A 57671-nucleotide genomic window follows, 5' to 3' on the forward strand; every position below is an offset into this window, starting at 1 on the left:
GGAAATTGCTCTATATTATCAGCGAGTTAATTCACAAAATGAACTCAGTTTTGATGGTATCAGTGCCTTGGCTAGCGGTGATAAACAGAAAGAATATCAATTACTCCAAGCAATTTTGGAAGGAATAGAACAAGATCTGGCCACACTACATAATTTAAGATCAACGTCGATTGATGAGGAAGCGCTGTCACTACATGTGCATCGGATGAAAGGGGTATTCGCTTTATTATGCTATCAGCCGGCTTTACGCGTTTGTTGGCGGATTGAAAAGGGAGGATTTTGTGGTGATAGCCAAACCTTAGAAACACTATTTTACTATACCGACACTTTTCGGGCAGCGGTTAATCGGCGTTTAAATGATCATAATGATCTGGTCAAAGCTGATACCATAGCGTTATCTGATAATAGTATGATATAGCAGAACAATAGCTGTAATTGGTTACTCAGGAGGATAGTATTAATCTATTGCATAAGATCACAGTGAATTTAACTAGTGAAAGGGGGAAATATTAACTTTCCCCCTGGTTATTATGCCTGTTAATCTTGGTTAATTTGCCTTTTTTGTGTAGGCTGCGCCATCATGGCTGGAGAATAGCCTAATATACGATAATGTTCTATTTTGCATGTTTTATTATTTTCCAGCAGCTATGTCATCTGGTATTCAGTTGGGATATCAGCCAATTTAAAAATCACCAATAAGTTTTAGATTAACACGGCAGGTTTGTATCCTGACTTATTAGACGTTCACGAGTAATAGCAATAATTAAGAGATAATTCCCCATATTTTTAATTTTTGACACCATAATCGATGCTCAGGTGAAAGTAATTTTAAAGGATCAAATGGATAAGGCTTTGGGGTTGCTTGCAGAAATAGTTGACGCACCATTGCGTGTAGCCAAGCGGCTGTGGCAACATCTTCGAAGCCTTTTATTTTTTGCAAACGTAAAATTAAATTATGCAATTTCCCAATTTTCACTTCATAGCTCAATATCTCTTTTTGCTGTTGCTCATACCACTTGGGAAAAATAAATTTAGTTAATCGAGTGAATATATTTTTAGGTGGGCGGCTGGCTTCGATAATAGCATCTTTAATAATGGCGGTTGCATTTTTATTAGTTAATAATGGTAATGTTCTCTCTAAAGGTGTCGGCAATAGCTCCAGATTGTGAATAATTATTCCTTGTAATTTTCTATTATAAATGTGTAATTTTTGTAAATGGCTTTTTAGTTCATTAATATTTTGCTTTTCTATTATCGCTTCTAATTTAATGTCTTCTACTTTTTTTATCTCTATTGCCTTTTGTAAATATATCTGATGATACATATTAGCAAGTTCTTCTGATAATGAAGCTAAGTTGGTCAAGCTTTGAAAATTGGCATACTGTAACGTAATTTCAGCATCGAGTTTTGCTATTGCTTCGACCGGGTTATTTTTTGGAATGTTTATTTGATTAGTTGGTGGGTTATTGATAATAAATGTTTCAGTTACTTCAGATACTTTTAATTTATTTTTCTTAAAAACAGATTGTTCTAATTTTGATAATCCTTTAAATGTGTTATTTGTATCAATCATGATTACGTTAATATTATTGATATATTTATTGCATTTTTTATAAACATTAATTTTCCCTTTATGTTTTAATGACTTTTCTTTAATTGCTTTAACTGCATTAAGCCTGGAGTCATTGATTGTTAAGGGATTATTGGGTGTTGAAAGAATAAATGACATTATAATTTCCCTAGGTATAATTTATTTTTATTAATAAACAACTTTGCTCCATGATATAGCAAAGTGAATTTAGCAGCTGAATTTATACAGTTATATCCAGTAAACTACTGAGATTTTATAAAATTTCATTTCAAAGATAAAAACAGGAGGAAAATTTTGCTGAAGTAGATTAATTAAATGTTTGCATCAAATATTAATATTATTTACCTCATTTTTATAGTGATAAGGCCATTTTATAGAAAATAATTCTATTGTTATATAACAAGTTCACGATATAGAATAGCGTTCTGATCAAAAAATTAAATGGCTGTATTTAAAGAATATAGGAACAATAAAAAATTGACGACAAGCTTATAAGAGAATTATTTTAAAATAAGTTGCAGTTTCATTTTTTTATGGAAAATAAATTTTATATTTATGTTAAAAATATATTTAAAATATGTTTTTTTGTTATTCAATAAAATATATTTGGACTTTGTTTGACATAACCAGTATGTTGTTTAACAAATTAATGAAAAATATATATCATTCTAAATAACTTGTGGTAAATAATTATCATTTATTGAGGCAAATAGTTTTCCAGAATTTTATAAAACAGTTATTTTTTCTTTAACTGTTCTCAGGTATTTACCGGATATTTTCGCTTCATCGTACCATAGATACTCTATTTCTATAGAGTGAGTGGAGGTATTATGTCGTTATTTAATAATCCGATGCAATTAATTGTAGTGCTTTTTTGTTTATCCATAATGCCTTTGTTTGCAGTAATGGGAACTTCATTTTTAAAAATTTCGATTGTTTTATCAATGTTACGCAATGCGTTAGGTATACAGCAAATTCCGCCTAATATGGCTATTTATGGTTTGGCATTAATATTAACTTTATTTACTATGGCACCAGTTGGTTTTGCCATTCGTGATAATATTAAAGTCCAGCCGATTGATTGGAATTCGGTTAATTCAATGGAACAAATAGATTCCTCGGTTATCGCGCCATATAAAGATTTTTTGAAAAAAAATACCAGCGAAGAACAAATTAAATTTTTTACCCAAATAGGCTATAAAATTTGGCCTAAACAATATCAAACTTCATTATCTCCTAACTCTTTATTAGTCATGGTTCCTGCATTTACCATGAGTCAACTGATTGCTGCATTTAAAATTGGTTTTCTAATTTATCTGCCGTTTGTTGCGATCGATCTTATTGTTTCTAATGTTTTATTAGCAATGGGGATGATGATGGTTTCCCCGATGACAATCGCGCTTCCCTTTAAATTATTAATTTTTATTTTAATGGGTGGCTGGGACAAACTTATCGGTCAATTGATGGTGTCTTTTTCATGAATGAGTCCACCATAATTCATTTTACTTCCGAATTGTTATGGATCGTGCTGCTGCTTTCATTACCGATTGTGATAGTGGCATCAATCACTGGGTTGTTGGTGAGTATATTGCAAGCGCTCACACAAATCCAAGACCAGACATTGCAATTTTTAATTAAATTAGTCGCTGTATGTATTACCTTGGCGGTAAGTTACCACTGGATGGGAAGTGCACTACTTAACTACGCTATTTTATCTTTTGATCAAATAGGTAAATAAGAGGATTAGATGAATAGCCTAATGCAAATGATGCCTTGGTTGGCATTGAGCATGATGCGACCCCTAGGCATGTTACTATTATTGCCGCTATTTAAAGGGGGAGCTATGGGTAGTAGTTTGATTCGTAACAGCTTGGTATTAGTGTTTGCTTTACCTATAGCTCCAATAATCAAGACTATGCCAATCGATTTCACTCATCAAACTGTAACAGAGTTAGTGTTTCTATACAGTGAAGAGTTGCTTATTGGCCTAGTGCTCGGTTTTTGCGCAGCCATCCCTTTTTGGGCTATTGATATGGCAGGATTTATTATCGATACTCTGCGCGGCGCCTCTATGTCAACCATCTTAAATCCTTTAATGGGATTACAATCTTCAATTTTTGGCATGTTATTTACCCAAATATTGAGTGTCCTATTTTTAGTTTCTGGTGGTTTCAATGCGTTACTCACTGCGCTTTATCATTCCTATAATGTGTTACCGCCAAATGCACCGTTATCATTTAATGCTTCAATGTTGTTATTTATTCAGCAACAGTGGCATATGATGTTAGAACTCTGTATGAGTTTTGCTATGCCTGCCATGGTGGTGATGATTTTAGTTGATGTTGCATTAGGATTGATAAATCGTTCGGTAGAGCAGCTTAATGTGTTTTTTCTATCTATGCCAATCAAAAGCGTATTAGTTGTTTTTCTTCTTCTGGTTAGTATGTATTTTGCGTTTAATCACTATTTTATGAAGATCCAGCTATTTGAAAAACAAGTTTCAACTTTATTCCAACTTTGGCGGGGATGATATTAATGGCTGAAAAAACGGAAAAGCCTACACAAAAGCGGATAAATGAGGCACGTAAAAAAGGACAAGTCATTAAAAGTAATGAAATAGTGACGGTATTAAAAATGGCAGTTATTCTCGGTTATTTAATTGTGGAAGGGCATGCTTTATTTAATGCGATAGGCGAATTGGTTATTTTAACTGTCCGCTCACTCTCTTTACCGATCGATGTCGCGGCTAAAACAATTATTGGTTCCTTTATAATGCTGTTGTTGCGTTTTATGGTTGGCTTGCTGGTGGTATTAATTGTAACAATCAGCTTAAGCTGTATTGTTCAAACTGGGCCAATTTGGGCGCACAAAAGTTTGGCATTTAGTTTTAATAAAATGAATATTATTAATAATGCTAAACAGATTTTTTCCATGAAAAATCTATTTGAGTTTGGAAAGAATATTTTAAAGGTTATTGTACTCACTTTGGTTTTTTATTATTTACTAGATTATTATGTTAACCTATTCCAATATCTGCCAACTTGTGGTATTGACTGTGGTGTAATGGTAACTTTTACACTAATTCAATGGTTATGGGGAGGATTCTTAGTTTGTTATATTGTGTTTGCCATAGCAGACTACGGATTTCAATATTATCATGTGATGAAAGAGTTAAAAATGTCGAAGGAGGATACAAAACGAGAGTTTAAAGATACAGAAGGTAATCCTCAAATTAAGCAAAAGCGTCGTGAAATACAACGAGAAATAGCGAGTAATTCAGTGGTTGCGAATGTAAGAAAATCAACAGTGATTGTTCGTAATCCAACCCATATTGTCGTTTGTCTTTATTACCAACCTGGCATTACTCCATTACCTCAAGTTGTTGAAAAATTTCAAGATAATATGGCTTTGCATATTGTGAAACTTGCTGAAAAAGCAGGTATCCCAATGGTTGAGAATATCCCATTAGCGCGCGCGCTGTTTCAACAAGTCGAGACGGGACAAATGATCCCAGAGAGCTTGTTTGAACCGGTCGCTGAGTTATTGCGCTTAGTAATGGATCTCCGTTACGATAGTGATGATTGATTAATTGTTTATAAAAATTTGAAACTTATCACTCTTTTAGTTGTAGGAATGATAAGCATTATAATGAATAATAAGTTGCATTGTTTTACTTGTTAAAGTAGTTTCCTCCATCGCTTGAGGTTATGAATTTAGAGTATCAAGTGTGACAGAAACCAAGATGGGGAAGTTAAATGATTACTGGGGATTTGAAACGAATCAAGATCGTTGTGGTGGATGATCATGACTTGATCTTTGATGGCTTAAAAAGCTGTCTTGCCCCCTACTCCGATCTGGAATTAGTTGGATTTGTTACTGATGGTCTTGGTGTATATGATGCATGTCTAAAATTGCAGCCAGACTTAGTGATAATGGATCTTAGCTTACCTGGCATGAGTGGTGTTGAAGCTATTCGTCAATTAAGAAAACGTTGGCCAAAATTAATGGTGATTGTATTGACAGCTTCTGAAGAAGAGCGAAAAGCTCGGGATGCCCTTGATGCAGGCGCTAATGGTTATGTATTAAAACATGGCTCTAAAAGTACACTGATAGCGGCAATTAAAAGTGTCGGTAGAGGTAAGTTTTTCATCGATCCTAATTTGGATGCAGCAAAAATTGTTGCGTTAAAAGGAGTCGAAAATGGGGATATTCCGGTATTAACCCATCGAGAAAAACAGGTACTTAAACTTATTTTCGAGGGCAAGCGTAATCGTGATATTGCAGAAGCATTAGTGATCGGCTTGAAAACAGTCGAAACTCATCGAATGAATATTATGAGGAAACTCGATGCGCATAATGTAGCAGATTTGATGAAATGGGCGCACAGGATGGGCTTCTAACAGCTTGGCCCTGTTACGGGCCATGATGAATCAGTGATTGATTATATTCTAGTGCGATTAATAACACCTCAAGTTCATCACTAGAAAAATGTCCTTGTGATTCGAGACGTTTTTCTAACTCTGCTGCAGTTTTTGCTATGCTCTCAAAACCGGTAAGGGCTGCGCTACCTTTTATGTTATGTAAAATGTTTCGTAGATCTTCCCAATTACGTGTTTGTAAGCAATGTTGGGTACGTTTGATCATATCAGAAAAGTGCTGAGCTAGCCGTTGATTAAATTCATCTTCAGAAAATTTCATGATCGGTTCTGCATTATCGCAGTTAACTTCAGGTTGCATATCGCGATCGATCTGGATTTCGGCTGCCATCTCAATGCATTGGGCTAATTGCTCGAGAGACACGGGTTTAGTCAAATAGCCGTTCATTAACGATATTGTTTTTTCATGTTCGCTTGGATTAGCGTTTGCGGTAAGTGCCACGATTGGGCATTCAGTATCCAGAATAACATTACTTTTACGCCACAATCGAGTGGTTTGATAACCATCAATGTCTGGTATTCGTATATCCATTAATACCAAGTCAAAAATATGTTTTTTACCCAGTTTAAGCGCAGCTCTACCACTGTCCGCGGTATAAACCATTTGACCAAGTTCAATGAGCATTTGGCTAATAATATCACGGTTAGTAGCAACATCATCGACTAACAGGATTTTCAACTTCCAAGGTATGATCGTTTTGAATAGCATTGATGAAGAGGGCAATGAAATACCGTGTTGGATCTCATACAACTGCTTCCATAATCGCCATGGCAAGTAGGTTAACCCTTCATTTTCTAGTAATGGATTCTTTCCTTCCTTAGCTTGGCCACCCCACAAAGCAATTTGTGCATGTAGTTTATGCGGGGCAACGATAGGTTCTGGCTGTAAACACATGGGTGAACTTGGTTCGAGTAAAGGCATACGAAATATGAAGGTAGCGCCAAAGCCATAATCACTCTTTAGAGTAATATTTCCACCCATTATAACGGCGATTTTCTCAGAAATAGAAAGACCTAGCCCTGTTCCAACTTTATAGTGTGATGACTGCACAAAAGGTTGGAATATACATGCCTGATCCTCTTCTTTTATGCCCGGGCCGGTATCTTTTATATAAAAACAGAGCTGATTTTTTTCTACTTTAATCGTGAGTATGATATGGCCTTGTTCAGTAAATTTGGCAGCATTACCTAAAAGATTGACTAGAATCTGTTGCACTCTTAATGAATCTAAATTTGAAGATTCTGGCACGTCATTATTGACTATGCAGTGTAATTTAACCGGTTTATCTATTAAATGGGGCTGAATAGTTACCATTGCATCATCGACAATTTTTAGGATCGGGTAACGGCGAAGGTTTAATTCAACTTGATCGGCTTCAATGCGAGAAAAATCTAAGATATTGTTAATAATGCTGAGCAACGATTTAGCACAGGTATAGGCGGTATTACGTAAATTAGCTTGTTTTTCGGAAAGCGGCGTAGTTTGCAATAATTCTAATGATCCGGTGATGCCGTTAAGTGGTGTACGGAGTTCATGGCTGATAGTAGTAAGATGCTCACTTTTACGCGCTGTAGCCCGTTCAGCCAATTGTTTGGCTTCAGTCAGTTCAATAGTACGCACTGCAACTTTGTTTTCTAATTCATCATAACTATGTTTGATCGTATCAAGTAGTGCGTTATAAGCGCGAGCAATATCACCAAGTTCATCTTTACGTGATTCAGGTAAACGGCGATTAAAGGTCGGTTGCACATCTTGTTTAATAATATTAACAAAGTGACGAATCGGCTTTGCCAGGTATTGCCATAAAATCCACAACATCACAATGGTCATAATAGCAAATGACAATAATGACCATTTCAATTCATGGACAAAAGGAGTATAGGCAATTTGCTTAATACGCGCTTTAGGGATTAATGTAATTTGCTGCCAATTTGGGCCATCGATTTGTTCTGATATAGCATAATAATGGCCAATATCAATGCCATACAGCGATCCTAACAGATGAGTATAAGTTAGCATTAGCATTTTGATATCGGCCATCTCCTTTTGCGAGATATTTAACTCGTTGTTAAAGGATAGAACGCCTTTGGGAGTAAGGAAAAAGTTGATATCACTGGCATGATAAATATTAGAGACATCTAACATATCATTGATATCAATTACAAAACCCACTTGTTGATGATTAGGTTTTTGTGATGGTGGCGTGTAACTCATCAATACATAACTACGTTTGCTAGCGGCATCGTAAAATGGTTCACTCCAACGAAAACCATCGGTTGTTGGTTGCTTTGCTAATGCTGAAATTTCAGCTATTCGTTTGGTTAAATTATTCCGTTCAATCGTGGATAGTGCATAAATTGCGATACTCTTACCTGGTTCAATAATAAATGTATCAATATATCTTTGTTGACCTGAGGTGCCAAAAGTTTGTAGCGCCCATAGATTGGTCATATTTGTTTCCATGTGATGATGGCCAATATTAATTTGCCGAGCAACTAATTCATGTTGATCTGGAAAATGTAGGCATTCGAACTGAGATTCACTAATACGATGTTCTAATTGTTGAATGTCAGTAATTGCCTGTTTAAATAGATTCCGATTCAAATGAGCCCTTATTTCACTGGTTTGGTGATAGGTCATAAGAATATGTTGTATGGCACCACTATAGATATTGTTATAAGAATTTACTTCGATCAGTATCCATAAACTAATCAGTACCGAAATAAAGGCAAAGGTGAGTTTAGTCACTAAGGACGAACACCAATGTGTATTCATAATTGCTCTCTTATCCTAAAACGTATGCACAAAGACATACATACAATTTGTTAACAATAACGCAAATTGCGGTTAAGAATCTACTCTAATTTCTCTATTTATTGTTAATCTGTTTAGCTAACAATGAGATTAAGGTATTTACCTGATACGACAAAGATATTGTATTACTCATACTTGTTAACAGATAAAAAAGGTGACAAGACGATGATAGAGAGATTTACAGCAACTGGATTGTTTGAAGTTGTTGAAAAAACAGAAAGCAATTGGAACGCAATTTGTGCGGGCAGAAATGCACAATGGTTATCATCTTCTTTTGGTGCCACTGTTGGTGTTCAGATAATGCCTCCTGACAGCAAGATATGGCATCAACAAGCAAGTTTAGTGCTTGTTAGCTGTTCAGAAGGACGGAATATGGGGCTAAATTATCGAGGTTCTTATTGGGTGCTCTGGCAAGCCTACGGTAAAGATATTGATGATAACCTACTTATTGAATCTATTTGTGGTCACCTGGCATTTGCTAAATTTTTGGAAGAGGGTTTGTGTCAACCTGTGACATCACCAGCATTGCGCTATCGGAGTATAAAAAGATGAAAAAGAAACTCTGTTGCTTATTTTTATTAACCACCACGGTTGCGCAGGCGGCATCAATTTCTTCCATTCATTGGCAGGATAGTGAACCCTTCGTTTATGTCAGCCGTGGGACACCGCTAGCATCGGTAATAAGAGATATTGGTAATTCCTATGGCATTCCGGTGGTTATTAGTCCACAGATACATGATACCTTCAGTGGCCGCATTGAGAACAAAACACCGAAGGAGATCCTGGCATTTTTAGCACATCAGTATGGCTTAGTGTGGTATTACGATGGTGATGTATTACATGCTTATAAAGCACAGGAAATGAACAATCAAGTTGTTTCTCTTAGTGCTTTATCCACTGAACGTGCGTTGAACTATATGGGGAAAGCGGGTTTTTTAGATAAAAATAGTTGTGAAGTTAAAGCAATTAATGGATTGAATGCGCTACAAGTATATGGCGTGCCAGACTGTATCAATAAAGTCACTCGCTTTATTAATCAGATTGATCAAGAAGCGAAACAAAACATTCAGACGCAGCGTTTAATACGCATTTTCCCGCTTAAATATGCTTCAGCGACGGACACCGTTTATCAATATCGTAAACAAAACGTAACCGTGCCGGGTATTGTCAGTGTCCTGAAACAGATGAATCAAACGAATGCCAATGGCGTAAATGCGCAACAAGATATAACGTCATTTGCCGCCGATCCAAGGCAGAATGCGGTGGTAGTTAGCAGTAATAAGCACGATATGGGGCTTTATAGCACCTTGATTAAACAGCTTGATATCGCACCAACCATGATTGAAGTTTCTGTATCGATTATTGATGTCGATGCGTCAGATTTTAATCAGTTAGGTATTGACTGGTCGGCTAATGCCAAAATTGGTGGTGGAACGATTTCTTTTAACCAAGGTACATCAGGCAGTGATAATTTTTCCACCGTAATTGGCAATACCGGCAATTTTATGGTGCGTTTGAATGCATTAGAGAAGACCTCTAAGGCGAAAATACTTTCTCGTCCATCGGTGGTAACACTTAATAATGTTCAAGCCGTGTTAGATAAAAATATTACTTTTTATACTAAATTACAGGGCGATAAGGTAGCAAAACTGGAATCGGTTACCGCTGGCTCATTACTGCGTGTGACCCCCAGACTGATTGATAGCAATGGTCGTAAAAAAGTGATGTTATCACTCAATATCGAAGATGGTCAGCAAGCGAAGGCGATTAATGATAGTGAGCCATTACCACAAGTCCAGAATTCAGAGATAGCAACACAGGCAACTCTAAATACGGGTGAAAGTTTATTACTCGGTGGCTTTGTCCAAGATAAAGACCAAACGGTGCAAAATAAGATCCCATTATTAGGGGATTTGCCACTGGTTGGCGGTTTGTTCCGCAGTGAAGATCGTAGTAAACAGAGTGTGATACGTCTGTTTTTAATTAAAGCAGAGCCTATCAATCAAGGAGGCTAATCATGGCAAGCGATTATAAATTGCTATGGTTAAATGGTCCGATGCAAGGGCGAGAATTATTTTTGCCTGAAGGTGATCTGACCATGGGTATCGAGGGTGACATTATTGCACCATTGACGGGTCATTCCTCTTTGTCACTGACGGTACAGCCACAAGGTATTACGCTTAATCAGCCCATGACGGTATTAGTTGAAGGCGGGGAGCAGACTGGCCCCATGACATTTCCGCTAAATCAAGTCATTGTGCTAGCCGGTATCGGTTTCATGGTTGGGCGAGCGGATGAATCATTACAATGGCGCCCATTACCTGAAACCAAACTTGCCCGCAAAGCCAAGTGGAGTTTATTACTGTGGAGCGGATTTTCAATCTTTGTCTTGCTGGCAAGTTTATTTGTACTGTTATTACCTCCGTCGTCCAGTACTCTGTTTGATCCACATATTTGGTTAAAACAGCAACTGTTGGCACCGGAATTAGGTCAAATCCAGTCACAATGGGATAGTAATGGTGGGTTAACATTGAGTGGCTATTGTAAAAATTTTATTGCTTTGTCACGACTAGAAAATGAATTGAAATTACGTGGTATTCGTTTTCGTGACAAAACTATCTGTATTGATCAACTTGTGGCAAATGTGCAGTCAATTCTGGTCGCTAATGGTTATTTGCAAGCGAAAGTGACAACCGGTAAAGCAGCAGGCGATATTCTTATTTCAGGCGCGATCCAGTCTGGTAAGCAATGGGATAATGTTACCCAACAGCTTGGACAATTAAATGGCTTACGTCATTGGCAGGTGAACAATGCAGTTGGTGGTTTTAGTCAGCAATTAATCAATACATTACGTAATAAAGGATTATTAGGTGGCTTGATGGTTGAATCTCGGCAAAACAGCATCATCATCACCGGTTTGAACGACCAGAATAAAGAACAGAAAATACATCAACTTGTTGCTTCACTTTCCGCTTCAACAGGGCAGCAGATGGATGTACGAATTGAAAATATCCCTGTGCGCGAAAATTTAAGTGATTATCTGCCTGGTCAGGTTGTCAGTTATGGGGGTAATAGCAAAGCACCGTTTGTTGAGTTAAGTAACGGTATACGACTTAAATATAATAGCCAGTTGGACAATGGTTATGTTGTAAGTTACATCGATTTTACTGGATTAGATTTAAATCGCGATGGTAATTCTGTTCATATTCCATTTTCTTTTTAGGAGGTCATATGACATGTATCACAAAATTGGAAGAGAATTTAAAGCAGCAACCAGAATATCAGGCAATTTATTTACAGCAATTAAATAATTGTCAAAAAAGTCTAGCACAAAATGATGCCAAATCTTCGCTGTTATTATTGGAGTCTGTAGAAGCAGCAAAACAGGTTATTAATATTTTGGCGCAAAGATATAAAAAGCAAAATTAAATAAATATATATTTTTTACGTTTTTCTATTTTATTTTTATTTTTCTATTTTTTTATAAATTTATTTTTATTATTAAATTTTTTTAACCAGAGGAAATAATTATGTTTAATGATATTCAAGCATTAATATCGGATTTAGATTCTCGTCGTTCATTATTATTTGAGCAAATGAAAGAGTTTGAATCTTTGCAACAAGAAATTAAGCAATTAACTGAAGAATCCAGCCATAATGCAACCGCACAAAATAAGTTAAAGAAATTAGAACAGGCATTTCCGCAAGGTATTGATAAATGCCAAAAGGATATTCTTGCTAAGATTAATTCCCTTGAAGAAAATTTTAAAGTTATAGAGAAAACATTTAAATCAATTAATCATGAGCCTGATGATGGCAATAGTTCATTGTCAGGATCAGATACTGCAGTAAATACAAAAAAGAAAACTTTTAAATCTTATATTTAGTTATGAGGGCTAAATTATGACTAATCCAATCTTAAACGCACCAGGTAATTATTCTGTTAATGCTGGATCTGTTAATGGGGTTAAAGATACCTCAGCAATATATGGTGATTCAGTCTTATCCGGCGGTATTGCGGTACTCTATATATTTATGAGTTTGTTATCTGATATTGCTAGTCAAAAATATGCACAAATGCAGCAAAAATCAGATATATCACGTAGTGCCCAGGATATGGCCAATCGGGTTGATGAAATCATAGCTGAGGTCTCCAAAAAAGGTGACAAAGCGACCGGCCAACTGCCCGATGATGTTGTCAACTATATGCGCAATAATGGTATTACTGTTGATGGTATGAACATCGATCAGTATTTGGCAAAAAACGGCAAAGATCTCGATCAAGGTAAATTACAAGCGGTTAAAGCGGCATTGGAAACGGTATCAAACCGCTCTTCCGATTTTGTTTCTCAATCTCAGCTGCAATTGCAAAAAGTGATGCAAAGCTACAATGTGACGGTTAGTTTAATTAATAGTATGCAAACGATGTTGGCGGAAATGAATAAATCGATTGCCCAAAATATCCGTTAATAGGCAGATCTAACCGTTAATAAGTAATGTTAAACAAATTAAATAGTTGGAGGTCGCTATGATCCATTTAACCAGCGGCATTGAAACGGCTTTGTCTATTAATAAAGGGCAAGTGAATAACAATAATCTCAATAATGGCGATTATGTTATATCTGGCGGAATCGCAGTTCTCTATTCATTTATGAATTTACTTTCTGACATGGCGCAATTGAAATATAACCAGATGCAAATCAAGTCAGAAATGGCGCGTGATGCACAAGATATGGCTAATCGGGTAGATGAAATCATCGCCAAAATTGCTAAAGAGGGCGATAAAACGCTGGAAAAATTGCCGCCTGATGTTATCGACTATATGAGAAATCATGGTGTCACCGTTGATGGCATGACGATTGATGATTTCCTACAACAAAATGATCCTACTGCGGCTTTATTAGCCAAATTGCGTGAAAAAATCGCTGAATCAGGTGCCGATGGCATGCAATCAGCCAGTTGGCAAGATGTGGTTCGTTATATGGATGAACATGGTATTAAGGTTGATGGACAACGTTGTAGTGATTATATCTGGGGATTACCTGAAGTGGGATCCCGTTCCTATTAAAAGATCAGCCGTGAACATATGCAACATATTGCTGATGTATTAGCGGCGGCTGGTGGTTTAGATCAAGGGAAACTCGGATCGGTTAAAGCGGCACTGGAAACCGTATCAAACCGCGCTTCCGATTTTGTTTCTCAATCTCAACTGCAATTGCAAAAAGTGATGCAAGGCTACAATGTGACAGTCAGTTTAATCAATAGTATGCAAACCATGTTGGCAGAAATGAATAAATCGATTGCCCAAAACATTCGGTAGGGAGGAAGCAATGGATAATAAAGATTTTGCCACTTTACTTGACTTTGTACAGCAAGGTGGGGCGGTGAGTGGCTTGGCAGATGTTAATCAAAAGGATCTTGATTTACTTTACCGCTACGCTATGCAACTGATGACTTATGGCGACTATCAGGGCGCCAAGCGAATTTTTTTCCTACTCATGCGACTCAATCAAAGCAATTTTGAATATGTTTATGCTTTAGCGACTTGCTGCCAACAACTAAATGAGCATGAAGAGGCTATTTTTTGTTTTGGACGTGCGGGCATGAATCGTTTACAAGATCCTCGTAGTCCATACTTTGCTGGCATTAGTTATCTGGCGGTTGGCAATCGGCAATATGCAGAAAAGTCTTTTCGTGCTGCGCTAAGGATATGCTGTTGCTTACCGGCTGAACAATGGTCAGAAGTCAGAGAAAATGCCAAGCAAAAGTTAGCTTATTTAATGGGGGAAATGTGTCATGAATAATATGAGTGTTACTTCACCCATGAATACAGCGGATATACAAAATCCTAATGTTTATGATAGCAATCCGGTTGAAAAAGCCAGTCTTCCTGAGTGGTCTATGCCAACCTATGTTGCGTTGAATGTAGAGCGTAATGAAAACAATAGCGTGGTTAGCCAGCAACAAGCACAACAGGCTTTTGCTCGCATATTGAGAGCCTTTCAAGCAGATGACGGTACTAGCTTAAATCAGTTAGAAAAGGCCTCCATTAACGATATGATTTTACTGGCTGCCAACCTCAGTTTAAAGACATTTGGTGATACGGCGAATGTGGCAGCGAAAGCGAGCCAATTGATGACGGATACCCAAGCATATTTACGTGATCAACGGGTGAAAGAGTTTCAAGAGCAATTAGCCAAACAGATTGAGCAATCGGAAAAAGCACAAAGAGGCGGTATTTTTGCTGCTATTTTTGATTGGATTGTTGGCGCGGTAGAGGCTGTGTATGGTGCTCTCAAGCTGATTGAAGGCGCGGCTAGGATCGCAGTTGGTGATGTGATTGGTGGTTCATTAGAAATTGCCAGTGGTGCATCTTATTTAACTGCTGGCATTGCAGGAATGGTCAAAGCTGCAGCTGAAACGGCGATATTGTTAGGTGCTGATAAAGACAAATGTCAGGAAGTCGCGGATATTGCCGGTAAAGTTCAATTGGGTGCGGAAGTTGTTGCCATGGCGTTAGATATTTTTCAAGCTGGACGTGCGATATCGGCCACCAGAGCGATAGCCAAAACAGCAGGTGAAACCATGAAAGAAGCGGCGCCAAAATTAGCTGAAGCTGTGGTTAAGAATTCTTCACAAGAAATATCCACTATTGCTCAGCAAGTGGGTCAGCAAGTCTCTGAACAGATCGCGGAACAAATTGGTAAACAATTAGTTAGTGGTGTGGAGAAGGGCTTAGAAAAAGTGGCTGAACGCGGCGGACAGATTGCTAAATCATTAAGTAAAGCTTTCAGTCAAGAAGCCATCCAGGCACTGGTAACCCAATCTGTTGAGAAGGTAGCCACCCAGGCAGTAGAAAAAGGGGTGCAAATTACAGCAGAAGAACTCACTAAGCAAGTCACTAAATTAATCCGTAATGAAGTGATCAAACAAGCTATCAAAGCCTGTACGTTTGTTTCTCTCGATTTGGTATATGTGACGGCTAATGCTGGTAAAACGGTGACTAGCGGTATTATTGGCCTAGAAAAAGCCAAGTTACAAAAAGAGATTGAAGCATTAATCCTGCAACAAAATTTTATGGAATTCTGTTTTGATTGGTACGACAAAGCGAAAGAGCAGCAAGGTAAAACGATCAAAGATCTATTAGATAAGCAGAGTGATACCTTAGCGGGTGTAAGTAAGACGAGGAGTGAAACGGGTATGTTACAAGCGCGCATTGCTAGTGCAACGGTTTAGATGTAGCAAACTTTTATGCTGTGGTTATTTCAATTAACGATTACTAACCATAAGTTAGTAATTAAGCAGCTGGATTTTGATAATTGGCATGGCTTGATAATGCTATTCTAATTCAGATTTAGCCATTATTAGCCTGAAATTGATGATGAAAAAGCAAAATCTAGCGGCTAATTGAAGTTGATCATAAATTAATAATCACTGTTGTTGCGCTACTATCGCTGATAGTGAAATTTAATGATCAATAAAACAATACCATAAAAGCATCCTGGCAAGCAGCGTGAGTAAGCAGGCAGTACAAAACGCGCGAAGAAATGGGGATTTACCCACTATGCAGATAATTTTAGTAGGAGGCAGTTATGAGTGATATTCAATTAATGTCCGCCAATTCAGCTTCAGTCAATAAGTATGATGATTTGGGTAGTAGTGGGCTTTATGACGTTAGTAATATGGATGCTATTGCTCAGATCAATGAATTGATTATTAAGTTAGCTGAAGTATTAAAGAAACTGCGCAATATTTTGCAGGAGTTTAACCAAAAGCAACAAGAATTAGGTTGGAATATACAAACTTCATCCCTCGATAAAAAACGCGAAGGAATCGAAAATGCTTATGATGCGGCAAAATTAACCGGTGCATTTCAAATTGTATCTGGTGCGGTTGGCGTACTAAGCGGTGTTTTTGCCAAACAATTTGGCGAAATAGCCACTCATTTGGGACAAGCTACTAGTAAAGGTTTGGAAGGGAGTGGCCAGTTAGGCTCTGCTGAAATGACAAAAAAAGCAGAATTGGAAAAAGTCGAAGGTGATTTCCAAGCGATGAATGCGCAGAACTATGCAAAAAACACTAAGGACACATGGGATAAAGCTTGTCAATTATCCGAACAGATGCGTTCTATCGTCAAAGATTTAGTTGACTTATACACGCGTATTAGCTCAGCGGTAGTAAATAAGTAAATTTTAACTAATAAATAGCATAGTTAACCGGTTAAGGAAAAAACCACCGCTCAAAATAGGCTATTGAGCGGTTTTAATTAAGTGAGGCTTTGGCCCAAGATGATTATGACAAATACCAACCAGGGGGGGACGCTAGCGCAATTAATCGCCATCATTGAACAGGCATTGACTCAACCGCAAACAGAACAACAAAAACAACCAGACATCTCAAACGAGATATTAAATGCGACTTACCAACAAGCGGTCGATGCCTATCAAGAACTGCAATTGTCGCCGGCATTAACTGCTTTTACTTATTTGGTAATGTATCAGCCTTGCGAAAGAAAATATCTAATCGGCTTGGCTTCTACATTACACGCACTAGAACAATATCCGTATGCATTAGTGTTTTATGGCTATGCCAGTTTACTTGATGCGAGAGATGCGGGAGTGACTTTTCGTATTGCTCAATGCTATCTGGCAATTGAGCAAACTAGAGAGGCTATTGATGCACTACAGACATCAATAGAGCAGAGTTTTATTGCACCAATACAACCTGATATACGTAGACTTGCACAGACATTGTTAGATGAAGTTCTATAGTGACTTTCATGACTAATAGGAGGGTATTTTATGCCATATGATAATACTATTGATCCTAGCACAGCAGCACTAGCTTACCTAGATCTGGCTCAATCGCCAAACAAACCATCAGCTCCGGCAAGGCAGTTCAATATTAACCAGGTACCACTTACACAAGCAAATAATGTGTCTGAGTGGTTAGATCTGGCGGTGCCAAAAGGTGAGGTTCAGGCAAGTAAACCGTTGGATCTAAAACCAGAAATTGAACAGCAAATTAATCAATCTAAGCAATACTATGATGAAGCTAAGCAGCAAGGTGTTGAAATTGCTAAGCGTTCATTTTTTAAAGAACTATTAAATGTGGGGATCGCAGGCGTTGGTTTAGGGCTTTCAATTGCAGCTACCCTATTTACTGCCGGCGCAACAATGCCATTACTGGTTGGTTCAAGTATTACATTTGGTTTGGCGGTTGCTGATGCTGGATGTGCTTACGCCAATTGGCATAGTGAAGCCAAGGGCGGTGAAGGATTGAAGTTAGGAGCTGATGCCATAGCTAATGGTGTCTATCGACTGCTCAATAGGGCAGGTATGACAAATGACAGCGCTGAGAACTGGGCTAAATATACCTCTGCTTTTTTACGTTCAGGCTTAGTTGTCGGTACACTATGTTCGGGCGGTGCGGTCACAACAGCAACATTGGGTGCGTTGAGTAGTACTTTCTCAGCCACTAAATTGGTGAGTAACAGTGTCGATGCATTTACTTCAAGGACGGCGTCTGTGGCTTTGGATAATGCGGTTGAGAAAAAAAATCTGCTACAGGAACAGCATGCACAACAGCAGCAAAAAATAAGCAAATTGAAAAGCATGCACGATGGGCTTGAGCTGCAACACAGAGAACATAGAGAGCAACAATATCAAGCAGATTTGGCCAATTTAGAGCAAAGAAATCGTCAATTGGAGCATGAACTTAAATGGCTAAAGAAAAAAGTTGGTTATGTAAAATAAAATACCTGCAAATGTTATCATTGTTTAGAAAATAATAATTAAGAGTCACTATATTATTTTGTAATATTTAGATTTCATGTTGCTAATTTAGCAGATAATCTGTTAACCATAAAAATTAACCGGTTCCGTTGCAACCCGTTAATTTTTTCAAAACATATCCTTGTTTTTAGTTTAATAAATATATTAATTTTTCCTAATTATATTTAAATGTTAATTTATTTTTATCATCTAACGATAAATCTAATTCGTTATATCCAATTTAGCTATTATATTCAGTTTAGTTATATCTAATTATCAATACTCCCGCTATTAAATGTAATTCTACATAATAACTCGTTTGTTTTTTCTTATTTCAGGTGAATACCGGATATAAAAAATGATTATTAACCACCAAACTATGTAATAGGAAAGAAAGCAATAATACAGAAATAAATCATTAAATAACAATAACACACTCGAAATATTAATCAGGGATAACGCTGTATAGGTCTTTTGGTTTTAACAAAATTTTAAGTACTAATATATCGTTAAATGTTTTGATCAAGTGAAATAGCATTGTTTATATCGTTGGTTAATAAGTATCTACTGCCATTTTTATTGATACCTCAAAAATGAAATGGCTAAAGTCTGGCAAACAATGCTTAATTTGACGTTAGGGTAAAATTATGGATTTCAATGCTATCATCAACCAATTATCGCAACTATCTGCTAATGCTGCTGGTGATATTAAAAGTAAAATTGCCAACGCTGATCCAAGTAATCCTGATCAGATGCTACAGATGCAGTTTGCGGTACAGCAATATTCCAATTTTATCGGTTACGAAAGCGCTTTGATCAAAGTGGTTAAAGACATGATACAAGGGATTATTGCCAAAATATGAAAAGAGAAGATAAACAATTATTGGTAGAGATTGCACTTGCCGCTGCCAACCATGGATTAATAAAACAGGCTTATGCCATTTTAGCTGCCTTTCCTGAATTGATTGCCGACGAAGATGCGCGTGCGCTATGTAGCAGTTTAGTCTACTTTGCGTTAGGTGAAAATAATGCCGCAATACGTTCGTTAACCGGCATGAAAAGTAATCAAGCGGAAGGATTGCGTTGCTTATTCTCTTCGCCTGCTGACATGGTCAATCAATCGCAAATTTTTACTTTATTAGCGGGAGATGAAAATGGACATTAAAGCGGTAGCCCCTATCAATTTAGTGAAGAGTCAAACGACAGAAGCGGTTAATCCAGATAGCCAGTTAGTTGAAAAATTCAATCAATTAATGCAACACGGTCAAGGGCAAACTGCAGCATTAGGAACCGTTCTACCATCAACTGTCGAGCCGACGGCGCAGGCGCTGTCTCCTACCCAAGCCGTTCAAGGACAAGCAATGATAGTGAAAGCTGTTCTTGAAGTGGATATGGCAGCTAAAACGGCAGGCAGTCTTGCCCAATCGATCAATAAATTAGTGACAATGCAATGAAATACTTAAAGTATTTATGTTTAATATTAGTGTTGTTCTTGACTGGATGTAAGGTCGAATTATACCGAAATTTGCCTCAAGATGAAGCTAATCAGATGGTTGCATTATTGATGTTAAATCACATTGATGTTAATTCTGAAATTGATAGTAAAACCGGCAAAGTGACATTGCAAATCGAAAAAGATAAGTTCATCGATGCAGTGGAAATACTTAGGCAAAATGGTTACCCCAAAACGCAATATGTCGGTATTGAGGATCTCTTTCCAGCGGGTCAATTAGTTTCTTCTCCTGCGCAAGAAGAAGCAAAAATGCGTTATCTTAAAGAACAACAACTTGAGCGTACGCTATCAAGTATGGATGGGGTCATTAGTGCACGAGTCTCTATTGCTCAGGCGGATAATAGTGACAGTAATATTGATAATAGCACGCCTGAAAAGTCGGTAGCGGTTTACATTAAATATTCACCAGAAGTCAATATGAGTGGGGTTGAAGCGCAAATTCGCAATTTAATCAAGAATGCGATATCCGGTTTGCAATCCGATAAAATTAGTTTGTTTTTGCAACCGGCAGAATTCCGTTATCAACCCCAGAAAATTCAAACTAATCAGCAATGGCAATATCTACAAAATTACATTGTAGCCAATAAGACGTTAATTTTATTAACTTTTACCGCAATATTTATTGTCGTGTTTGCCGCAGTGATATTTGGACGTCGTAAGGATAAATCTTAATGACTGAATTGGCAGTGAGATTTAATTATTTATTATTCCATCCAGGTGAGATCATGCATGCTAAATGGTGGCAATGGCTTGGGCTTAATGAATGGCAGTCTCGCTACCCAACTAGTAATGAATTAAAACGCCGCTTAGATAAATTGATACTTAATCGATTAGGAGTTCAGCCTACTTTATATCGTCAAGTAGCGGAAAATATGCAGACCTGGCTTTTATTATTAACCCAAAAGCCATTTTTATTTACTGTTGTTGGATTAGTTTGTAATCCCTCTCCTGACTATTTATGGGATAGCGCTTATAGGTCACGTTTAGCGACCTTATTAAGTCAGGAACAGATAAAGCAACTAATTGCTTTATGGCCGACCGAGTGCCACACGGTTGCGGTACCCTGGTTAGTTGACGAGTTCCTTGAGCAGGCACACCTATATGCCTTAAATGTTTTCTCTCATTATTGGCAGGGAGATGATTTTGCACTGCTTTTAGCCTGGTATTTTGCTCCATTAGAGGAGCAAATGCTCTGTTCGCAACAACAAATTGAACAGGCTGTTCGCTGGTTATTTCGTTTGGAGCGTTTCTTATGAATGGTTTTTTAGTGTTAGTTAAAGAGTGTGAGCTCTTAAAGCAAACATTGGAAATCACACCTGAAGAAATTCAGCAAGGTTTGGCTGAATGCAGACGGGAGCAGAAAGCCAAACAACGTATTAAGCAATATGCAGATAAAGTAAGGCAAGAGTGTGATGCGCTTCGGCAGGCAGCACAACAAATTGTTGCTGAAGCAGAGATAGCCGTTAAGCAGCAAGAAAAAGCGTGGCGAACACAATTACAGCAAGAAATAGTGGCAGAAAGTATCAATTGGCTGGTTGAACAGGCAGAGTTGGAAAAACACTTAGTCATCGTCTTACAGGAACGGATCGGTCAACAAGTAAAATTAGTTCTCAAAGCCTGGTGCCAAAAACAAAATATTAGTGAAAATCTTATTAACCAGATCACTGAGCATATTGGTGAAGCAACCACTAAACAAAGTTTGGTCCTGAGTGTTTCACCAGAACAGGCAGATGCCTTGCGTAAAATATTTGCTGAACAAATACAAATTAGGATCCGTTCTGATTTTGCACCATGGCAAGCAGAACTAAGTTCAAGTTGTATGACATTACGCTTTGATTTATATGAACACCTGGAAAGGCTACTAGAAACTTGTGTTCCTACGATGAATAAAACGCATTTGAGAGGAACTTGTGATGCGAATTGATCAAGCGGATTATCTCAATTTTCAATCTCTGCAAGAGAGCAAGCAGGCGACAAGTTTTATCCCAGCAGAGAGTACGGCAATGCAAGCCAGTATTGCCTTAGCGGAAGTCCGAGCTGAAGCGCTGGAAGAAACGTTAGAAGGTTTAAGCTTAGGACTAAGCCAAGTAATGAAAAAAATAGCTGATGCCAATAAAAAGCAAAGTGCATTATTTAATGGCGTAGAAAAACTCTTACAGCAACTAGACGAAAAGCAACGAGGAGCTATAGAGCAAATTGCTAAACAACTTCTTTCCTTTAAAGATGGCGATAAAATTTTACAGCAAATTCCTCAGTTTGCCTTAGACAAAGGACAGCTAATTTTTTTGTTAGCAATATTGCAGGGTATGACAAGTTTAGCCTTATCTGAACGTTCGAAAATCAAACAGTTTTTAATGTCACTGTTAGCCGAAGAAGATATTGAGCTAGCGTTAATTGCGGCTAGTCAAGGTATGGTGATTGATACTTCACGTTTGCAAGCTTTTCGGCAACTCTATCAACATGCTGCCCGTGGAGAAAAAGGGTTAAGTCATTGGTTTAAATTATTACAACAACATGAAGATCGAAGACGGACTATTCAATTATTAATTCGTGCCATATCGGAGCCTCTAGTGAGTCATGAACAGTTAGATATGACTAAATTGGTAACTACGATTGATGATTTACGTCGCTTATGGCTGTTTTTAGCTTTTTCTGAGCACTGTGCTTCTTTGTCGCGCACGCTCAATTTAGCCAATGATACTGTTGCAGAAGTCAGTATTGAATTATTAGAGCAAGGTTGGATCTATCCTGAGGCATTAGCGCAGTTGATAATAAAATTGCCATTAACAATCTTGCAACGTTTAATTTTTTTACGTAAATGGCGTGAAATTATGGTGGTCATGAGTGAAGCTTGTTATCGCGATCCAGAACAAAAAGAGCATATTCAAGAAGTCATGTTACAACTGCTTGAACAGTGGAATGATGAGTATGCTGTTTAAAGGAGAGGAGAAATGCGTAAAGAAGATAGTGTACTTGCTCGTTTTGGTCAATTATTAGGCCTACCTTTAGTATGGGATGAGAGTGATCAGTGCACTTTATTACTTGATAATCAATTGATGATGTCTATCCATGCTAAAGGAACTTATTGGCAATTATATGGTTTTTTGGGACAGATTGATGCGCAAAAAGCACACTTACTATTCATTAATTGTATGCACCACAATATGCAACTGGTTGAAAATAATGATGGTGCGGTAGGTTATGATTCAGTGCAACAAACCTTATTATATGCAGTAAATTGGCCGGTTCCTGCTAGTGGTGAAGAACTATTAGTCTGGTTTGAACGTGCGACAATTTGCTATGAAGCACTTTACCGTGAGTTTAGTCAGTGTCCGGAGCTAATAATATAGGTTGTTATATGACGATTGAATTGGATAGATTTGCAAAAAATTTGTGGACTGATCCTTGTTTGATATCAGGCCAACAGGATCAAGGTAGTTCAAGTTTGGTTCATGCTCAAATGAGTTTTAATGACCGTTTGTTAAGTACATTAGCTAAACTACCTTTTCTGAAAAATGAAAATGCGATTCGGACCTATGTTGCCCGCCTTAATATAACAGTTCAAGAGAAATTAACCGTGTTCTTACGCTCATTAGCGGAAAGGTATGGTTTGGCTACCGCAGTACAAACACTCCCGAGACTAGATTTATCACCAAAGACACCACTGGCTGCCCATAAAATAGAATTTATTCCCCAATCTATGTTGTTAGCGATGAGTCAAGCGCATTCAATGTCTGATCATCAAGCTGAAAATATTAATAATAAAATCTTTTCACTGATCCAGTTTAGTAATGCAATAAAAGAACTAGTCAATCAAGGTGGACCCGCCCAGTTACCAATTCCGACTAGCATACCTAAATTTGGTAATTGGTTTTATTGGGAAGATAAAAATATTCAAAAAGTGCAACAAGCTATTGCTGACTATCATAAACTGGTTGAAAAAAATGAATATCAAAGTGCCTCTGCACGTTTGTTAGCTTTAACTGATCTACGCTATCCGGGTGATGAATTTTCAGATCTTTATAGCAAATTAAAAAGATATCTTGATCTTTATCGGCAAGCCCTAGATGAGATTGAACAATGTTGTCTTACGGTTCCTTCATCGCAACAAGTTCATCTAACTTCATTATTGGAGCAAGTTTTAGTGCAGAAAGAGCACATTGCGGCAGTGGCTGGCCAGTTGGCAATGTTACCTGAATTTTGGCAGCAGACAGTGATAAAGCGGCAGATCATCAATGCCCGTTTTGTCAGTTTACCTGATGAACTTAGGAATTCAGCCTCGGAATCGGTCTTACTACTCAGCCATCAGCTGATTGAAATGTTTGATCAGGTACCCTCAGTAAATGACTGGCAACTACAATTGACTGAATTTTGGGCGAACGCTGAATTACCATTACCTTCATCATCTGAACTGACCACTTTAGTGGCTATTTTAGCCAGCGAACGGCCGGCATTAGCTGGCCAGGTTGCAATTCCTTTTAAAGAAGAAAAAGATAAAATTCAGTCTGGTATTTATCAGCAATTAATTCGAGTACTAACAAGAAGTTTAACCCAGGTAAAAGAAAATAAATCGGTTCTTAAACAACGCCTGGGATTTGATGACAAACAGAGTAAGGTTCGTAGCCAAGCAGCGCTTTTAAGCAGTTGGTTAAATAGGGCCGGAGAAGAGAGCTACTTACATGAACAGTATGTAGCAGCAATGCTAATTGGCATTAGTGGTGAGCGTTGTAGCATGCTAGATAAAACCGTTATTGCTTATGGAGCGGTAAATATCGATAATTTAGAGATAGAGCCAGGATGTGAAGTTGATATTCAGCAATTAGCCAATGAAGAAAAATGGGTTGTTTTGGCGAGAAAAGTGCTCGCTGCACAAGATAAAGCCTATCGATTTGAAGAGTTGTATGATAGAGAAAGTGGCCATTCTGCTATCAATTTCCATTATGATGTGGAACAACGTGTATTGACATCTCGGTTAATGGCATCACCTGAGCGGTATTTGCCTTTTTTAACTAAAAAGATCTCGGCACTAACGGCTTATCATAACGAATTACAATCTCTGACTGATAGCTTAAATATAGGTAAAGTGCGCAGCCGTTTTGTAGAAGAGCTGAAACAAATTAGCGAGCAGAAGCAGCATTTAAGTTTATTACAGGATGCGGTAAGGTTTTGGCAAAGTGTAAAACAGCAATATGAGCAACATGAGCAATATGTTGATCAATTGCAAAAATTACAAGATATTACTTTGCAGCAAGTAAGGCAGCTGAATAAACAAGGTTATCTGGCTTTTTTACCTCAGTTACAGCAACTTGACTTAGCTATGTATGCTCTTAGTGTGCAAAAAGAGAGGTTAACTGAAAAACTATTGCAGCAGGGATCCTCCTTAGATAACAGTCAATTACAAGAAATTGATCAAGGTATAGTTAAGCTAGATGAGGAGTATCAGGCAGCTTTGCTGTTACTCGTTCGTTTTGATAGGCAGGCAAATAAAATTGAGGGCTATCCAGAGCAGGGCGATTACTATAATGTCCAGGCATGGCGACATTGGGTGGTGCAAAATATTACCGGTGAATGGGGAGGATGGTTAGGTGAATTTAGACCTGATTTGAACACCTTGATTTTACAGCACCAACTGGCTAAAAATGGTATGCAAACGTTGAGGGAAGCTTATCAAGAGTTGTTTCAAATACTCAACCCGTCTATATTTTTCAAATCGTTGGATACTAATAAGTATCAGGAGATTTTGGCGGCTTTTAGGGATTTGCATCGCTGGGTAATGGCACATCCGATGGAATCACAAGCGCTAGCCAAGAATATTACCCATGCTTATCAAATTATTACTGGCAATAGCGGTTGGTTTGGTGCTGATCTTGCTACTGCTGTTAATTCGGTTTGGCAAAGTGCGACGGTAGAAAATCAAGTTAAAGATATTTTGCAGGGTACCAGAGAGCTACTTCCCTTACAGCCATCATACTCAATGACACCGGAAATGATCGCACTATTGCATTTTACCCATTTATTACCTTACCTTGCTGGCGGTATAAAAGGCGGCGTTCATAGTGGTTTAATAAGCTCAGTAGCAACACTTTTGGGTGCTGGTTGGGCAACCGGTATGATAGGTGGCTTTGTCCAAACTTGGGTGGAACAGAAAATAGCCTCAACCGTATCAGCCCATCGTAATACCGAAGTAATGGTTAATGCCCTGATGCTTGGCATTCGTGAACAGGGTAGTTTTCAGCAACGTGCGGCTTCGGTCATGAGTTATATGATGAAACGCCAGTTACTACAAGATATCGGTACCTTAGGCCGCGATTGTTTCGAAACCAATAAAGTCGGAACTCTGCGCCGTTGGTGGCAAGATACCACTAATTTTTGGCAGAAAATGGATGTTAAAGCAAAATTATTTAGTGTCGCAGCAATTGTGGGGCCAGCCGCCATTGCAGCTACCGTTGCGACGGCTGCATTAATATTCACTGTAGGAACTGGCGGAGTAGGGTTAGCCGTATTAGGCATAAGTGCATTGTTAGCTGCGATAGTAGGTGGTTACTTTGGCTATAGTGGGTTAAGTTTACTAAAAAATAGCGACTTCCTGGGTTTGCGTCAGGCATATGAATATGCGCAGGATAAAATGACCGAACAGCGTATCCAGGACGCGTTACAGCAATTTATTAACAAACAATATCAGGGCAAAACCGTTGCTGAACATTTAGATGTTCAGGTAGCCGATATTGAAAAAAAGATTTCACTTAAGCAAGTAGCTAAGCAGAATCAAACACAATCTTTTATGCGACAACTAGAAAATTGGGGACGTGAAGAACAGCAGAAAATAGCCATCAATCAGCAAAAACAGCGCGCTGAATTAGTCAATAAGGTGGCCCAACAATTAAACGATTGGCAAGAGATCGATGGTCAGGAGTTAATAAAGTGTTTAAATGATATTGATGAGGTACTTGTCCAATCTGGACTTGTTGCCGCCTGATTTTGTCAAGGGTATCTAAAACTCGTCTAGCCGCCTGAAATGGTTATCGATTGGCGTAATTTAGTATAACTTATTAATTTAATTGAACCTGCTGGCGCATGTTACTCGTTGTATTGCGCCCATAAATATTTTTTCGTTAATTTTAACCCGCTTGGCGCAAAATTCATTTTGCTTGCCATGGGGTCATTTCAGGTATTTACCTGATACGAAGCCAGAGCTTCCTCTTGCATGCTTAATAAATAGTAAAGAGGGAAGATGATGAAATTGCAACTGGCTCGTAATCTTGAACATTTTTTTTCTTTGTTCAATCACAGGAAAGTCGAAATTTCAACGGCAATTGAATGCCACTGGCCACCTTTTGGTCTGCGTATTGAAATTATTGAAGAGCGTATTCTTATGACCAGTTGGTTATTAAAAGAGGGTGATTTTGATCTTCTACATGCATTAAAAATTAATCAACCTGAGCGGTTTTGGGGGATCCCGCAGCGAGTATTTATTATTCGCCACCGAGCTTATGTGAGCGGATGGTGCCCAAAGGAGAGTGATGGTCTTTTTTTATTTCGTTTGTGTCAAAGACAGCGTCAATTTCTTTCTCAGTTACCTAAAGGAGCCGCCTAATAATGTCAATAACTCGTTGGTTATCTCAGATTGCAGGACGTCAAGATATTATCCTTAGCGCCATGTTAATGTTGTCAGTATTCATGATGATTTTACCGCTGCCAACGACTTTAATTGACGTTTTAATCGCGATCAACTTAGGGTTATCGATCATTTTATTTATGATGGCTATCTATATTCGTGATCCGCTTGACTTCTCTGCCTTTCCATCCATGTTGTTGATTACCACACTGTATCGTTTAGCATTGACCATCAGTACTAGCCGCTTGATCTTATTACAACATGATGCTGGTGAGATCGTGTATACCTTTGGTAATTTTGTCGTTGGCGGTAATCTTGGGGTTGGGATCATTATTTTTGCCATTATCACTATTGTACAGTTCATTGTTATTACTAAAGGTTCTGAACGTGTGGCCGAAGTGAGCGCCCGATTTTCTCTCGATGGCATGCCGGGCCGACAGATGAGTATTGATGGTGATATGCGGGCAGGTATTATTGATGCAACTGAAGCCAAACGGCAAAGAGCATTGGTACAAAAGGAAAGTCAACTTTATGGTGCCATGGATGGCGCGATGAAATTTGTCAAAGGCGACGCCATTGCCAGCGTAATAGTTATTTTAGCTAATATTTGTGGTGGGATTGCCATTGGCGTGATCCAACATAATATGTCGGCGACAGAAGCACTGAATACTTATGCCATTTTGTCGGTCGGCGATGGATTGATTGCGCAAATCCCGTCATTGCTTATTTCCATAACTGCAGGATTAATAGTTACTCGAGTGCCCGGCGAAAAAAAAAATAATCTGGCAGGTGATTTAGTACAACAAATACTTAGTCAACCTATGTCATTGCAATTGACCGCTGGTATTTTATTAGTTTTCGCTATCATCCCTGGTTTTCCTTGGTTTGTATTTGGTTCATTGGCCTTGATGCTATTTGGCTGTTCTTATTGGATGAAGCGTAACGTAAAAGTGAAAAAAGGCACAGGTCAGATTTATCCTTCAGCAGAGAATGGAGCGGAGCAGGCATCGCGGGAGATGACGCCTGGCACAATCCCGCTATTAATCATCGTTGGCCAACAAATAATGACTGAGACAATGGCTGACAAATTACAAAATTTACGTTGGCAATTATTTGAAAATTTAGGCTTGCCTTTACCTGAAATACAGTTGCAGGTCGACACAAAAGAGACAAACACATTACAAATACTGTTATATCAAGAACCTGTCTTTAAGACAGAGATAGATCCAGCGGCAATTTTATTAACTCAACCAATAGACTTACCTCAAGTACGTCAGGAACAACTGATTTTTAATCATCAAACGATTTATTGGTTGGCGCACGATCATCCCTCATTGTCACCAACTGTCGGCTATAAAGGAGTAGAAATTGTCACCTATTTGGTAGAAAAAGTAATTTATCACTTTGGTAAGGAGTTTTTAGGGGTACAGGAAACGCGTTATCTAATGGATGCGATGGAGATGCGTTATGCCGAATTAGTGAAGGAGTTACAGCGCTTACTGCCAATTAGTAAAGTGACCGATATTTTACAACGCTTAGTTGAAGAACAGATTTCTATTCGTGATTTAAGAACCATTTTTGAAACGCTGGTTGAATGGGGTTCAAAAGAAAAAGATACGGTAATGTTGACTGAGTATGTTCGGGTATCTCTTCGCCGGCATATTCGCCGACGCTTTACTAGCGAAGAGGGCTGGATCCCAATGTTGTTAGTCGGTGACGGAATTGAAAATAGTATTCGAGAATCTATTCGTCAATCAGCGATAGGATCTTATTGTGCCCTTGAACCAGCCCAAGAGCAGCAGATTATTGCGGCTATAAAACAAAAGTTACCCACTCAGGTTGGCTGTGTCGTATTAACTTCATTGGATGTACGTCGCTATCTACGCAAAATTATCGAACCGGCATTGGCAACAACCGCTGTACTTTCATTCCAAGAAATTGGTGAAGATGCCAATATCAAAGTCCTTGCTCAGGTTGATATTATGGGGGAGAAACTGGATGCGCTCACTGGATAAAGCAAAAATCATTCAAGCGATGGCCTCTCCTCTCTTTCAGCCATTGACGGATATTCTTCCTTATCGATGCCTTGGTAAAGTACAGGAAGTATCCACTAATTTGGTTAAAGTGACGCTGCCAGGCGCTAAACAAGGTGAATTATGTCTAATTGATAATCGGTTAGCTGCAGAGGTCGTTACCATTAAAGCGCAAGAAGCCTGGTTGTCATCGTTTGACACTACCAACGGATTAGTGGCTGGCGCTTATGTTGAACGTTTAGGTCATGGTCATCGCGTGCCGGTAGGTGAGCATTTATTAGGTGGCATTGTGGATGGCTTAGGGCGGCCGTTAGAAAAAATGCCGAACGCGGGTGAATGGCGTAGTAATCATAACGCGGCGCCAGACCCCTTGACACGTCAGTTAATTAGCGAAGTTTTGCCAACCGGTATCAAAGCGATAGATGGTATTTTGACGCTGGGTATGGGCCAAAGGATCGGTATTTTTGCTGCCGCCGGTGGTGGGAAAACTACTCTATTGGGTATGTTAGCTCGGGGCTGTGAAGCTGATGTGGTGGTATTGGCTTTGGTTGGCGAGCGTGGACGTGAAGTGCGAGAATTTCTCGATAATCATTTACCGGCTGCTGCGCGAAAAAAAACCATCTTAGTTGTCGCCACCTCCGATCGTCCGCCGTTAGAGCGAATGAAAGCTTCTTTGACGGCAACCACCATTGCTGAATATTTTCGTGATCAAGGTAAACGGGTATTGTTGATGGTGGATTCATTGACCCGTTTTGCGCGTGCGGCACGGGAAATTGGTTTAGCAGCAGGAGAACCACCGGTTGCCAATGGCTTTCCGCCTAGTGTGTTTGTGCATATGGCCGCTTTATTAGAGCGGGCTGGCCCCGCTAAGGTAGGTAGTATTAGTGCTATTTATACCGTGTTAGTAGAAGGTGATAATATGAATGAACCTGTCGCTGATGAAGTGCGTTCTATTTTAGATGGCCATATTGTTTTATCGCGCCAATTAGCTGCCGCAGGACATTTTCCCGCTATTGATATCAACGCCAGTGTTAGCCGAGTTATGGATAATATTGTTAGTAAAGAGCATAGCTTACATGCACTTCGCTTACGGCAATTGCGAGCACTTTTTCAAGATGTGCAGCTATTGATTCGTGTTGGCGAATATCAATTTGGGCAAGATAAAGATACCGATGAAGCAATTGAAAAAAATCAGCCAATTAATCAATTTCTGCGTCAGGATTGCGATGAATGGGTTTCGTTTTACCAGACGATAGAAAATCTTAGCCAATTGGTTTAGGGTCTATGAAAGAGCAATTCTCTGACATTGAGCGCGTTGTTATTAAAAAATTATTGCAAATACGACAACAGCGAGAAATAAGCTTGCAATCTCAATGGCAACAAATTGAGCGTGAGCAGCAAGCGCTACAATCAACCGTTGCCGAGTTGGAAGGGCAACGGATGAAACTTTGGCACGATTTAGCAACGCCTGCATTGCCAAATGAGACCATTTCCCGTGACCAATTAGCATTATTTAAGCAATCTATGAGGGAAGTTTATCTGGCCGAGCGAGCCCTAAAAGAGCGTATCGATCAGCTGGCTGAAACGATCGCTGAGCTTGAGCGCCAAAAGGAGCAACTAGCTAAACAACGTCTGCTAATGATTAAGAATCAAGAAAAACTGAAAGAGGTGGTGAATGACTAATATGATCGAGCGTAATGTTGTCACCGCGAGTAGGGTGGCTAATATTCAACGCCGCCAGGAGACTGATCCGGAACTAAAACGGCGTTTTGAACGTTTTTTGCAGGTGCAACAGCCTGACAACGCTGCGTCAGCCGCTGGTTGGTCTTCGGTATCAGAGACACTGGCTTATCGCAATAGCTCAGCTACATTAAATAATGTTTATCTGTTACGTCAAGGTAATAGTTTAACTTATCGCTTACTGAATGGCCCGATGATGGGTATGGTTATCATTGCGCGCTGGCAAAAACACGGTGCGGTACATTTACAGTTAAAACCGGCTAATTCTGTGCAATGTCGTGTTTTGGCTCGGGTAAAGCAAAAATTAACAGCAACATTAGCACAACGAGGTTTTTTACTCTCTTTGGAGATAGAAGATGGTGCACAATGACCAGCGAATGCTTTACCAGTGGTTAAGCACCGGTTTAGCAAAAGATAATTGTCGCATTCAGCTTGCTTATGTTGAAGGAGATGGCCAGTGGTGGTCATGGTTGTCCGATGATTCAGTCGGTATTTGGTGTGACAATCCTAATTGGCAGCAGGCGCTACAAACCTATAGCGGGAGCGCTGATCCAACTCTTGTTACTGAAGATTTGTTTCCTTGTATTAGCGCAGCCTGGTTTGCATTACTTGGTGACACAGTTAATGCAAGATTGAGCCAACAGCCGATTGATTACCACTTGCCTAAGGGTATTTATCCCGTTATTACAGTAGACGAATGTCAGTTTGTGGTGGTCAATATTGGATTGGAAAAATGGCAGGCTGCTTTCGCCGATTGGACACCATGTGACGTTCCATCTGTGCAAGTGACGGTTAAATTGTTAGCCGGTTTTATTGCTGATTGTGAAAGTATTCGTCATAGCTATGGTTATTGGTTAGCTGGTGATGTGGATATTCGGCAAAATGAAGCATTATTATGGTGGCATGAACCATTGGCAATTGTGAAATTAACCGATATTAATCAATTATGGGTAAAAGAGATCCGACCGACGGTAACATTTAACCAAATACCCTATTTAGCTCAAGTGGCCACCATTGATTTGCCACTAGCGCAACTTTATACTTTGATCGCCGCTGAAAATTTGACAGGCAAGGTGACGTTGGAAACTCGGGTTCGATTATTGCATGATGAACAACCCGTTGCATGGGGAGAGCTATTAACCGCTCAAACTGGGACGGCATTTCACTGTCTTGAACTGGAAAAATAGTTTTGCTGTTTTTTCTTGCCTCTTTTTTCTAATGCAATAATATTGAAAATATTTAGCCTAGACAAAATAGGTAGAAAAAACAGTGAGTGTCAACAAGCTATATATGCTCATGCTTATGATGACATGCAAGGGCAATGCATTTGATTTTATCAGACAAATACAGCAGGATTAACGATACGACTACCGCGCCAATAAGGTATAGATAACCAGTGGCCTTATCATGCCAGTCGAATAAAAACATGCAATAGAATGAGATTGATGATATTAACAGGAAAGCGATTATCATCAATAAGTATGACACAATCAGCGATAGGCATTTTTTCATATAACCTCCTATTAGATTAGATGACAATATTATTTACATCTATCTTTCATTGATATGATCCTAACTATAGATGATTATTAACGGATCGTATAAAAAATTTAAATTTTTCATAATATTTAATCTTTTTTGTTACCGTTAGCAATGCTCTTTTTAGGCTATTATCAAGTTTTTTGCGCTTTAGCGCCAAGCGGGTGGTTGAATTTTTTTCAAAACATCATGACAGTGTTCCGTCGCATAATCAATCATCTGATTATATAAGGCGGCCGAACAAGTAAAGGTATTTGTGCAGCCAAGTAATCGATCTTTCCAATCATTAAAGATATTTTCTGTAATCAGGGTGGGATCAAGTTTGTGGGCTTTTTCCATTAAGGCGTAAGCATAATATCTAAGCATGAGGGGCGAATCTAATTCAGTACCAAAAATAGCACTAGATGAATAGCGGGTAAAAACGGCGGATAAAGAAAGTAGGTGTTCTGCTTTATTTCGCTCGCTACTGGCTGTCAAATCATATAGCTTTATGATCTGGTTATAATTGTCATTTTTTAAGCTATAGCCGTGTTCAAGATCGATCACATGAGCAAAAATCTCCTTCAATGTCTGCTGTGATGTCTCATCAATTAATTTAGTGGCAAAAGTATTGGATTTTTGTGCCTGAAAAAATAGTGTATTAAGTTGTTGGTCTAAATTTAATGTCTTAATCAGTTTATTGAATGTTGCTTGGTGTTGACTATAAGTAAAATGACTAGAAAACAGTGGGAAATCTTGGTTGAAGCATTCCTCTAGAATGAATTGCTGAGAACTTAAATTTTCGCCATGCTGAAAAACAAAAATGTTATTCCACTTGGTTTCCAGATCAGGATCTAGCATTTTTGTCAGATTATTTTCAGCAACCACTAATGTTCTACCCGCCTTGGTCGGAGAAAGTAACAGATAGTTTTGTGCGTTATTATCTGACCAATCTACCTTACCGGCAAAATCACCAAATATTCCTTCAATTTGTTCATATTCTAGTTGTTGCTTTATTTCAGGCAGTTGTAAATATTTTTCATAGATCTTGTTAGCCAGTTTTGTAGTCACGCTATCAATACCTGTTTGCGTTCTTGCGGCCAAGATCGTTTGAATAAAACTACTATTAAATTTCGCTGACACCATCAGATCCGGTTGGTGGTTAAAATGATTGAGAAAAATATTGATGAGCGCCGGATGTGTTTGCAGCGTATTAATTAATTGGGTTGAGGGGTTTGCCAGGTAGTTATCCATCAGTTTATTGACAAAAGTACTAATTTCTTTATTGGTCATAAAAGAGGGTTTTCCTAGAATATCCACTAGCGGTAAAGTCACATGGTTAAGATTAATGTCAGGCTGGTCAAAAGAGTGAATTAGTTGTAGCGCCAACTTATTTTTTAATTCCTGATATCTGTCATCAATACTATTAAGACTGGTTAGTAGACTGCTTTGATTATTGAAATGATTAAGCATCCCATCTAACTCATCTTCATCCCATTCATTAGGCAGGTGAAGAGTGAAACTATCATTTAAAGAAGCACCGGCAAAATTAGTGTTCATAATGCTTAGCTCTTTCAGGATCGTGTTACTCAGATCGGCATTGCTAACATCAGTGTTGGCTAGGTTAGCTCCGGTTAGATCAGCTTGATTGAAAATTGCTCCACGCAGGGTAAGAGCATTTAAATTGGCTTTTGTTAAATTGGCGTTAGTGAAATTTACACCTTGCAGGTTAGTATCAATTGAAGAGGCGTCAGTTAGGTTAGCCTTGGTTAGATTGGCATTCGTTAAGTTAGTATTGGCTATCTTAGCTTGCGCTAAATTGGCGCCAGTCAAATTACTGTTAGTCAAGTTACTATTATTTAAATAAGCGCCTTCTAATATAGTGTCATTCATGGCAGAGTCGACTAAATTAGTGTCACATAAATCAGCCTTAGCTAAGTTAGCCCCAATTAATTGCGCTTCATTTAAGTTAGCCGCGCGTAGATTAGCATTCACCAATTGAGTCTGGTTCATGATTGCTTTTGCTAAATTCGCCTCCACCATGATAATATCTGTCAGGTTAGCTCTACTTAGATTGGTACCTTGTAAATTAGCCTGAGCAAGGTTATGGTAGTTACCCAAAACCTGGGTAAGATTGAGGTAACTGAAGTCTTCACCCGATAAATTAAGGTTGACGTCAGGTCGCCGTTTGGCCAATTGTCTGCTTAATGCTTGCAGCTTTCGTTGTTGTGATTGATAGAAACTAGAAGTATTAGGTTCAGATAACCAGTGTTTAGCGGCTTCATTAGCCCTTTTACCACCCAGGCCTTGGGTTTTTAATTGATAAAGCCGCTCACGTATTGACACTGGTGCTAATTCCAGCTCACCCGCCGCATTGCGCAGATATTTGCGGCCATAAAGGGTATTTGTTTGCAGATTGATTTGCACCCAAATGTCTTTACCTCGTTGTTTCCCAATCTTTACTACCTGAACCTCTTTTCTCAAATCCGGACGATAAGCTGTCTCCACTTTGTAAGGGCTAGCCAGCTCAATCGGTAAGTCTTGTGCTTTTTTTTTCAGTGCTTTGATTAATGGGGTTAATCCGTGAACTTTCTGTTGGAGCTGCTGTGCGGCATTTTTTAAGGCATTAATACCTTTTATTCCCCCTGATGTTAATAATTCAAAACCGGGATCCGCACTACGTAAAAAAGATACGCCTAAGTCCCTATAAGTTTCAGCTGGTAAGCGGTTGGTGATCTGTGGAATACCAAATTTAACAAACTGTTTACCGCCTTCACGTAATGCTTGCTGAAAAGTTGCTTTTTTTAGTCCCGTTTTAACCCCATTAATGGCAGCTTCTTCCAGCGCGACAATAACCCGACTACTCACTTGCACACTTTGGTCAAAAAACGGAAAAAAACTGACTAGATCAAATGCACCTGCTTGCAGCGCCTCCTCTTTATTACCCTTTTGCGCCTCTGTGATCGTGGAATAAAACGGAATAAGACTTAAGAAAAAAGCGTCCGCTTTTTGCCGGCTAGTTTCTTGATAACCTTCCTGATGCAATTTTTCGCATAATTTTTCCGCACGACGCTTAACAAGCTTGTCGATCAGCATGTCCGGTTTATCCTGAGCGGTTTTTAAGGGCAAAATGGGGTAGGTTTTTAATTTATAATCATCATCATAGCGGGCTTTATCATCATGATAAAACAGGCCAAGAATAGCGTCTTTATGATCGTCAACCCGATGTAATTTATAACTACCGATGCCATGGTCTGTGGTTAAGGCATACATTCATTCTTTGCCGTTAAAGCTACACTTCAGCATATCAATCGATTCCGGCACGCGAGTCACTAATCCGTCTGAATCCTTTATTCCTAGCCTTGTGGCTGGCGATAATGGGATACCTTGCAAACTAGCGATGGCACTAAATTCAACCTTCATTAATTGAATGTCAGCCTGTTGAATAAAAATTTGTTCTTCTTCGCTGATTGAGTTAAAGATCTGAGATAGCAGGATCTTTTCTATCTGTGCGGTAAGCGCTGTAATTTGTTGATTTTGATCTTTAAATACTTTATCAATATTGGGTAATAATGCCGTCTCACCTCGCCGATTGAGATAGTTAACTTGTCGATTTTTATATAAATAGTCATTTATCCAACCTTCATCAATATCATGCTCTTTTAATTGTTGGCGGGCAAGCTCCGGCCGGGATTGCCAATTCTGTAGCAAAGTAATCAGTTTGATAAAAGGATTATTTTGGCCAGATTGTTTTAAATAAGCAAAATAATTGTCATAAACAGCCGTCATTGCTAACGGTGTTGCTAGCGCGCTATTTTCGCAATTTAACTGGTGATGGATAAGGGCTGGTAATTTGAAGTATCGATTATACTCAGCTGGCACAAGTTGTTCCTGCAAAAGCGCGGCCAGCAACATACCGTTATTGCTAATATCTTCCAGACTCATGTTGTTAATATCAGCACCGCTTTCATTGAGTATTGTTAGGCCGGCCTGCAGATAGCCCCATTCTGGTTGATTTATCATCATGTTAGACAAAGTTTTTTGTTGCTGCTCGTCGTCAGTTTGTAGCATAAAGGTTGGCAGGATGCGATTGATAACTTGTTGTTGATAGTAAATACGGGCTTGCGCTGACAATTTGTTAGGCGTGTGATAATCATTTAGTTGATTGAATAACCGACGTTGTAGATTAGCATGATGGAAGAGGGAATGTTCCTGTGATTGGATATCACTGACCTGATTTAACATCCATGCTTCCGTTGACATACCGAATATAGTGTATTGTAACCAATTGGCAATGACGGCTTGTTGCCGAGCAGAAGAGATTTTTTCTCCTTGCTTAGCACCATATTCACCTAACGGCTGTAACAATAACCTGACAAGAGCAGTTATCTTCTCTTTATCATCTTTATAGCGAGTCAGATAATCAATGACAGGGTTTACCAGTGAAAGGGTCTGTATTGCGTTATCATATTGGTCGAGTGGATAACCGTCTTCAATTAATAAGGAACGTAAGCGTTGATTCTGTTCATCATAGACAAGTTTATTAAAATCATTAGTGTTAAGCGATAAAATAGGTTTAGGCTGATAAAGCGATTGATTAATAACCGTAACAATACCATGGTTATCTCTGACGAAGCTTTTTGACAATGAAGTTTGCGCAGTTTCTTGGTTCTGTACTATCGGATTGGTTAGCGTTGTTTCGCTGCTGGTCACATGGTTTTCACTGGATCTATTTTCGTTCTCTGTTTTTTGGCGGTGAGTTGAATCGGATATTGATAAAAAACTGTGCGAGGATGAAAGTGTTGAATCGATAAACGGCATCATAACGATCCTTTATGTAATTAAAATGTAAAAATATAGTAAATTAAGATTAAATACTTTTATAAAAAACTTTTATTTTTTATTTATAGGATCTAATAAATCAGAGGCTGGCTGATGAAGAGAGCAAAGTAAATTTTTGCTAATAATGGTTATTACTTTTATGATGCCTCTTTTAGATGCGTCAATCGGTTCAAATAGCGTAGCTGCGTTATTGGTAGAATATGATCCGCTTATTTTTATAGCGTCATTGATTGTTTTAATGCTGTATTGATCAGTTGAGTTTATCCCAACTGATCAATAAATTTATAATTTTTGATATTTAGTTAGCATTAATGCCATGCAGGTAACTAAAATTAAAATATAAACCATCCATAGATATAAATTCATTTCAATAAAGAAACTACCTATGCCGCCGATCATAGAAGGAATGACTAAGGAAGCTGAGCCCATCAATGCTGAGGTTGCTCCCAGACTATTTTTTTGGCTACTCATTGTTAAATAGGTATATAGAGATTCGAATAACCCGCCAGTAAACATAATAATGGCAAAGAATGCAAAGAAAGTGATGGTATTATTTTGGTAGATAAATATCGGAATAAATACAATTATTAATATTTGCAGCGATCTTAGCCAAATGGATAAAATTTTTGTCGCACTAAATTTTCGTAGCAATTTGCTGGATAAAAATGCGCCTGCCAATAAAAAAAGCCCGATAATAGCCGAGTAGATACCGAAAATTGAGGCGCTAGCACCAAATTTGATCATAAAAATAAATGGCGCCGCGGTTACATAACAATAAATTAATGAAAAAGATAAACCGAGCGATAAACAAGGTAAATAGAATTTGGGTTGGCAGGCAATATATTGATATATATTGCTGGTTTTGCGCCAAGAAAAAGTTGTCCGTTTTTTTACTGATAACGTTTCAGGAAAAGCAAAAAAGACATAGACAATGGTAATTAAGGCGTAGATAAAAATTAAGCCGAATATACTGCGCCATCCCCATAAATCATTGATAAAACCGCCAATTAATGGTGACGCAATCGGGACAAAGCCTTCAATCGTAATGATGATGCTATATAGTAGAGCAGCGACAGTTCCTCGCGAAACATCACGTACTGCGCTGACGGAGGTGACTAAGGTGATTGAGATACTCAATCCTTGGATAACACGAATAACAAGAAAAGCAGGTAGACTTTCTGTTTGTGTTAACATGAATGTTGTTGCTGCATAGATAGCCGCACCGGTTAACATAATTCTGCGGCGACCAATGGCATCGGAAAGTGGACCAAAGATTAATTGTCCTAAGCCAATTGCCAAGGTATAGGCCATGATTGAAAGCTGGGTTGATGAGAGACTTTTATTAAATTCTTTTGCGATATCAGGAATAGAGGGCAAATAAGTATCAACCCCTAAAATACCCATCATAGTGAGCAATGCTAAGCCAAAAGTAAAGAAAGCCAAATTTTGTCTGTTAATTTTTTTCATAAATATTTCCCTTAATAGAAAATTTTATTTCAAGCATGCAGGAAAATTTCAGGATCGATATTCAAACGGAGTTGCTGCTAACTAGCAAACTTTTCTATTTTTTGTTGAGCTTTAATTTAGTTTTATCTGATTTGCGCTGTTTTTTAATCCTATTTAATTAAAATCATACAAATTAAGTAAATTAAAATGCAAATTCGTTACAGTAGGCGAGTTGTTAATTAATACAATATTGATGAAAAATAGATGGCAATTTACTTTGATGTAATTAAATGATCATACGACAGTGATATCTTAAAAAACTATTACAATTTAGAATAAGTTAGGGAATAACTGGGTGTTATTTTTACGTTAATTTTAATCAGTAAATATTTAGATTTTAATGATAAAGGCTCGGTAACTGACCGAGCCTGTGTTTGTTATATATTGAGGATAACTTTGGCAATTTCGAAATAAATAATCAGACCAGTACCATCAACCAGTGTTGTGATAAATGGTGCTGAAACTACCGCTGGATCAATACCACATCTTTTAAGTAGTAGAGGAATGACCGAAGAGACAATGGCTGACCAGAGAGTTATACAGATCAGTGACAGACTGACAACAATACAAATATCCCAACCAATATTCATAAAGCTAGCACGTAAGATCCCTGCTGCCCCTAAAGTGATGGCGATTAATACCGCAGTCGACATTTCTTTACGTAAAATCTGCCATAAATGACTGATGGAAAGTTCTCCAATCGCCATTGAACGAACAATCGTTGACGTAATCTGAGTACCACTGTTACCACCTGTTCCCACTAATAGTGGAATAAAGAAGGCTAAAGCAATTACCGCTTCTAACTGCTCTTCAAATGATTTGATGACCGTGCTGGTATAGGCTTCTGCAATAAATAATAAAAGTAACCATACACTACGTTTTTTCCACAGGGCAAAAGGACTCATTTGCAGATAGGGTTTATCTAACGGTAAACTACCACCTTGTAATTGAGCATCTTCGGTTGCATCATCTTCCAATATGCGATCAATTTCTCGTTCGCTAAGGGCGCCAACTAATACACCTTTATCTAATACTGGCACCAGATCGAAACCGCAGTCATGCAATGATTTTGCTAATTCTGTGCGTTTAGCATCTGGGGCCACAAAGAAAAAATTGGGTTTCATCAGTTGGTTGATGCTATCACTATCAGTTGGGTGTTTTAAAAGCGATTTCACTGATAAAATACCGATTAATATTTCATTAGTCGTAATGAAAATTTGGTTAGTAATACTATTTTCCTCAAGTTTTTCCAGAAAAACTTTTTTTGCTTCTGCAACAGAAATATGTTCTGGTAAAGTCATATAATTCTGTGTCATATATGAAGTGGCAGTCGCGTTTGCCTGGTCAACATGATAGCGAGGTTTAAATGTATTTTGTTGGATAGGTAAAGCCATAAAAAAGTCCCCTATAGGTGTTAAAATCTCTCACCGGGGCGAACTAACGTGGGAAGGAGATCCCAACGTTTAGGTTTTAGCTTCTAACAACGTATTCCAAGCGGAAAGTTACTTTTGTAAGACCTTGATTCGATCATACCTGTTTTACCAATACAAGCCTGTCTCCATGCAAGTACGGCAGTAACTTTTGTTTGTTAGGTAGCCTCGCCATAACGAGATCGTTTATTGTATTTCACGTCAACAGTGTTGAACGCCAGCGATTATAAATTTACTTATCTTGATTACAATTTTTTCTTTAAGTTGTTTAGTTAAGATTTAAGAAAGTCAAATTTCAACAGTCAAAATAAGAAAATGTTGTCTTTATTTTATTATAAAGTAAAAGAGATGATTATTTGAAATATGAATGGATAAAAATTAGATGGTTTAAATTAAAACATTATAAATTCTTTTAACTTTTTGTTTTTACTATCTTAAATAATGCCATTTATATTACATAAATGTTTCTGGTGCAATAATAGTAAATGTGCCTTTAACAATTAAAATAAATACGGCTGCCCAAATAGCTGCTGATAATAAACAAATACTATATACCTTAGTTCGGTTCATTAATAACATGCCGGCGACTAATGGGATCATGTATCTTAATACAGCTATAAAACAAGATGTAAATAACACGGTTATTCCTTGGTTTTGTAATTTGTTATGGGCATTATCAATAGTTGATTGATAACGACTAAAAAAACGACTGAATAAATTCCTGCGGGTTATTTGATTACCCAAATAGTAGGAAATTATTGAACCGGTGGTGGCACCTAAAGTAATCGCCAACCAAACTAAACTATTTAGTTTTGGCAGACTGGCAGTAATACCGGTTAATAACATAACAGATGCCGGCGGTAGAAAAGAAGATAAGACAACCGTAGATTTGCTCATCGCTATGCTAAATAATATGGTAAATAGCCATATCGGATGTAAATTAATCTCTGACCAAAATGCATTTAGATATGTCATAAATTCTTCGGTTTTCATTGCGTTATTTTCTCATTAGTGAGTTATTTCTGACAAAATAAAAAATATTATAATAATATAATTTATCTATATTAGCGTAAATTAAAGTTATTTAATTGTTGCTATAACAGGATTAACTTTACTAAATTTAAATTGAGTAATTTATGAGTAAATAAAAATTTTGCTCAAGATAGACATATGTTAGTGAATGGTTGGCTAAATGGTCAATCGCTTTAGTTAACAATATATATCAAATAAAGAATGTCTTTATTTAGCTAGCAAGCAGACCAGTTATTTTAAGCTAGTTTAAATTTTAATTAGCATTAAATCTTAGTGCAACCGATTGATTTTACCATACTCTCTGTTTAGGCTTGTAAATCTATTAATGATTATCTTTGTCATTAACAATTCTCTTTTTGTTAATGACAAAATAATTAGTTAAGTATTTTTTTATTCAATGAAGTTTCTACTTCGGGTCTTTTTAAATAGGCATATAATATTGCACTGATTAAAGTCCCACACATAATCGCTAACAGATAAGCAATAATTGGTTGTACCGCGCCAGGGATCAACATAACAAATAGTCCACCATGAGGCGCCATTAGTGTGACATGAAAATACATCGATAATGCACCGGTAATTGCCCCGCCAAGCATACAGATGGGTAATACTCGCATTGGGTCACGGGCAGCAAAGGGAATGGCGCCTTCAGAAATAAAACATAGACCTAATACGAACGCTGCTTTGCCGCCTTCACGTTCATTAGTTGAAAACTTGTGACGGGCAAATAATGTCGCAAGTCCCATGGCTAAAGGGGGAACCATACCCGCTGCCATAATGGCTGCCATAGGTCCATAAGTTTGGGCGCTTAATAAAGCGACACCAAATGCATAAGAGGCTTTATTAACGGGTCCTCCCATATCTGTACACATCATGGCACCTAAAATAATACCTAAAATGACGGCATTAGTTGTGCCTATGTTGGTTAGCCATTCTGTAAGGGCGGTCATTATCCAGGAAACGGGATTACCAATAATATAGATCATGACTAAGCCAGTGATTAACGTGGCGAATAATGGCACGATTAGGATTGGTTTTAGGGACGCCATACTTTTTGGTAATGGAAAGTATTGATTGAGCGATTTAGCGACATAGCCAGCCATAAAACCAGCAATGATACCACCAAGAAAGCCGGCATTGGTGCTAACTGCTAACATGCCACCCACTAATCCAGGCGTTAAGCCCGTTCTGTCAGCAATCGAGTAAGCAATATAACCAGATAAAATGGGTACCATGAGGGCTAAAGCAGAGTGTTTACCAATTTGCATTAATGCCGCAGCTAATGTACCTGGTTGCTCGGCAGCATCTAAACCAAACATAAAAGAGAGAGCGATACAGAGGCCACCGGCTACTACCATGGGTAACATGTAAGAAACACCAGTAAGCAGATGACGATAGACCCCTTGGGTTGTTGTTTTCTCAGTTGAGTTGTCTGAGCTGTTTTTTATTTTGTTAGGTAGATAACATTCAGCTTTAGCTAACGCATTATCCATCTCTTGCGCCGTTCTTTTTAAAGCGGCGCTTGTTGAGGTGTGATAAATACGTTTACCAGCAAATTTCGCTAAATCAACTTCAATATCAGTGGCAGCAATAATAAAATCGGCGTCATTAATCTCTTCTAAGGTAATTTCATTGCCAGTTCCAACCGAACCACGCGTTTCTACCTTGATTTGCCAGCCTCGCTTTTTAGCTTCAGTTTCTAATGCTTCTGCTGCCATAAAAGTATGTGCCACACCTGTAGGACAAGCGGTCACGGCTAAAACACGCTGATTTTTTGCGGTTGCTGATTTAATAAGATTTGCTTTGTCCGCAATGATCGCTTTATTTTCGGCCATAGAGAGAGTCTTTTCTGGCGCACGTATTATCTGTGTTTCATTAGTAAAGAAAACTTTTTTACCGATTAATTGCTGTTCATCAGCTATATTTTCACCAATAGCAATAATCAATTCAGCATCCGCAGCATTATCCGTTAATTTTAAAGATTGTTGTTGTATCTGCTGACATAGCATTTGCTTAGCAAGATAGGTTCTTGCTGACATTTGGGGTGAGTGGATAATAGCAATTGTTTTCATCAAGAGATTCCTTATATTTGAAATGGGATCAGAGCAACTTGGTTCATCATTTTTGTCAGTTGTTGCCGATCCATACTCCTAACATTACCTTGGCTGACTGATATGGCACTAATAGCTGTTGCTAAGCGCAATGTATGTTCACTTGTTTGCCGCATCATTAAGCCATAAATTAAACCTCCGACCATGGCATCTCCGGCACCAACTGTACTAACAACCTGGCATTTTGGCGGTGTTGCTAACCAGGCACCGGATGCGTTGACCCACATTGCACCTTCTTCGCCTAAGGAAATCACAACATGAGCAATGCCTTGAGAACGTAATTGTTGTGCTGCTTTGGCGATTTCTTGATAGGTAGGTAAAGGGTGGCCAATCCAACTTTCTAATTCATGTCGATTTGGTTTCACCAACCAAGGGTTGGCTTTTAAACCGGTAATTAATGCTTCTCGGCTACTATCAAATATGACGCACATACACTGATTACGGAGCCGTTTCATCCAGTCAGTAAAATCATCTAAATCGATACCCTTGGGTAAACTACCACTAACACAGACCATATCAAATTGACTTAACCAGCTAAGTGAATCTCTAGCGAAATACTGCCAATCTTGTTTATTAACTTCAAAGCCGGAAAAATTAAAATCACTAACCACACTATTTTTTTCAGTCAATTTGACGTTAATGCGAGTTCTGCCTTCAATCACATGAAAACGATTTGTGAGCCCACGCTCTTTGAAGTCGTGTTGAAAATCGTTTAGATTTTCTTTACCTAAAAAACCACCGACAGTAACATCAATATTTAGATTTTTTAATGTATTAGCAACATTAATGCCTTTGCCTGCTGGATACAATCCATGGGTTTTAACTAAGTTGACGGCACCTTTTTCAATATTGTCTACCATACCGATTAAATCATATGCCGGATTTAATGTAATGGTTGCAACTTTACCTTTCATGTAATTTTTTCATCCATATTAGCGTTAATCACCTGCTCAATGGCATATAAGGTTGCTTGGGCGTCAGGGCCACTGATCTTAAATTGGATACGATCATTTTGACGAGCAACTAATCCAATGACACTCATTACATTATGGCCATTGGCAGGAATTCCGTTCCCATCTAAATTAGTAATAGTGACTTTGCTATTAAATTTTTTTATTGTATTAACTAATTGTGAACTTGGGCGAGCATGTAATCCATGTTTATTATTTAAAGTAAATTCTGCTGATAGCGTCCCTTTTTCTTCGCTTATGTTAGTCGTTAGTAAAGTAAATATCTGTACTGCATCGGGTGCTTGTAGCAATTTTGCTGTTTTTTTATCGATCAATAAATTAGCTAAGTGATTTAAGGTGTTATTAGCCCGATTATCTTTGCATGATAGCGTGATAAGTAGGCAAAGCTGATGATCTTGATATGATAGAGGATTTTTAGGCCGTGCAATTGCCATGGCTGTTTTTAGGTTACCTTTTTTACTATCACTAAGCCAGATACCTTGGCCTAAATAAAGCGGTGGATTTGTGATCACATCAACGATGAAATCATTATTAATGGCATTGGCATCTTGTAAGTGATTAATATTTAATGCCTGGAGTGTCATAATATGGTTGGTATCAACATCTAACGAGATCATAGAAGCTTTGAAAATGAAGTTATCAATCGGCTCTTTAGCTAGCAAGATATTATATATTGAATCAATTGATGTGGTGGTTGCCATTTGCTTGGCAATATTTTCATCGCTTAGAATATGAGTTAGTTGTCGCAATAAACTTAAATGTTCCTCTGATTTAGCGGCGATGCCGATGACAATATAAGCTTTTTGGCCATTATCCCAATCTATACCCTGTGGAAACTGAAATATTTGAACACCTGTCTGTAATACATTATGGCGTGTATCTACGGTACCATGAAGAATGGCAATGCCATTGCCTAAATAAGTTGAGGCTTGATTTTCCCTTTTTTGCATACCGGTAAGATAATCTGGTGTAACGTAACCTGCATTGATTAATGCTTGGGCAACTTGTGCGATGGCATGCTGTTTATGGTCGGCAAATTGTGCTAAATGGATATTTTTTTTAGGCACATCAAACATGTTTTCTCCTATACACATAAATGAGTGAAACGCTGCAGTTTTATCCAATAAAAAACAGAAGCTATTTTAGGTTTTATTTTATGCAAGCTGAATCGTTTCAATTTGCATATAACTTTAGATAAAAACAGATATATTTATCTAATGGTAATTTGCATTTTTATGAGTTTGTTCACGAATAAAATGCTTTGTGTTTTATTGAATGAAAAAATATAAGCTTAGGTTGGCAAAATAGAAAAATGAAAGTAAGTTAATTGATATAAAAATGTGATCTTAATAGTAGATTAAAATAAAAAAAATTAAATTTTAACGGTTAATGTCTTAATTTTGCTGGATATTATTAAATTTTGTTAATTAAGGTTAAATTTTCGTTGGTGGTTAATTTGCTTTACTAGAAATATAGCAATATTTTTCTTTGCCAAAGCAAGTTGCCTAGTTATTTAATTAATTTTTATAAAAAACAAAATAGTAAAATAATTTGCATGAATTTTAATTATTAATTAAAAATATGTAAAATTTAATGTGTTATTTTGGGTGAGGAGGTGGTATTTTTAATTAAATATTAACATTTAATATTTTTATCTTTAAATAAAAGATAATGATAAATGTTTATTTTTAGTTAAATAAATAATTACCAACAGCAATATCTATCTGTGATTAGTAAAATCCACTCTGTTGATTATTGAGCCCAGTTTGTGTCGGCCTTTATGTTTTTAAAGCAATGTCACTAACGGAATAATGGATGACGCTGTCTGCATACAAACCGTTAGTGACAATAAATAAGCTAGCAAAATTTTATTTAATAAGTGTCAAGATATTGAGTTTTATCACCATAAGATTTGCCTAGTTTAAATGGAATACTTTATTGATTTTGTTTTTTAATTTGTTTGTTTTTGCTTCAAACTTTTCTACCGTTAAATTCATCTCTTGCAGAAATTCTCTTTTTAGATGATGTTTAGAGAACTTTACATCTTGTAGATTTGCTTCAGCAAAATCTGTTCTTGTTAAATCGGCTTTACTGAACTTAGCTTTTTGGCAGTTAGCATTAGTTAAATTTGCATCAGCAAGATTGGCATTTTTTAAGATAACATTTATTAAAGTTGCATTAGTGAAATTGGCTTTTTGACAGTTAGCATTGGTTAAATCAGCATCAGTAATATCTGCCTTTTGTAAGTTGGTGTTTATTAAAATAGCATCAATAAGATTTGTTTTTTGTAATGAGATCGCATTTGCTAAATTGGTTTTAGTCATATTTATTTGTTGTAATAAGCTTACTGCTGAATTTATATCAGCAGGATTTGTTTTTTGTAATAAAGCAGTAGCTGCTGCTTTTGCTCTTATCAGATTGGTATTAGTAAGCGTTATGTTTTTTAAATCATGGTTATTTCTTTTATGTAATAAGATCGCGGCGGCTAAATATCCTGCAATAACATCTGTTTTTTGTGATAAGGAAGCTGCAATGTTCTCTTCTGTGATCTTGAGTTGGTTAATGTTTATTTTTTGTAACAAAATAGCCGCTGCTAGCTTTGCTTCAGTTAATTTTTCTTTAGGAACAACTATTCCTTTTAAATAGATGCCTGGTGTGAAATCTGCTTCTGTTAAATTAGCGTCACTGATATTTGTTTCTTGTAAAATAGCTCCAGCTAAACAGGTATTTTTTAAATGAGCATTTTTTAAGGTAGCTTGATATAAACTAGCAAAACTCAAATTGGCATTGTCAAGCACTGCTTCGGATAGGTTTGCTTTTTCCAGAACAGCGCCGACTAAATCTATATTATTAAGCTTTGCTTCAATTAAAATAGTTTTACTGAGATCTGCATTTTTTAAATTAGCATATCTCAGATTTGCCAGGTGTAAGTTTGCATTTGTCAATTTTACCCCTTGCATATTTGTGGAAAATAATTCTGCTCCGCTTAGATCGGCATCCGTCATATCTGATAATATAAAATAGGAACTGGAAAAATCAGCGTTGTTTAATTTTGTATTTTGCAGTTTTGTATCAGATAAATCAGATGCAATTATTTTTGTGTGACTTAAATCGGCTTTAGTAAATATTGATTTTTGAAAAAAAGTCCCTTTTATGCTTGCTTTGCTTAATAAAGCATTACTGAAATTGACACTGTCACAGTCAGATTTGAAAATATTTGCTTGACGTAAATCGGCTTTAATAAGTGTTGCTCCTTGCATCTGAATGGACGATAGAATCGCCTTATTTAACAATGCAGAATCTAAACGGGCAAACTTTAATGTCGTCTCTTTAATTTCTTCGTTGGATATTTTTAATTTAGCTAATTTAGCTTCGGTTAAGTCTGCCTTAATAAGTGTTGCGTGATCCAGATTAGCACCAGCTATGGAGGCTCTTACTAACAATGCTGAATCTAATTTTGCATAATTAAATGTTGTATTTTGAATTGTTGCATCGGTTAGATTTGCCTGAGTAAGTGTTGCATGATCAAAATTAGCGCTAAGTAGGGTGGCTCTTTCTAACAATGTTGAATTTAATGTGGCATGATTGAATGTATTGGTTTTGATTTCGCCGTCAGCTAGTTTTAGGTTAATAATTTTAGTGTCAGTCAGGTTTGCATAATTAAGTGTTGCGTGATCAAAATTAGCGCCGGCTATTGAGGTTTTTTCTAACAATGCTGAATCTAATTTTGCATAATTGAATGTTGATTTTTCAATTTTTGCACCGTTTAAATTTGCTTCTATTAATTTTGCATGATCAAATGTTGTATTTATAATATCTGAATTTTGCAGATTTGCTGCGGATAAGTCTGTTCCGTTAAAATTTACATTTGACAAATAGGCACCCGCTAAATCAATGCCGTCTAAAATTCTGGCAGATAGATCAGTATCTAATAAAAACATCCTTCCTTGCTTGATGTATATATTTGGATCAATTCGGTTATTTAATAACATCACGGTAGCGGTTGTTTTAAATGCATGCTTATCGATGTCTGAAGTAAAATGTTCTCCTGTCGGTCCTTCAACACAAACAGATAGCTTGTCTGAATGATATTGCGAGGGTTTAGTGGTTACCGTACAACCGTTAAAATTAAATTTGATTTCTTCAGGAATATGATAGCAATTTGAATTAGCAATTTTTTTTTCCAGTGCGCAGGTCATTGTTTGCATTAAATTATCATATTGCTTAGATAATTTTCTTTCCACGCCACCTAAAGTAAAAAAATTTATGATATGTTCTAGTATTCCTTTTGGTGACGTGGCTAATACTTTTCCTTCTATACTATTGTTATTTATTGCGTAATTAGTAAACACTAAACAACGATTGGTATCCATATTTTCTTTTCCCTAATAGTGTGGAATTCAAAATAAACGCGCTAGGCGTATTTTGATTAACGCTGTACCACAATGAATATATATTTAATATTACTGAATATGTTATTAGTATTGATATATAATCAGATATATCAAGTTTATACTATATAATTTTTCTAATGTTTTCTTTAAATTCAACTTAATGATGTCACTCAATAATTTATATTAATTTGGTTGAATTAAATTATTTATTTTATTCAGCCTGTTATTTCTTATGAGATAAGAAGCGAAAATTTTATAATATTTATATTTCTTTGCTTGCTGTTATTTAACGTCAATTATAATAATATATTATCTCTACTTAAACTTTATAAATAGACTTTTGGAAATTTCTTAATGATTTAGTTGTTTTTTTATTCTTAACTGGGTTATTAAATATTGAAGACAAATTTATCAATAAGTTGTTCTTGTTCAGTTATCGTTCATGAACTTAAACTGCAATAGTTAATATAAATAACCACAGACAGGGAAGCCATTAAATTTACGGATTTTGTTTATAAAACAAGCATATGATTTATAAAGACTAGACCCGCGCAAAAACAGCACGTATAATGCATCCCACTTAGGCCCCTTGGCTCAGTGGTTAGAGCAGGCGACTCATAATCGCTTGGTCGCTGGTTCAAATCCAGCAGGGGCCACCAATTTTAGCTGTTAAATCAGTGCATTAAGCCACTTCTTAGCAAGTGGCTTTTTTGTTTTTAATAGTCAGTGGCAGCAAAATGGCAGCGGCTTTTTTCTGGCAGCGGTTGATTTTTTCATGATATGTCACAGCGTGATTTATTTTTTTGAAAGTATGTCACGCTCAATTCCCCAAATATCTATGTAACTCATTTCAGTTTTTCATTTTCGCTCAAGCCGCATGGTTGCAGGCTTTTTGAAAATATGCGGCTAATATCGCGATCCAACCAAACCCACGTAAAATAGAAATTCTCATTATCTTTCATTGCGTTATCTTTTTGTTGCGATCCGTTTTGTGATCCACAAACTGAAATTCACTGAAATTCTTTTCACTCATTTCATTTTGCAATTCATCGCAAGACCCTAGTAACGGCGAGGCTTAGCAATATGTTTTGTAGAATTTTAAAACTGAAATAATTTTTAGATCCAAATTGTGCAGGCGGGTGCGGTGTAGTGCGTTTTACGTGGTGAAAACTTTTATTTCGTGGGCGCTGTGATTTCTCAGGGCTATGCAGCAGGTGCGTTCCATTTTGTTTATCGTTGATGTGGTTTGTTATGTGATGCGCTCAGAATGGCGCTCAGACAGTTTTATTGAAGGTACAAAAAGCCCACGCTAGATGGGCAAATGGTGGACGATAACTTTACTTACCAATAACAGGGGAATACTTTTTATTCAAGCTGTCTGACTTGGTGCCAGTGCCTTTGATAGCTGATGCGTTTGTTGGTGTGCCTGTATTACTGTGAGTATGTGATGCGGTGAGTTCTGCTAATTCCTTGACCACATCTAACGTATCTATCATCAGCTGAGCAACGTTGATTTGTTTGCTACCTATCCAAATGATAGGGGCTATGATTTGTTGTTGTACGCCAGCAATACTTTGCTTTATTTGCCCAACTTTCTCTATTAGCTTCTGTCCAATTTCTACAGTGGCATTCTGTCCAACCTCAATAGTCATGTCTTTTTCAATACTGCCGACATAGTTTGATGATGTTGCTATTGCGTAGTCACCCTCGGCTAAATTCTGGATTGCACCTGCTAATAGTTTTCTAGTACCTAAAACGGTTAATGTGTCATTGGCCTGTACTGTGGTTTCTCTCGCGACCAGTTCGCGTTGTTCTTTGTCCGCTTTGATATTTCGGATCATTGATGCTTCATTGATGCTTTGGTCTGTTTCACGATTCCAGCTACCATCTTGTGTCACGCGCTGAAAAACTTCTTTGCGTTGCTGCTGCAATTGTTCCCCTGGTTGTATGTCTGGGAGGGTATTATTTTGACTGAGTGTTTGCCGGATAAACGGTTTATCGGGCCTCCCACCTTCAAAAGCAATTTCAACTAAAGTTCCCTCCGGTGGAAATTGAAACATACCACATTCACCCCCTGCCATGGGTAAAGGCAGCGGCACTGCTTTGTAGGTAGGTGCGGCTGATTCGTTGCCATCACTATCCAGTAATTGCACATCTACAGCATATTTTGGCCGGAACGGATCAGAAATATCACCAGCACTGACTGCTTCACTTGGTGATTCAATTCTCGCGAATTTTGGTAAATGCAAACCTGCTGATAATTCGGGGTAAGCTTTATCTATCTGGCTTTGAATTGGGGTTTTATTTTTGGCCTTTCCAGTAAGTGGATTAATCGCCAACCAGTAAAGCGTGATATCATCGTTATCAAGCTGGACTTTATGCACGCGCTTACCGTTTACCACTGTTCCGGCTCGTAAGGCGGGTATTAATGGAAAGGTGGCGCTGTTTCCTGCTGACTGCCCTTTTGAGAATTCAGCGGGTACACTGTGGTTATCATTTTTAAACATCGAATCAGCCCAACTACCGACAAAGATTTTCCCATCAGGTATTTGATACCAGACATAATCAGCAATAGTAAAAACATGGCCTAAATTGGCTAATAATTGAAAACCTGTACCGTTGTGCGTGAAATGAGGGATCGGCGAGTTAATATATTTTGTATCAGGTAAAATAAAGGTTAAGCCGCTGTTTTCCTGTAAATAATCTGTAATGGTTTTTAAGGTTGGGTGCCGAAATGAGCAAGGCCACATTTTATCAAAAACACCGACCAGCTCGCGCACGAACAATTTTTGAAAACCGTTATCCGCTGGCTGTGCACGTTCTACATAGCCTGTGAAGTATCGATACAATGAATCGGTGTAACCTGTATCAAAGCGAACTAATTTGCCTGTGTAATCAGTTTCGGTTTCAACCGTTAAAAAGCCTCGACCACAGGCCGATAGTTCCAACATGATTTTTGCGTCAACAATATGGACGTCATCATTAGATAAATAACAGCGGCTAATTGGTTTCATTATTATTTATTCCCAAAATCATCAATGGGTTTCAAAACCGTACTTTCAAACCATGTCAGTTCGTCTTTTTCTTCTTTTGCCGCGCTCGTTGGTACTTTCAGGTTGCCTGTTTGAATTTTAGCTTGCACTTGGCCTGCTGCCCGAGCGTCTTTTTTCTCTGAGACAGATAAATGCTCTCTGAGCGTGAATGTGACTTGCCAAGCCATTTGCCCGTCGATTTCGCTGGCGTCAATATTTCCGGTAAACGTGGCTATGCGGAAATTAATCGCTTTTGCGGTATGATTAGCCACGCGATAGCGCTTCAATTTTCCACCTTCTTTCGCTTCTGCAAGGGCAAATAAGCGTGTGAGAATTTTGTCATCAGTGAAGTTGATCACGCCATTTACTCGTAGCTCTTTTGGCTTAATTCCATGCTCTGCAACAGCTGTGCTGGAAGTTTGACCGGATTGGTCTTTATCCTGAAATTGTACCGACGGATTAACTTTGATGTTTTTTAGCGGAATAGCTTCACCATCAAGGGCTAAGGTTATTGTCGGATTCTGTGCTGTTAATTGGTTTTGTTGGATCATGAAGCATTCCTTGTAATGACGATAGTTCGCTCCCTGCGAACAGTGTTGCAAGTGTAAAAATGGCGTCCTGCTCTGGGATCTCTTTTTGCAGGTGTTCAGCAAGATAATCGCCCGTGCCTTTGCCTGTAAAACTCCAAATGAACACGGATCTACCCAGTAGATCAGTCAATTTATCACTAATACTTTTAAGCGCATTTTCCCTCGCAGACTTGAATCCAGACATAGTCGATTTCATGGCATCAATACCGCTTGCACTGCCTATACTGTTTTTTGCCTGCTCTACCAACTGAGCGTTAATCGTGTCACGGCTGTTTGATGTTGATAGTGTTTGCGGTTTCGGTAAGCCGCCGAATTGAGGTGCTGGCAGCTTCATTTTAGTGACTTGCAGTGATCCTGCTGTTTTTGCCATACGCTCAACCTGTGAAAAAACAGGCAGTGAGAAAACCGTCGAAAATTGCTGTAAGAGTGTCATAAATTCGGTTTGTGTTTTCGCACAGATCATCATGACGACTATTTCGGTCTCTGCTGCGCCTACCAATTTTTTTGCAATGTGGTTGATTGCATTGGTTGGGCTTAAATAGCTGCCAGTTGCTGTTTTCTGTCCTAATCCATACACAAATGGGTGAGCTTGCACCATCGAACAGGTTATGCTCGACAGGGTAGGGGACATTTTCATCAGGCTTTTACACCATTTTGGAAGAATTACGGTTTCTTTGGCCATTCGATATCCGATGCAGTTGAAGTATCAACACGGTTTAATAATACGCGATATTTTTTCCATTCTGTCAGTTTTACCTTCTCCTCTTCCGTCATCATATTCAAATCGACGGCATCCTGAAGCGGGGTGATGATTTGGGTTGCATCAAAGAGTTTTTGCTGTTTAATGCTTTCTAATTTTTGTCTTTTTGCTAAATTTTCAGCTTCAATATTCTTGACCCATCTTTCACCATCCCAAACATCATATTCGCTTTTGGGCGCCAAGGGTGTTAAATAGTTGGGTACTTTTCCTAATTTTTCGATGGTGACAGATTGACGGCTTTTCGTATCAAATAACACCAAGCCTCGATGATCTTCCTGATATTCCCATTCCTGATTTTTTTCATTAAAAACAACAGCGAAACCTTTCTTTTTGTCAATCGGTTTTATTTCGGTATGAAAAGGCAATATGTCATGCGTTTCATCCGTGTAAGCATCACAAGGACCCAGCAACTCATGCGTATCACTCGTGTAGGTAAAGGCTTTAAAAACTCTGAACATGTTGATTCCTTAACTGATTCTGTACCAGCCCATTAGCGTAACAAAAGCATTCGTTATATTAATTTCGTTACCACCTCCGGTTTTTCCAGTTGTACCTGAAACCGTATGTGAATGAGGCCCGATTGCTACAGTGTGCACGTGATTTCCACTAGAAGAAGTTGTTGCATTATCTTTTTTATTGGATGCCGCAACCCAGGCCGAACCTGATGCTCCTATATATCCACTGTTTTTGGTATAGTTATGTACGTGATTACCTGTTGTATTGGTATTTTTATTACCATAATCATAGCTACTGGTCGTTGCTGAAAAGGTATGTCCATGCGCGGGTAATTGCGCTTCGGTAAGCTTAATAGCGTCAGCGCCTCCGGTGGTTAATACATTCGAGCCATTGGCTTTGGCCAGACGAATGGTTTTATTTTCACCGATGTATTGCCACTTCGTATCAGGAAATAAGGTATTAGGATTTTTGTTTTGTGCAAACCAGATAACCACCCCAACAGGGTAAACGGTATTGATATTCAACGCATTTTGTAATGCTTCTGTCACCGTCTTTTGGCTCACCACCTCTGTTGTTGAGTCACCCAGCGATTGTTTGACGGCAGAACTGTTGAGCTTGGTATTAAGACCTTGTGCCAGCTCTGTTTTGGTGGCGTAGTCGCCTTTAGATTGCAGTTTGCCCACTTCGGTTGTGAATAAATTCAAACTTGGCACTTTGTCATTATTATTGCCCTTGACACCTGAAATGTTGGTCTTATCGACCTTTTTGGTTAAATCCAATTTAAATTGCGTTTCAAACGCTATCATCGATTGATGACTCAGCGACCCTTTTGGACGTAAATCTTTTACGTTTCCGTTAGCATCAATACTGGCTATCGCAAAGACAAAATGTGTAAATCCAGCTTCGTCTACATAATTATCAAGCGAGGTAGCGATAGTCGTTTTTACCACGGTATTCCACTGACTAACGATATTGCCTTGGTAGCTAAAATCCGCATAAATATTCGTGTTACGCAGCCCATTGTGTATTTGATTTTTTTCCAATTGGCCACGAAGACCACTGATATAAGCTAACCCTTTGCTAACCGTGTATTGCTCATCCTTTCGGGTGACTTCAAACCCATCGTCAAAAAAAGCGGCTTCACCATAGTGATCATGATTAATAAGCCTCTGCATTTCATCAATGCCAGACAAACGCGCAGTAAAATCAATTTGCCATGTTTCCGCACTGGTTTTGATTTGCGTTTCTTCGGCTGCACCGTTGAATTCAAGCAAGAATGAACGGATCAACACGTTACCCTGTTGACCATTTTGTGTTTTCAATTTTTTCTGTATAGGGGCATGGGTGATCATGGCCACTGTACCAGACTCTTTATTGAGCAATCCAATCCAGTTAAAATCAAAATCGCCGACTTCTGCACCTAAAGTGACGCTGTATGCGACGGCGTTCTCACTCACCAATCCTGCTTTATTAACCGCTTGACGGTGAACAATTTGATTTTCAGGGGGTAGCTTTTCGTTGCGGTCAATGGGTTTTGATGGGTCAAGGTTCGACACATTCGCAAACACAAATTCATCAAGTAAAACGGGTTTACCGCTTGCGGCTTCTTGGGCTTTCCATCCTTCAAATGCGAGTGTAATAACTGATGCCATATAATGCAGTCCCTTACATTAATGAAGCGCCGTAGACTTGGCTCGACGCTGAAAATTGTCCAATTCGAATATAGAGCGGCTGATTAAGTAATGTGGCGTAATAACAAATATATTCAGCTTCAACAAAACCAACGCGCATCGCTATTGAGTGTACAGCCATCACTTCAAAACGATAACGGCGACAAGTACGCCCGTATTGCCTGATGATGTTTAACAATAAATCTGGGTTATTCGCTATTTGTCCGTCGCTAACGCGTAAGATAATGACGTCCCAGTCAATATCCGGTTGTCGCTCGTTAATTTCGACATAGCCTACGCCAAGGCGTTTAAATATCTCAATAAATCCGGCGAAACTGCCGGAATCTTTCGCATTGATAAACGCGTATTTTACGCGCTTACGGTATAAATCCAACGGTTCATTATTAAATCGATGAATATCGCGTTGATAAGCTAGCAAATTTAATAATGATTCAGTGCAGGTTTCTACATCCAATTGCACTAATGGCCACGTTATCCAAACGTGAATGATTTCCCAAAAACGTTTCGTTGCTCGCAGTAGCGTTGCTGGCTCGCCTTTATTCATCCACGACGGCAATTGCAGTCGTTTTAATCGCGTTTTAAATTCTGGCATTTTGCACCTCAACGGTGAGCGACTTTAAACGTGGTACGCTTAAATCACTGACAATATCGGGAATGCTAAAAACGATAGAATCCAGCACAATAAATTGTTTATGCAGCTCGCGTCCTAAATTTGAGAATGAAAAACGGGAGTAGGGCCATGTCTTTTTAACATCATAAAGTGCGTTTTCACGAAAAGCACAACGCACTAAATCGCCTGCATCTTGCTTTAATTTTTTCAGTTCTTCCGCGCTGAAATTTTCCACGCTCTGCACAAATAGTGTTACGGTTAAAACATGCTGCGTTTCCTGCATCGGAAAGCACTGCATATCGTCACCATGACCATGATAGCCTTGTTTGTTGATGTAATCATTCACTTTATCAATAAACGGCTGGCTTGTTACGCCACTGTCTAGGAGCAAATAGGCATTTGCGGTACCCGGACCCCGCGGCGCATCATGCAAAAAGAAAATTCTGTCAATACTCAATCCCACCACACTGGCAATCATGCCACGATAAACCGCGTCAGTGTGATAGCTGCCGACTAAGTTGTACTGATTGCGGCAACGATCACGCAAATCGTTGTCACTCTCTGCATCTGCTCCCGGCACCAATAACCAATTATCTTCGTTTTGTACGCGCTCAATCCCTGAAATATACACGGGTAAAATGCGGAAATAACCTGGGGCAAGATTGTAAGCCCCTCCGGCATTTTCAGCGATCACCGGCACTAATGCGCTATCAGTATCAATCGCCTTGGTTTCAACGGTTTTGACACTGTAAATGATGTCATTAATACGCTCTGTTTGAATAACCGTTCCCGCTGGAACAATGATAGTTCCCGCGCCCACATCACGATAAAAACGGATCACACCTTTTGCTTCGGTAGCAGGTTTGCGAGTTAAATTAACGCCCCATGCGAACATATCTAACCAATTGTCCGATGCAGTGGCTAAAAACATATTTTTCAAGGTGACATTAATTAATGCTTCGGTCAGCCAACGAACAGGCCGAGTCACAATCGTATTAATCAAACGCCAAAATGGAGACATATTCGACGTGTTAGTAATCAGCCCCTCTTCATGGACAAGCGACACGAATTTGTCGCTAATTTCATCTTCGGAAACAGGCATTCCGCTATCGCGCAAGACTTGTTCATAATCAATGTTAGGGATGTTTTACAGTTCATAATTTACCCCCAAATTAATACGGCCAAAATCATAGGTTTCCGCCGTCACCCAAA

At 38.2% G+C, this 57671-nt stretch carries 53 protein-coding genes, 1 tRNA gene, 1 pseudogene and 1 riboswitch (2 of these 56 only partly in view); of the genes and pseudogenes, 35 read left to right on the forward strand and 20 right to left on the reverse strand.

Annotated elements, in window-relative coordinates:
• Positions 1–418, forward strand: the 3' portion of a protein-coding gene (locus LDL57_RS01945; RefSeq protein ID WP_180558962.1) for an Hpt domain-containing protein. Its footprint begins 47 nt before the window's first position; the window shows 418 of its 465 coding nt (coding positions 48–465); the start codon falls outside the window, past its left edge; the stop codon is at positions 416–418.
• A gap of 345 nt (positions 419–763) precedes the next feature.
• Here the strand turns inward: LDL57_RS01945 and LDL57_RS01950 are convergent, their stop codons facing one another.
• Positions 764–1729: a hypothetical protein gene (locus LDL57_RS01950; RefSeq protein ID WP_180558963.1), complete on the reverse strand. Its 966-nt coding sequence runs from the start codon at positions 1727–1729 to the stop codon at positions 764–766.
• A 692-nt stretch (positions 1730–2421) separates the two neighbouring features.
• Here LDL57_RS01950 and sctR point away from each other — a divergent pair.
• The 5 genes from sctR (at position 2422) to LDL57_RS01975 (ending at position 5991) form a co-directional block, all read left to right on the forward strand.
• Complete coding sequence (gene sctR / locus LDL57_RS01955) at positions 2422–3072, forward strand: type III secretion system export apparatus subunit SctR (protein WP_180558964.1); 651 nt, start codon at positions 2422–2424, stop codon at positions 3070–3072.
• Positions 3069–3329 carry an EscS/YscS/HrcS family type III secretion system export apparatus protein gene (locus LDL57_RS01960; RefSeq protein WP_026823355.1) on the forward strand — a complete coding sequence of 87 codons (261 nt, stop codon included), beginning with the start codon at positions 3069–3071 and terminating at the stop codon, positions 3327–3329. The genes sctR and LDL57_RS01960 overlap by 4 nt, the downstream gene beginning before the upstream one ends.
• Positions 3330–3338: 9 nt before the next feature.
• Complete coding sequence (gene sctT, locus LDL57_RS01965; RefSeq protein WP_180558965.1) at positions 3339–4121, forward strand: type III secretion system export apparatus subunit SctT; 783 nt, start codon at positions 3339–3341, stop codon at positions 4119–4121.
• Positions 4122–4126: 5 nt separating this feature from the next.
• The gene (locus LDL57_RS01970) at positions 4127–5176 is read left to right on the forward strand and encodes an EscU/YscU/HrcU family type III secretion system export apparatus switch protein (RefSeq protein ID WP_180558966.1); all 1050 of its coding nucleotides are present in this window, start codon (positions 4127–4129) and stop codon (positions 5174–5176) included.
• Between the two features lie 170 nt (positions 5177–5346).
• Positions 5347–5991: a two component system response regulator gene (locus LDL57_RS01975; RefSeq protein ID WP_026823358.1), complete on the forward strand. Its 645-nt coding sequence runs from the start codon at positions 5347–5349 to the stop codon at positions 5989–5991.
• Between the two features lie 13 nt (positions 5992–6004).
• On the opposite strand, the gene LDL57_RS01980 is transcribed toward LDL57_RS01975, so the two are convergent.
• A complete protein-coding gene (locus LDL57_RS01980; protein ID WP_180558967.1) occupies positions 6005–8803 on the reverse strand; it encodes a two component system sensor kinase in 2799 nt (932 codons plus the stop codon).
• Positions 8804–9007: 204 nt separating this feature from the next.
• Here LDL57_RS01980 and LDL57_RS01985 point away from each other — a divergent pair, with 204 nt between their 5' ends.
• The 28 genes from LDL57_RS01985 (at position 9008) to LDL57_RS02120 (ending at position 32703) form a co-directional block, all read left to right on the forward strand.
• A complete protein-coding gene (locus LDL57_RS01985) occupies positions 9008–9394 on the forward strand; it encodes a hypothetical protein (protein WP_180558968.1) in 387 nt (128 codons plus the stop codon).
• A complete protein-coding gene (locus LDL57_RS01990; RefSeq protein WP_180558969.1) occupies positions 9391–10857 on the forward strand; it encodes an EscC/YscC/HrcC family type III secretion system outer membrane ring protein in 1467 nt (488 codons plus the stop codon). Before LDL57_RS01985 ends, LDL57_RS01990 begins: the two co-directional genes overlap by 4 nt.
• 2 nt (positions 10858–10859) lie before the next feature.
• Complete coding sequence (gene sctD / locus LDL57_RS01995) at positions 10860–12065, forward strand: type III secretion system inner membrane ring subunit SctD (protein ID WP_180558970.1); 1206 nt, start codon at positions 10860–10862, stop codon at positions 12063–12065.
• Between the two features lie 8 nt (positions 12066–12073).
• Positions 12074–12271, forward strand: a complete 198-nt coding sequence (locus LDL57_RS02000) for a hypothetical protein (protein ID WP_180558971.1) — start codon at positions 12074–12076, stop codon at positions 12269–12271.
• 101 nt (positions 12272–12372) lie between these two features.
• Positions 12373–12729: a hypothetical protein gene (locus tag LDL57_RS02005; protein ID WP_225506900.1), complete on the forward strand. Its 357-nt coding sequence runs from the start codon at positions 12373–12375 to the stop codon at positions 12727–12729.
• Positions 12730–12745: 16 nt separating this feature from the next.
• Positions 12746–13312 carry a type III secretion system translocon protein SseB gene (gene sseB / locus LDL57_RS02010; protein WP_180558973.1) on the forward strand — a complete coding sequence of 189 codons (567 nt, stop codon included), beginning with the start codon at positions 12746–12748 and terminating at the stop codon, positions 13310–13312.
• Positions 13313–13370: 58 nt separating this feature from the next.
• Positions 13371–13910: a hypothetical protein gene (locus LDL57_RS02015; RefSeq protein ID WP_225506902.1), complete on the forward strand. Its 540-nt coding sequence runs from the start codon at positions 13371–13373 to the stop codon at positions 13908–13910.
• A gap of 18 nt (positions 13911–13928) precedes the next feature.
• Complete coding sequence (locus LDL57_RS02020; RefSeq protein WP_202881800.1) at positions 13929–14162, forward strand: hypothetical protein; 234 nt, start codon at positions 13929–13931, stop codon at positions 14160–14162.
• A 10-nt stretch (positions 14163–14172) separates the two neighbouring features.
• Complete coding sequence (locus LDL57_RS02025; protein WP_180558974.1) at positions 14173–14646, forward strand: SycD/LcrH family type III secretion system chaperone; 474 nt, start codon at positions 14173–14175, stop codon at positions 14644–14646.
• Complete coding sequence (gene sctE, locus LDL57_RS02030; RefSeq protein ID WP_225506903.1) at positions 14639–16078, forward strand: type III secretion system translocon subunit SseC family protein; 1440 nt, start codon at positions 14639–14641, stop codon at positions 16076–16078. The genes LDL57_RS02025 and sctE overlap by 8 nt, the downstream gene beginning before the upstream one ends.
• Before the next feature lie 356 nt (positions 16079–16434).
• Entirely contained in the window at positions 16435–17031 is a 597-nt protein-coding gene (sseD, locus tag LDL57_RS02035; protein WP_180558976.1) for a type III secretion system translocon protein SseD, read from the forward strand.
• A gap of 105 nt (positions 17032–17136) precedes the next feature.
• Entirely contained in the window at positions 17137–17613 is a 477-nt protein-coding gene (locus LDL57_RS02040) for a type III secretion protein (RefSeq protein ID WP_180558977.1), read from the forward strand.
• Between the two features lie 30 nt (positions 17614–17643).
• Complete coding sequence (locus tag LDL57_RS02045) at positions 17644–18597, forward strand: hypothetical protein (protein ID WP_225506905.1); 954 nt, start codon at positions 17644–17646, stop codon at positions 18595–18597.
• 665 nt (positions 18598–19262) lie between these two features.
• Positions 19263–19478 carry a type III secretion system needle filament subunit SctF gene (gene sctF, locus LDL57_RS02050; RefSeq protein ID WP_032114489.1) on the forward strand — a complete coding sequence of 72 codons (216 nt, stop codon included), beginning with the start codon at positions 19263–19265 and terminating at the stop codon, positions 19476–19478.
• Positions 19475–19780 carry an EscG/YscG/SsaH family type III secretion system needle protein co-chaperone gene (locus tag LDL57_RS02055; protein ID WP_180558979.1) on the forward strand — a complete coding sequence of 102 codons (306 nt, stop codon included), beginning with the start codon at positions 19475–19477 and terminating at the stop codon, positions 19778–19780. Before sctF ends, LDL57_RS02055 begins: the two co-directional genes overlap by 4 nt.
• Positions 19770–20069, forward strand: a complete 300-nt coding sequence (sctI, locus tag LDL57_RS02060; RefSeq protein ID WP_180558980.1) for a type III secretion system inner rod subunit SctI — start codon at positions 19770–19772, stop codon at positions 20067–20069. Before LDL57_RS02055 ends, sctI begins: the two co-directional genes overlap by 11 nt.
• Positions 20066–20800: a type III secretion system inner membrane ring lipoprotein SctJ gene (gene sctJ, locus LDL57_RS02065; RefSeq protein ID WP_180558981.1), complete on the forward strand. Its 735-nt coding sequence runs from the start codon at positions 20066–20068 to the stop codon at positions 20798–20800. Before sctI ends, sctJ begins: the two co-directional genes overlap by 4 nt.
• Positions 20800–21384 (forward strand): type III secretion system domain-containing protein, encoded by a 585-nt coding sequence (locus LDL57_RS02070; RefSeq protein ID WP_225506906.1) that lies wholly within the window; start codon positions 20800–20802, stop codon positions 21382–21384. Before sctJ ends, LDL57_RS02070 begins: the two co-directional genes overlap by 1 nt.
• The gene (locus LDL57_RS02075) at positions 21381–22052 is read left to right on the forward strand and encodes a hypothetical protein (RefSeq protein ID WP_180558983.1); all 672 of its coding nucleotides are present in this window, start codon (positions 21381–21383) and stop codon (positions 22050–22052) included. The genes LDL57_RS02070 and LDL57_RS02075 overlap by 4 nt, the downstream gene beginning before the upstream one ends.
• A complete protein-coding gene (locus tag LDL57_RS02080) occupies positions 22042–23067 on the forward strand; it encodes an HrpJ domain-containing protein (protein WP_180558984.1) in 1026 nt (341 codons plus the stop codon). The genes LDL57_RS02075 and LDL57_RS02080 overlap by 11 nt, the downstream gene beginning before the upstream one ends.
• A gap of 12 nt (positions 23068–23079) precedes the next feature.
• Positions 23080–23478, forward strand: coding sequence for a CesT family type III secretion system chaperone (locus tag LDL57_RS02085; protein ID WP_180558985.1), 399 nt, complete (start codon positions 23080–23082; stop codon positions 23476–23478).
• An 8-nt stretch (positions 23479–23486) separates the two neighbouring features.
• Positions 23487–27104: a type III secretion system effector BopA family protein gene (locus LDL57_RS02090; protein ID WP_180558986.1), complete on the forward strand. Its 3618-nt coding sequence runs from the start codon at positions 23487–23489 to the stop codon at positions 27102–27104.
• Positions 27105–27359: 255 nt separating this feature from the next.
• Positions 27360–27722: a hypothetical protein gene (locus tag LDL57_RS02095; protein WP_202881801.1), complete on the forward strand. Its 363-nt coding sequence runs from the start codon at positions 27360–27362 to the stop codon at positions 27720–27722.
• A gap of 2 nt (positions 27723–27724) precedes the next feature.
• Positions 27725–29758 (forward strand): EscV/YscV/HrcV family type III secretion system export apparatus protein, encoded by a 2034-nt coding sequence (locus LDL57_RS02100; RefSeq protein ID WP_180558987.1) that lies wholly within the window; start codon positions 27725–27727, stop codon positions 29756–29758.
• Positions 29742–31055 (forward strand): FliI/YscN family ATPase, encoded by a 1314-nt coding sequence (locus LDL57_RS02105; protein WP_180558988.1) that lies wholly within the window; start codon positions 29742–29744, stop codon positions 31053–31055. Before LDL57_RS02100 ends, LDL57_RS02105 begins: the two co-directional genes overlap by 17 nt.
• Before the next feature lie 5 nt (positions 31056–31060).
• Positions 31061–31459, forward strand: coding sequence for a hypothetical protein (locus LDL57_RS02110; RefSeq protein WP_180558989.1), 399 nt, complete (start codon positions 31061–31063; stop codon positions 31457–31459).
• Positions 31452–31886: a hypothetical protein gene (locus LDL57_RS02115; RefSeq protein WP_225506909.1), complete on the forward strand. Its 435-nt coding sequence runs from the start codon at positions 31452–31454 to the stop codon at positions 31884–31886. The genes LDL57_RS02110 and LDL57_RS02115 overlap by 8 nt, the downstream gene beginning before the upstream one ends.
• On the forward strand, positions 31873–32703 hold the full coding sequence (locus tag LDL57_RS02120; RefSeq protein ID WP_180558991.1) for a hypothetical protein: 831 nt from the start codon (positions 31873–31875) through the stop codon (positions 32701–32703). Before LDL57_RS02115 ends, LDL57_RS02120 begins: the two co-directional genes overlap by 14 nt.
• Before the next feature lie 502 nt (positions 32704–33205).
• Here the strand turns inward: LDL57_RS02120 and LDL57_RS02125 are convergent.
• The 10 genes and pseudogenes from LDL57_RS02125 to LDL57_RS18045 form a co-directional block, all read right to left on the reverse strand.
• Positions 33206–36307 carry a pentapeptide repeat-containing protein gene (locus LDL57_RS02125; RefSeq protein WP_180558992.1) on the reverse strand — a complete coding sequence of 1034 codons (3102 nt, stop codon included), beginning with the start codon at positions 36305–36307 and terminating at the stop codon, positions 33206–33208.
• Entirely contained in the window at positions 36308–37858 is a 1551-nt protein-coding gene (locus tag LDL57_RS02130; RefSeq protein ID WP_180558993.1) for a hypothetical protein, read from the reverse strand.
• 300 nt (positions 37859–38158) lie between these two features.
• Complete coding sequence (locus LDL57_RS02135; protein ID WP_180558994.1) at positions 38159–39343, reverse strand: MFS transporter; 1185 nt, start codon at positions 39341–39343, stop codon at positions 38159–38161.
• 416 nt (positions 39344–39759) lie between these two features.
• Entirely contained in the window at positions 39760–40698 is a 939-nt protein-coding gene (locus LDL57_RS02140; protein ID WP_370520654.1) for a magnesium transporter, read from the reverse strand.
• 132 nt (positions 40699–40830) lie between these two features.
• Positions 40831–41000, reverse strand: a riboswitch (M-box (ykoK) riboswitch).
• A 265-nt stretch (positions 41001–41265) separates the two neighbouring features.
• Positions 41266–41805, reverse strand: a complete 540-nt coding sequence (locus tag LDL57_RS02145; protein WP_225506911.1) for a DedA family protein — start codon at positions 41803–41805, stop codon at positions 41266–41268.
• Between the two features lie 413 nt (positions 41806–42218).
• Positions 42219–43916, reverse strand: coding sequence for a PTS fructose transporter subunit IIBC (gene fruA, locus LDL57_RS02150; protein WP_180558996.1), 1698 nt, complete (start codon positions 43914–43916; stop codon positions 42219–42221).
• A gap of 11 nt (positions 43917–43927) precedes the next feature.
• The gene (fruK, locus tag LDL57_RS02155; protein ID WP_180558997.1) at positions 43928–44869 is read right to left on the reverse strand and encodes a 1-phosphofructokinase; all 942 of its coding nucleotides are present in this window, start codon (positions 44867–44869) and stop codon (positions 43928–43930) included.
• Positions 44866–46002, reverse strand: a complete 1137-nt coding sequence (gene fruB, locus LDL57_RS02160) for a fused PTS fructose transporter subunit IIA/HPr protein (RefSeq protein ID WP_180558998.1) — start codon at positions 46000–46002, stop codon at positions 44866–44868. The genes fruK and fruB overlap by 4 nt, the downstream gene beginning before the upstream one ends.
• Positions 46003–46842: 840 nt before the next feature.
• Positions 46843–48867 carry a pentapeptide repeat-containing protein gene (locus LDL57_RS02165; RefSeq protein WP_180558999.1) on the reverse strand — a complete coding sequence of 675 codons (2025 nt, stop codon included), beginning with the start codon at positions 48865–48867 and terminating at the stop codon, positions 46843–46845.
• 102 nt (positions 48868–48969) lie between these two features.
• Positions 48970–49299 (reverse strand): annotated as a pseudogene (locus LDL57_RS18045) (hypothetical protein); the annotation flags it as partial.
• 604 nt (positions 49300–49903) lie between these two features.
• Between LDL57_RS18045 and LDL57_RS02170 the strand changes: the two are divergent.
• A tRNA-Ile gene (locus LDL57_RS02170) sits at positions 49904–49979 on the forward strand.
• Between the two features lie 678 nt (positions 49980–50657).
• On the opposite strand, the gene LDL57_RS02175 is transcribed toward LDL57_RS02170, so the two are convergent.
• The 8 genes in view from LDL57_RS02175 to LDL57_RS02210 are tightly spaced (at most 45 nt apart) and all read right to left on the reverse strand, a layout consistent with a single transcriptional unit that may run on beyond the window.
• Positions 50658–52334 (reverse strand): phage baseplate assembly protein V, encoded by a 1677-nt coding sequence (locus tag LDL57_RS02175; RefSeq protein ID WP_225506913.1) that lies wholly within the window; start codon positions 52332–52334, stop codon positions 50658–50660.
• A gap of 2 nt (positions 52335–52336) precedes the next feature.
• The gene (locus LDL57_RS02180; RefSeq protein ID WP_225506915.1) at positions 52337–52903 is read right to left on the reverse strand and encodes a baseplate complex protein; all 567 of its coding nucleotides are present in this window, start codon (positions 52901–52903) and stop codon (positions 52337–52339) included.
• Positions 52848–53624, reverse strand: a complete 777-nt coding sequence (locus LDL57_RS02185; protein ID WP_225506917.1) for a hypothetical protein — start codon at positions 53622–53624, stop codon at positions 52848–52850. Before LDL57_RS02185 ends, LDL57_RS02180 begins: the two co-directional genes overlap by 56 nt.
• Entirely contained in the window at positions 53606–54160 is a 555-nt protein-coding gene (locus LDL57_RS02190) for a tail fiber assembly protein (protein WP_225506919.1), read from the reverse strand. Before LDL57_RS02190 ends, LDL57_RS02185 begins: the two co-directional genes overlap by 19 nt.
• Before the next feature lie 9 nt (positions 54161–54169).
• Positions 54170–55810 (reverse strand): phage tail-collar fiber domain-containing protein, encoded by a 1641-nt coding sequence (locus LDL57_RS02195; RefSeq protein WP_225506921.1) that lies wholly within the window; start codon positions 55808–55810, stop codon positions 54170–54172.
• 13 nt (positions 55811–55823) lie between these two features.
• Entirely contained in the window at positions 55824–56441 is a 618-nt protein-coding gene (locus LDL57_RS02200) for a phage tail protein (RefSeq protein ID WP_225506923.1), read from the reverse strand.
• Positions 56428–57561, reverse strand: coding sequence for a baseplate J/gp47 family protein (locus LDL57_RS02205; protein ID WP_225506925.1), 1134 nt, complete (start codon positions 57559–57561; stop codon positions 56428–56430). Before LDL57_RS02205 ends, LDL57_RS02200 begins: the two co-directional genes overlap by 14 nt.
• A 45-nt stretch (positions 57562–57606) precedes the next feature.
• Positions 57607–57671: the final stretch of a DUF2590 family protein gene (locus tag LDL57_RS02210; RefSeq protein WP_225506926.1), read on the reverse strand. It continues 271 nt past the right edge of the window; the window shows 65 of its 336 coding nt (coding positions 272–336); the start codon falls outside the window, past its right edge; the stop codon is at positions 57607–57609.

The sequence above is a fragment of the Arsenophonus apicola genome, from assembly GCF_020268605.1.
GTDB classification, from domain to species: Bacteria; Pseudomonadota; Gammaproteobacteria; order Enterobacterales; family Enterobacteriaceae; genus Arsenophonus; species Arsenophonus apicola.

Excerpts from the sequence above, each read along its gene's own strand:
- LDL57_RS01950 (WP_180558963.1), bottom strand. The coding sequence starts at position 1,729 with ATGTCATTTATTCTTTCAACACCCAATAATCCCTTAACAATCAATGAC.
- sctR (WP_180558964.1), top strand. The coding sequence starts at position 2,422 with ATGTCGTTATTTAATAATCCGATGCAATTAATTGTAGTGCTTTTTTGT.
- LDL57_RS01960 (WP_026823355.1), top strand. The coding sequence starts at position 3,069 with ATGAATGAGTCCACCATAATTCATTTTACTTCCGAATTGTTATGGATC.
- sctT (WP_180558965.1), top strand. The coding sequence starts at position 3,339 with ATGAATAGCCTAATGCAAATGATGCCTTGGTTGGCATTGAGCATGATG.
- LDL57_RS01970 (WP_180558966.1), top strand. The coding sequence starts at position 4,127 with ATGGCTGAAAAAACGGAAAAGCCTACACAAAAGCGGATAAATGAGGCA.
- LDL57_RS01975 (WP_026823358.1), top strand. The coding sequence starts at position 5,347 with ATGATTACTGGGGATTTGAAACGAATCAAGATCGTTGTGGTGGATGAT.
- LDL57_RS01980 (WP_180558967.1), bottom strand. The coding sequence starts at position 8,803 with ATGAATACACATTGGTGTTCGTCCTTAGTGACTAAACTCACCTTTGCC.
- LDL57_RS01985 (WP_180558968.1), top strand. The coding sequence starts at position 9,008 with ATGATAGAGAGATTTACAGCAACTGGATTGTTTGAAGTTGTTGAAAAA.
- LDL57_RS01990 (WP_180558969.1), top strand. The coding sequence starts at position 9,391 with ATGAAAAAGAAACTCTGTTGCTTATTTTTATTAACCACCACGGTTGCG.
- sctD (WP_180558970.1), top strand. The coding sequence starts at position 10,860 with ATGGCAAGCGATTATAAATTGCTATGGTTAAATGGTCCGATGCAAGGG.
- LDL57_RS02000 (WP_180558971.1), top strand. The coding sequence starts at position 12,074 with ATGACATGTATCACAAAATTGGAAGAGAATTTAAAGCAGCAACCAGAA.
- LDL57_RS02005 (WP_225506900.1), top strand. The coding sequence starts at position 12,373 with ATGTTTAATGATATTCAAGCATTAATATCGGATTTAGATTCTCGTCGT.
- sseB (WP_180558973.1), top strand. The coding sequence starts at position 12,746 with ATGACTAATCCAATCTTAAACGCACCAGGTAATTATTCTGTTAATGCT.
- LDL57_RS02015 (WP_225506902.1), top strand. The coding sequence starts at position 13,371 with ATGATCCATTTAACCAGCGGCATTGAAACGGCTTTGTCTATTAATAAA.
- LDL57_RS02020 (WP_202881800.1), top strand. The coding sequence starts at position 13,929 with ATGCAACATATTGCTGATGTATTAGCGGCGGCTGGTGGTTTAGATCAA.
- LDL57_RS02025 (WP_180558974.1), top strand. The coding sequence starts at position 14,173 with ATGGATAATAAAGATTTTGCCACTTTACTTGACTTTGTACAGCAAGGT.
- sctE (WP_225506903.1), top strand. The coding sequence starts at position 14,639 with ATGAATAATATGAGTGTTACTTCACCCATGAATACAGCGGATATACAA.
- sseD (WP_180558976.1), top strand. The coding sequence starts at position 16,435 with ATGAGTGATATTCAATTAATGTCCGCCAATTCAGCTTCAGTCAATAAG.
- LDL57_RS02040 (WP_180558977.1), top strand. The coding sequence starts at position 17,137 with ATGACAAATACCAACCAGGGGGGGACGCTAGCGCAATTAATCGCCATC.
- LDL57_RS02045 (WP_225506905.1), top strand. The coding sequence starts at position 17,644 with ATGCCATATGATAATACTATTGATCCTAGCACAGCAGCACTAGCTTAC.
- sctF (WP_032114489.1), top strand. The coding sequence starts at position 19,263 with ATGGATTTCAATGCTATCATCAACCAATTATCGCAACTATCTGCTAAT.
- LDL57_RS02055 (WP_180558979.1), top strand. The coding sequence starts at position 19,475 with ATGAAAAGAGAAGATAAACAATTATTGGTAGAGATTGCACTTGCCGCT.
- sctI (WP_180558980.1), top strand. The coding sequence starts at position 19,770 with ATGGACATTAAAGCGGTAGCCCCTATCAATTTAGTGAAGAGTCAAACG.
- sctJ (WP_180558981.1), top strand. The coding sequence starts at position 20,066 with ATGAAATACTTAAAGTATTTATGTTTAATATTAGTGTTGTTCTTGACT.
- LDL57_RS02070 (WP_225506906.1), top strand. The coding sequence starts at position 20,800 with ATGACTGAATTGGCAGTGAGATTTAATTATTTATTATTCCATCCAGGT.
- LDL57_RS02075 (WP_180558983.1), top strand. The coding sequence starts at position 21,381 with ATGAATGGTTTTTTAGTGTTAGTTAAAGAGTGTGAGCTCTTAAAGCAA.
- LDL57_RS02080 (WP_180558984.1), top strand. The coding sequence starts at position 22,042 with ATGCGAATTGATCAAGCGGATTATCTCAATTTTCAATCTCTGCAAGAG.
- LDL57_RS02085 (WP_180558985.1), top strand. The coding sequence starts at position 23,080 with ATGCGTAAAGAAGATAGTGTACTTGCTCGTTTTGGTCAATTATTAGGC.
- LDL57_RS02090 (WP_180558986.1), top strand. The coding sequence starts at position 23,487 with ATGACGATTGAATTGGATAGATTTGCAAAAAATTTGTGGACTGATCCT.
- LDL57_RS02095 (WP_202881801.1), top strand. The coding sequence starts at position 27,360 with ATGATGAAATTGCAACTGGCTCGTAATCTTGAACATTTTTTTTCTTTG.
- LDL57_RS02100 (WP_180558987.1), top strand. The coding sequence starts at position 27,725 with ATGTCAATAACTCGTTGGTTATCTCAGATTGCAGGACGTCAAGATATT.
- LDL57_RS02105 (WP_180558988.1), top strand. The coding sequence starts at position 29,742 with ATGCGCTCACTGGATAAAGCAAAAATCATTCAAGCGATGGCCTCTCCT.
- LDL57_RS02110 (WP_180558989.1), top strand. The coding sequence starts at position 31,061 with ATGAAAGAGCAATTCTCTGACATTGAGCGCGTTGTTATTAAAAAATTA.
- LDL57_RS02115 (WP_225506909.1), top strand. The coding sequence starts at position 31,452 with ATGACTAATATGATCGAGCGTAATGTTGTCACCGCGAGTAGGGTGGCT.
- LDL57_RS02120 (WP_180558991.1), top strand. The coding sequence starts at position 31,873 with ATGGTGCACAATGACCAGCGAATGCTTTACCAGTGGTTAAGCACCGGT.
- LDL57_RS02125 (WP_180558992.1), bottom strand. The coding sequence starts at position 36,307 with ATGTATGCCTTAACCACAGACCATGGCATCGGTAGTTATAAATTACAT.
- LDL57_RS02130 (WP_180558993.1), bottom strand. The coding sequence starts at position 37,858 with ATGATGCCGTTTATCGATTCAACACTTTCATCCTCGCACAGTTTTTTA.
- LDL57_RS02135 (WP_180558994.1), bottom strand. The coding sequence starts at position 39,343 with ATGAAAAAAATTAACAGACAAAATTTGGCTTTCTTTACTTTTGGCTTA.
- LDL57_RS02140 (WP_370520654.1), bottom strand. The coding sequence starts at position 40,698 with ATGACACAGAATTATATGACTTTACCAGAACATATTTCTGTTGCAGAA.
- LDL57_RS02145 (WP_225506911.1), bottom strand. The coding sequence starts at position 41,805 with ATGAAAACCGAAGAATTTATGACATATCTAAATGCATTTTGGTCAGAG.
- fruA (WP_180558996.1), bottom strand. The coding sequence starts at position 43,916 with ATGAAAACAATTGCTATTATCCACTCACCCCAAATGTCAGCAAGAACC.
- fruK (WP_180558997.1), bottom strand. The coding sequence starts at position 44,869 with ATGAAAGGTAAAGTTGCAACCATTACATTAAATCCGGCATATGATTTA.
- fruB (WP_180558998.1), bottom strand. The coding sequence starts at position 46,002 with ATGTTTGATGTGCCTAAAAAAAATATCCATTTAGCACAATTTGCCGAC.
- LDL57_RS02165 (WP_180558999.1), bottom strand. The coding sequence starts at position 48,867 with ATGTTTTTATTAGATACTGATCTATCTGCCAGAATTTTAGACGGCATT.
- LDL57_RS02175 (WP_225506913.1), bottom strand. The coding sequence starts at position 52,334 with ATGAAACCAATTAGCCGCTGTTATTTATCTAATGATGACGTCCATATT.
- LDL57_RS02180 (WP_225506915.1), bottom strand. The coding sequence starts at position 52,903 with ATGATCCAACAAAACCAATTAACAGCACAGAATCCGACAATAACCTTA.
- LDL57_RS02185 (WP_225506917.1), bottom strand. The coding sequence starts at position 53,624 with ATGGCCAAAGAAACCGTAATTCTTCCAAAATGGTGTAAAAGCCTGATG.
- LDL57_RS02190 (WP_225506919.1), bottom strand. The coding sequence starts at position 54,160 with ATGTTCAGAGTTTTTAAAGCCTTTACCTACACGAGTGATACGCATGAG.
- LDL57_RS02195 (WP_225506921.1), bottom strand. The coding sequence starts at position 55,810 with ATGGCATCAGTTATTACACTCGCATTTGAAGGATGGAAAGCCCAAGAA.
- LDL57_RS02200 (WP_225506923.1), bottom strand. The coding sequence starts at position 56,441 with ATGCCAGAATTTAAAACGCGATTAAAACGACTGCAATTGCCGTCGTGG.
- LDL57_RS02205 (WP_225506925.1), bottom strand. The coding sequence starts at position 57,561 with ATGCCTGTTTCCGAAGATGAAATTAGCGACAAATTCGTGTCGCTTGTC.